Annotated in this window: 53 protein-coding genes (2 of these 53 only partly in view); 37 read left to right on the top strand and 16 right to left on the bottom strand. The window is 73.5% G+C overall.

The window, feature by feature from the left end; all coding sequences use genetic code 11:
• The 3 genes in view from Ae331Ps2_RS04550 to Ae331Ps2_RS04540 are tightly spaced (at most 55 nt apart) and all read right to left on the bottom strand, a layout consistent with a single transcriptional unit that may run on beyond the window.
• Positions 1 to 542, bottom strand: the 5' portion of a protein-coding gene (locus Ae331Ps2_RS04550) for a DUF305 domain-containing protein (RefSeq protein WP_075310489.1). Its footprint begins 124 nt before the window's first position; 542 of the gene's 666 nt are visible here — the first part of the coding sequence; its start codon is at positions 540 to 542; its stop codon lies beyond the left edge, outside the window.
• The gene (locus Ae331Ps2_RS04545) at positions 539 to 1,354 is read right to left on the bottom strand and encodes a DUF3105 domain-containing protein (protein WP_020626016.1); all 816 of its coding nucleotides are present in this window, start codon (positions 1,352 to 1,354) and stop codon (positions 539 to 541) included. Before Ae331Ps2_RS04545 ends, Ae331Ps2_RS04550 begins: the two co-directional genes overlap by 4 nt.
• 55 nt (positions 1,355 to 1,409) lie before the next feature.
• Positions 1,410 to 3,512 (bottom strand): hypothetical protein, encoded by a 2,103-nt coding sequence (locus Ae331Ps2_RS04540; RefSeq protein WP_075310491.1) that lies wholly within the window; start codon positions 3,510 to 3,512, stop codon positions 1,410 to 1,412.
• A 74-nt stretch (positions 3,513 to 3,586) separates the two neighbouring features.
• On the opposite strand from Ae331Ps2_RS04540, the gene argS reads away from it, so the two are divergent.
• From argS to Ae331Ps2_RS04430, 22 genes are all read left to right on the top strand, one after another.
• Positions 3,587 to 5,236: an arginine--tRNA ligase gene (gene argS / locus Ae331Ps2_RS04535; protein ID WP_075310493.1), complete on the top strand. Its 1,650-nt coding sequence runs from the start codon at positions 3,587 to 3,589 to the stop codon at positions 5,234 to 5,236.
• 1 nt (position 5,237) lies between these two features.
• On the top strand, positions 5,238 to 6,686 hold the full coding sequence (gene lysA / locus Ae331Ps2_RS04530) for a diaminopimelate decarboxylase (RefSeq protein ID WP_075310495.1): 1,449 nt from the start codon (positions 5,238 to 5,240) through the stop codon (positions 6,684 to 6,686).
• Positions 6,687 to 6,785: 99 nt separating this feature from the next.
• Positions 6,786 to 8,165: a homoserine dehydrogenase gene (locus Ae331Ps2_RS04525; RefSeq protein WP_020626020.1), complete on the top strand. Its 1,380-nt coding sequence runs from the start codon at positions 6,786 to 6,788 to the stop codon at positions 8,163 to 8,165.
• A gap of 164 nt (positions 8,166 to 8,329) precedes the next feature.
• Positions 8,330 to 9,346 carry a threonine synthase gene (thrC, locus tag Ae331Ps2_RS04520; protein WP_233147795.1) on the top strand — a complete coding sequence of 339 codons (1,017 nt, stop codon included), beginning with the start codon at positions 8,330 to 8,332 and terminating at the stop codon, positions 9,344 to 9,346.
• Positions 9,346 to 10,248: a homoserine kinase gene (gene thrB / locus Ae331Ps2_RS04515; RefSeq protein ID WP_020626022.1), complete on the top strand. Its 903-nt coding sequence runs from the start codon at positions 9,346 to 9,348 to the stop codon at positions 10,246 to 10,248. The genes thrC and thrB overlap by 1 nt, the downstream gene beginning before the upstream one ends.
• A gap of 325 nt (positions 10,249 to 10,573) precedes the next feature.
• Positions 10,574 to 12,961: a transcription termination factor Rho gene (gene rho / locus Ae331Ps2_RS04510; protein ID WP_075310497.1), complete on the top strand. Its 2,388-nt coding sequence runs from the start codon at positions 10,574 to 10,576 to the stop codon at positions 12,959 to 12,961.
• 132 nt (positions 12,962 to 13,093) lie between these two features.
• Positions 13,094 to 13,315, top strand: coding sequence for a 50S ribosomal protein L31 (gene rpmE / locus Ae331Ps2_RS04505; RefSeq protein WP_020623493.1), 222 nt, complete (start codon positions 13,094 to 13,096; stop codon positions 13,313 to 13,315).
• An 88-nt stretch (positions 13,316 to 13,403) separates the two neighbouring features.
• On the top strand, positions 13,404 to 14,480 hold the full coding sequence (prfA, locus tag Ae331Ps2_RS04500; RefSeq protein WP_075310499.1) for a peptide chain release factor 1: 1,077 nt from the start codon (positions 13,404 to 13,406) through the stop codon (positions 14,478 to 14,480).
• 71 nt (positions 14,481 to 14,551) lie between these two features.
• Positions 14,552 to 15,451: a peptide chain release factor N(5)-glutamine methyltransferase gene (gene prmC / locus Ae331Ps2_RS04495; RefSeq protein WP_060713082.1), complete on the top strand. Its 900-nt coding sequence runs from the start codon at positions 14,552 to 14,554 to the stop codon at positions 15,449 to 15,451.
• Positions 15,452 to 15,510: 59 nt separating this feature from the next.
• Positions 15,511 to 16,173, top strand: a complete 663-nt coding sequence (locus Ae331Ps2_RS04490; protein WP_020622279.1) for an L-threonylcarbamoyladenylate synthase — start codon at positions 15,511 to 15,513, stop codon at positions 16,171 to 16,173.
• Positions 16,174 to 16,249: 76 nt separating this feature from the next.
• Complete coding sequence (glyA, locus tag Ae331Ps2_RS04485; protein WP_020622278.1) at positions 16,250 to 17,533, top strand: serine hydroxymethyltransferase; 1,284 nt, start codon at positions 16,250 to 16,252, stop codon at positions 17,531 to 17,533.
• Positions 17,534 to 17,571: 38 nt separating this feature from the next.
• Positions 17,572 to 19,494 carry a hypothetical protein gene (locus tag Ae331Ps2_RS34130; RefSeq protein ID WP_075310501.1) on the top strand — a complete coding sequence of 641 codons (1,923 nt, stop codon included), beginning with the start codon at positions 17,572 to 17,574 and terminating at the stop codon, positions 19,492 to 19,494.
• Between the two features lie 250 nt (positions 19,495 to 19,744).
• Positions 19,745 to 20,221, top strand: a complete 477-nt coding sequence (locus tag Ae331Ps2_RS04475) for a hypothetical protein (protein WP_139318942.1) — start codon at positions 19,745 to 19,747, stop codon at positions 20,219 to 20,221.
• A 360-nt stretch (positions 20,222 to 20,581) separates the two neighbouring features.
• Positions 20,582 to 21,355, top strand: coding sequence for a F0F1 ATP synthase subunit A (atpB, locus tag Ae331Ps2_RS04470; protein WP_020621510.1), 774 nt, complete (start codon positions 20,582 to 20,584; stop codon positions 21,353 to 21,355).
• A 124-nt stretch (positions 21,356 to 21,479) separates the two neighbouring features.
• On the top strand, positions 21,480 to 21,725 hold the full coding sequence (locus Ae331Ps2_RS04465) for a F0F1 ATP synthase subunit C (RefSeq protein WP_020621511.1): 246 nt from the start codon (positions 21,480 to 21,482) through the stop codon (positions 21,723 to 21,725).
• A gap of 63 nt (positions 21,726 to 21,788) precedes the next feature.
• Positions 21,789 to 22,337, top strand: coding sequence for a F0F1 ATP synthase subunit B (locus tag Ae331Ps2_RS04460; RefSeq protein ID WP_083695233.1), 549 nt, complete (start codon positions 21,789 to 21,791; stop codon positions 22,335 to 22,337).
• A complete protein-coding gene (locus Ae331Ps2_RS04455) occupies positions 22,337 to 23,167 on the top strand; it encodes a F0F1 ATP synthase subunit delta (RefSeq protein ID WP_075310505.1) in 831 nt (276 codons plus the stop codon). Before Ae331Ps2_RS04460 ends, Ae331Ps2_RS04455 begins: the two co-directional genes overlap by 1 nt.
• 76 nt (positions 23,168 to 23,243) lie before the next feature.
• Positions 23,244 to 24,881: a F0F1 ATP synthase subunit alpha gene (atpA, locus tag Ae331Ps2_RS04450; protein ID WP_075310507.1), complete on the top strand. Its 1,638-nt coding sequence runs from the start codon at positions 23,244 to 23,246 to the stop codon at positions 24,879 to 24,881.
• Between the two features lie 12 nt (positions 24,882 to 24,893).
• A complete protein-coding gene (locus Ae331Ps2_RS04445) occupies positions 24,894 to 25,892 on the top strand; it encodes a F0F1 ATP synthase subunit gamma (RefSeq protein ID WP_075310509.1) in 999 nt (332 codons plus the stop codon).
• Positions 25,892 to 27,325, top strand: coding sequence for a F0F1 ATP synthase subunit beta (gene atpD / locus Ae331Ps2_RS04440; protein WP_075310511.1), 1,434 nt, complete (start codon positions 25,892 to 25,894; stop codon positions 27,323 to 27,325). Before Ae331Ps2_RS04445 ends, atpD begins: the two co-directional genes overlap by 1 nt.
• An 18-nt stretch (positions 27,326 to 27,343) precedes the next feature.
• Positions 27,344 to 27,715, top strand: coding sequence for a F0F1 ATP synthase subunit epsilon (locus Ae331Ps2_RS04435; protein WP_020621465.1), 372 nt, complete (start codon positions 27,344 to 27,346; stop codon positions 27,713 to 27,715).
• A gap of 20 nt (positions 27,716 to 27,735) precedes the next feature.
• Complete coding sequence (locus Ae331Ps2_RS04430) at positions 27,736 to 28,185, top strand: DUF2550 domain-containing protein (protein WP_020621464.1); 450 nt, start codon at positions 27,736 to 27,738, stop codon at positions 28,183 to 28,185.
• 61 nt (positions 28,186 to 28,246) lie between these two features.
• On the opposite strand, the gene Ae331Ps2_RS04425 is transcribed toward Ae331Ps2_RS04430, so the two are convergent.
• Positions 28,247 to 28,840, bottom strand: coding sequence for a cob(I)yrinic acid a,c-diamide adenosyltransferase (locus tag Ae331Ps2_RS04425; RefSeq protein ID WP_020621463.1), 594 nt, complete (start codon positions 28,838 to 28,840; stop codon positions 28,247 to 28,249).
• Positions 28,841 to 28,964: 124 nt separating this feature from the next.
• On the opposite strand from Ae331Ps2_RS04425, the gene murA reads away from it, so the two are divergent.
• Complete coding sequence (gene murA / locus Ae331Ps2_RS04420) at positions 28,965 to 30,233, top strand: UDP-N-acetylglucosamine 1-carboxyvinyltransferase (RefSeq protein ID WP_020621462.1); 1,269 nt, start codon at positions 28,965 to 28,967, stop codon at positions 30,231 to 30,233.
• A 97-nt stretch (positions 30,234 to 30,330) separates the two neighbouring features.
• Positions 30,331 to 31,182 (top strand): DUF1206 domain-containing protein, encoded by an 852-nt coding sequence (locus tag Ae331Ps2_RS04415; protein WP_075310513.1) that lies wholly within the window; start codon positions 30,331 to 30,333, stop codon positions 31,180 to 31,182.
• A gap of 4 nt (positions 31,183 to 31,186) precedes the next feature.
• Here Ae331Ps2_RS04415 and Ae331Ps2_RS04410 read toward each other — a convergent pair whose 3' ends face one another.
• Positions 31,187 to 31,519 carry a hypothetical protein gene (locus Ae331Ps2_RS04410; protein WP_083695232.1) on the bottom strand — a complete coding sequence of 111 codons (333 nt, stop codon included), beginning with the start codon at positions 31,517 to 31,519 and terminating at the stop codon, positions 31,187 to 31,189.
• A gap of 218 nt (positions 31,520 to 31,737) precedes the next feature.
• Here Ae331Ps2_RS04410 and Ae331Ps2_RS04405 point away from each other — a divergent pair, with 218 nt between their 5' ends.
• The gene (locus Ae331Ps2_RS04405; RefSeq protein WP_075310515.1) at positions 31,738 to 33,756 is read left to right on the top strand and encodes a protein meaA; all 2,019 of its coding nucleotides are present in this window, start codon (positions 31,738 to 31,740) and stop codon (positions 33,754 to 33,756) included.
• 39 nt (positions 33,757 to 33,795) lie between these two features.
• On the opposite strand, the gene Ae331Ps2_RS30240 is transcribed toward Ae331Ps2_RS04405, so the two are convergent.
• The 3 genes from Ae331Ps2_RS30240 to Ae331Ps2_RS04390 are packed head-to-tail and all read right to left on the bottom strand — an operon-like array spanning position 33,796 to position 36,732.
• On the bottom strand, positions 33,796 to 34,992 hold the full coding sequence (locus Ae331Ps2_RS30240) for a methyl-accepting chemotaxis protein (RefSeq protein ID WP_083695230.1): 1,197 nt from the start codon (positions 34,990 to 34,992) through the stop codon (positions 33,796 to 33,798).
• Between the two features lie 37 nt (positions 34,993 to 35,029).
• A complete protein-coding gene (locus Ae331Ps2_RS04395) occupies positions 35,030 to 35,935 on the bottom strand; it encodes a transporter substrate-binding domain-containing protein (RefSeq protein ID WP_020621457.1) in 906 nt (301 codons plus the stop codon).
• Positions 35,936 to 35,958: 23 nt separating this feature from the next.
• On the bottom strand, positions 35,959 to 36,732 hold the full coding sequence (locus Ae331Ps2_RS04390) for an enoyl-CoA hydratase-related protein (protein WP_020621456.1): 774 nt from the start codon (positions 36,730 to 36,732) through the stop codon (positions 35,959 to 35,961).
• Positions 36,733 to 36,838: 106 nt separating this feature from the next.
• Here Ae331Ps2_RS04390 and Ae331Ps2_RS04385 point away from each other — a divergent pair, with 106 nt between their 5' ends.
• Positions 36,839 to 37,588: a TetR/AcrR family transcriptional regulator gene (locus Ae331Ps2_RS04385; protein ID WP_158071529.1), complete on the top strand. Its 750-nt coding sequence runs from the start codon at positions 36,839 to 36,841 to the stop codon at positions 37,586 to 37,588.
• Complete coding sequence (locus tag Ae331Ps2_RS04380) at positions 37,585 to 38,835, top strand: cytochrome P450 (protein ID WP_075310519.1); 1,251 nt, start codon at positions 37,585 to 37,587, stop codon at positions 38,833 to 38,835. The genes Ae331Ps2_RS04385 and Ae331Ps2_RS04380 overlap by 4 nt, the downstream gene beginning before the upstream one ends.
• Positions 38,836 to 38,944: 109 nt before the next feature.
• Here Ae331Ps2_RS04380 and Ae331Ps2_RS04375 read toward each other — a convergent pair whose 3' ends face one another.
• Positions 38,945 to 39,439, bottom strand: coding sequence for an NUDIX hydrolase (locus Ae331Ps2_RS04375; RefSeq protein WP_233147794.1), 495 nt, complete (start codon positions 39,437 to 39,439; stop codon positions 38,945 to 38,947).
• A gap of 87 nt (positions 39,440 to 39,526) precedes the next feature.
• Between Ae331Ps2_RS04375 and nucS the strand changes: the two genes are divergently transcribed.
• The 4 genes from nucS to Ae331Ps2_RS04355 all read left to right on the top strand — a co-directional run bounded on the left by nucS (position 39,527) and on the right by Ae331Ps2_RS04355 (position 44,080).
• Positions 39,527 to 40,186 carry an endonuclease NucS gene (gene nucS / locus Ae331Ps2_RS04370; RefSeq protein WP_075310523.1) on the top strand — a complete coding sequence of 220 codons (660 nt, stop codon included), beginning with the start codon at positions 39,527 to 39,529 and terminating at the stop codon, positions 40,184 to 40,186.
• 95 nt (positions 40,187 to 40,281) lie between these two features.
• A complete protein-coding gene (locus tag Ae331Ps2_RS04365; RefSeq protein WP_075310525.1) occupies positions 40,282 to 41,814 on the top strand; it encodes an aldehyde dehydrogenase family protein in 1,533 nt (510 codons plus the stop codon).
• Between the two features lie 144 nt (positions 41,815 to 41,958).
• Positions 41,959 to 43,743 (top strand): 3-hydroxyacyl-CoA dehydrogenase family protein, encoded by a 1,785-nt coding sequence (locus Ae331Ps2_RS04360; RefSeq protein WP_075310527.1) that lies wholly within the window; start codon positions 41,959 to 41,961, stop codon positions 43,741 to 43,743.
• Between the two features lie 100 nt (positions 43,744 to 43,843).
• Positions 43,844 to 44,080: a hypothetical protein gene (locus Ae331Ps2_RS04355; protein WP_020621449.1), complete on the top strand. Its 237-nt coding sequence runs from the start codon at positions 43,844 to 43,846 to the stop codon at positions 44,078 to 44,080.
• Positions 44,081 to 44,101: 21 nt separating this feature from the next.
• Here Ae331Ps2_RS04355 and Ae331Ps2_RS04350 read toward each other — a convergent pair whose 3' ends face one another.
• The 3 genes from Ae331Ps2_RS04350 to mce all read right to left on the bottom strand — a co-directional run bounded on the left by Ae331Ps2_RS04350 (position 44,102) and on the right by mce (position 47,563).
• On the bottom strand, positions 44,102 to 45,436 hold the full coding sequence (locus Ae331Ps2_RS04350) for a hypothetical protein (protein ID WP_075310529.1): 1,335 nt from the start codon (positions 45,434 to 45,436) through the stop codon (positions 44,102 to 44,104).
• A 136-nt stretch (positions 45,437 to 45,572) separates the two neighbouring features.
• Positions 45,573 to 46,904, bottom strand: a complete 1,332-nt coding sequence (ccrA, locus tag Ae331Ps2_RS04345; RefSeq protein ID WP_020623310.1) for a crotonyl-CoA carboxylase/reductase — start codon at positions 46,902 to 46,904, stop codon at positions 45,573 to 45,575.
• 200 nt (positions 46,905 to 47,104) lie between these two features.
• The gene (mce, locus tag Ae331Ps2_RS04340; protein ID WP_020623309.1) at positions 47,105 to 47,563 is read right to left on the bottom strand and encodes a methylmalonyl-CoA epimerase; all 459 of its coding nucleotides are present in this window, start codon (positions 47,561 to 47,563) and stop codon (positions 47,105 to 47,107) included.
• 138 nt (positions 47,564 to 47,701) lie between these two features.
• Between mce and Ae331Ps2_RS04335 the strand changes: the two genes are divergently transcribed.
• Both Ae331Ps2_RS04335 and meaB read left to right on the top strand, forming a co-directional pair.
• Entirely contained in the window at positions 47,702 to 48,889 is a 1,188-nt protein-coding gene (locus Ae331Ps2_RS04335; RefSeq protein ID WP_075312877.1) for an acetyl-CoA C-acetyltransferase, read from the top strand.
• Positions 48,890 to 48,996: 107 nt separating this feature from the next.
• Positions 48,997 to 49,989, top strand: coding sequence for a methylmalonyl Co-A mutase-associated GTPase MeaB (meaB, locus tag Ae331Ps2_RS04330; protein WP_083695227.1), 993 nt, complete (start codon positions 48,997 to 48,999; stop codon positions 49,987 to 49,989).
• 16 nt (positions 49,990 to 50,005) lie between these two features.
• Here the strand turns inward: meaB and Ae331Ps2_RS04325 are convergent, their stop codons facing one another.
• Both Ae331Ps2_RS04325 and Ae331Ps2_RS04320 read right to left on the bottom strand, forming a co-directional pair.
• On the bottom strand, positions 50,006 to 50,974 hold the full coding sequence (locus Ae331Ps2_RS04325) for a helix-turn-helix transcriptional regulator (protein ID WP_075310531.1): 969 nt from the start codon (positions 50,972 to 50,974) through the stop codon (positions 50,006 to 50,008).
• A gap of 289 nt (positions 50,975 to 51,263) precedes the next feature.
• Positions 51,264 to 51,767 (bottom strand): MarR family winged helix-turn-helix transcriptional regulator, encoded by a 504-nt coding sequence (locus tag Ae331Ps2_RS04320; protein ID WP_020623305.1) that lies wholly within the window; start codon positions 51,765 to 51,767, stop codon positions 51,264 to 51,266.
• 65 nt (positions 51,768 to 51,832) lie between these two features.
• On the opposite strand from Ae331Ps2_RS04320, the gene Ae331Ps2_RS04315 reads away from it, so the two are divergent.
• A complete protein-coding gene (locus Ae331Ps2_RS04315) occupies positions 51,833 to 52,147 on the top strand; it encodes a thiamine-binding protein (protein ID WP_020623304.1) in 315 nt (104 codons plus the stop codon).
• Positions 52,144 to 52,947, top strand: coding sequence for an alpha/beta fold hydrolase (locus tag Ae331Ps2_RS04310; RefSeq protein WP_075310533.1), 804 nt, complete (start codon positions 52,144 to 52,146; stop codon positions 52,945 to 52,947). The genes Ae331Ps2_RS04315 and Ae331Ps2_RS04310 overlap by 4 nt, the downstream gene beginning before the upstream one ends.
• Before the next feature lie 131 nt (positions 52,948 to 53,078).
• Here the strand turns inward: Ae331Ps2_RS04310 and Ae331Ps2_RS04305 are convergent, their stop codons facing one another.
• The gene (locus Ae331Ps2_RS04305; protein ID WP_020623302.1) at positions 53,079 to 53,324 is read right to left on the bottom strand and encodes a hypothetical protein; all 246 of its coding nucleotides are present in this window, start codon (positions 53,322 to 53,324) and stop codon (positions 53,079 to 53,081) included.
• A gap of 513 nt (positions 53,325 to 53,837) precedes the next feature.
• On the opposite strand from Ae331Ps2_RS04305, the gene Ae331Ps2_RS04300 reads away from it, so the two are divergent.
• Together Ae331Ps2_RS04300 and Ae331Ps2_RS04295 are read left to right on the top strand one after the other, a co-directional pair.
• A complete protein-coding gene (locus Ae331Ps2_RS04300) occupies positions 53,838 to 54,827 on the top strand; it encodes a tetratricopeptide repeat protein (RefSeq protein ID WP_249265635.1) in 990 nt (329 codons plus the stop codon).
• A 47-nt stretch (positions 54,828 to 54,874) separates the two neighbouring features.
• Positions 54,875 to 56,158 (top strand): glycosyltransferase family 87 protein, encoded by a 1,284-nt coding sequence (locus Ae331Ps2_RS04295; RefSeq protein ID WP_075310537.1) that lies wholly within the window; start codon positions 54,875 to 54,877, stop codon positions 56,156 to 56,158.
• A gap of 19 nt (positions 56,159 to 56,177) precedes the next feature.
• Here the strand turns inward: Ae331Ps2_RS04295 and glgB are convergent, their stop codons facing one another.
• Positions 56,178 to 56,922 carry the 3' end of a 1,4-alpha-glucan branching protein GlgB gene (gene glgB, locus Ae331Ps2_RS04290; RefSeq protein ID WP_337819579.1) on the bottom strand. It continues 1,757 nt past the right edge of the window, so 745 of the gene's 2,502 nt are visible here — the last part of the coding sequence; its start codon lies off the right edge, out of view — the gene reads right to left on this strand; its stop codon occupies positions 56,178 to 56,180.

The raw sequence follows: 56,922 nt of genomic DNA, 5'->3' as shown, positions 1-56,922 counted from the left end.
TCGCGGGCGTACTCCAGCATCGACACCCCGCCCTGGTGGTGGCGGAGCATGAGCTGGAGGAACTCGACGTCCAGCGCCGTGCCGGGCGGGGTGGCGCGCAGCCGCGCGAGGTCCGCGGTGCTCGCCATGCCCGGCATCGTCGCGGTGCCGCCGGACATGCCCGCCATCCCGGCGTGCGCGGAGGAGCCCATCCAGGCCATGTGGCCACCGCTGGGCAGGCTCGGGGCGTCCCACAGGCCGAGCCAGCCCTGCATCCGGCCGACCTGCTGGTTCTGGGTGGTCTCGATGTCGAACGCGAGCTGGCGCACCCGCGGGTCGGTCGCGCGGTCGCGTTCCCAGGAGGCCATCTCGACGGCCTGGCGGTGGTGCACGGTCATGTCCTGGGCAAACCCGACGTCGACCGAACCCGGCTCGGGCACGAACGGGCCGAACGCGCCGCGCACCGCGAACCCGGCGACGAGCACGGCCACGAGCGCGACCAGGCCGAACGCGATGGCCGGGGGGTTGTTCCAGGGGGAGCGCTCCTGCTGCGGGGCGCTCACTGCCCGGGAGCCGGCGCCGGCGCGGGGGCGGGCGCTCCGGGGACGGCCGGGTCGGGGGCGGGGGCACCGCCCGGGGTCGCACCCTGGTTCTCGGGCAGGACGGTCTGCCCGTCGACGGCGGACTGCGGCGGGATCGGCTGGAAGGCCGGCGGGTTGTCCTGGTCGAAGCCCTGCGCGCCGAGTGCGTCGCAGGAGGCGCCGACCTCGGGGTGGGTGAACCGGTTGAGCCGCAGCGCGCGGATGAACTGGTCGATGCGCTCGTCGTCGGCGTTCTGGACCTTCAGCTGGTTGCCCCAGGACTGCAGCGAGATCGGGGCGTCGAGGCCCGGGTAGGGCGACATGACCGTGTACGGCTGGCCCTCGACCCGCTGGGCGAGCGCGGCCTTCCCGGCCTCGTCGAGGGTGTCGGGGTTGTAGGCGACCCACACGGCGCCGTGCTCGAGGGAGTGCACGAGGTTCTCCGAGCGGACCGGGTTCGGGTAGACGACGCCGTTGCAGGCGGCCCAGAACCCGTCGTGCGCGCCGCCGAAGGGCGGGCTGTGGGTGTAGGCGACCCGCTGGAAGCCGAGCACGTGCTGCAGGCCCGGGTACTCCTGGCTGACGATGCCGGGGATCGCGAGCGCGGGGTTCCGATTGTCCTCCGAGGGCTCCCAGGCCCGGTTCTGGTTGCGCTGCACCAGCGGGTAGACGATGAACGCCCCCGCCAGCAGCACCAGCACGGTGATCGCCGCGACCATGCCCCAGGGGAACTGGCGCTGGCCGACCGCGCTGGGCATCGACGGTCGCTTCTTGCCGGACTTGCCGCTGGCCATGGGGAGTCCTGTTCGTGGTCGGCGGGCGGTTTCGCCCGAGTCTAGGAAGGCGCCGTCACCGGCTCGCCCACCACCCGTAGGAGCGGTAGTCGGGGTAGGGCGCGAGCAGCGGGGCGACCGGGCGGGTGGTCACCGTGACGCGGTCACCGGTCACGAGCTCGCCGGGCACGGTGAACGACGCCTGCGCCCACGGCTGCGCGTCCGGCAGCGTCCACTCCCCGGCAGGGCGACCGTCCACGTCGACGGCGACCACCCGGGTCCGCTCGCCCGGCAGCGCGGGCCCGGCGCCGATCCGCCCGGTCAGGGTGACCGGCCGGCCGGGGACGGTCCCGCCGAGGGTGAAGGTCTCCCCACCGACGACGTGCCGGCCGCTGTCGGCGACGAGCCGTCCGGGTGCGACGACGGCGCGGTCCAGCACCGAGTCCGGCTGCACGCCGAGCACCGGCGGGTCGGTCGTCCAGCCGTGCGCGGCCTCGTCGGCCATGTCCCCGATGTTCAGGTGGTCGACGATCCGGCCGGGCACCGGCAGGTCCGGTGCCTGCGCGGAGTCCGCGGCGGACCAGTCCGCCCGCCAGATGCTGACCCGGTCGCAGCTGCGGTCGAGCTGGCAGGTCTGCGGCGCGGACGCCGAGATCGGCCGGGCCGGCCCGGCGAGCGCGAAGGTGATGACCGGCTCGGCGCCGAGCAGCCCGGCGCGGCCGAGGTCGGCGACCGGGACCCCGCCCCACCGGTCGAACACCGCGAACCACTGCGGCCGCTCGGGCCCGGGCAGTGCCCGCAGGGCCTCGTAGAGCGTCCCCGGCCCGTTCAGCGACGGTGCGGCCATCCCGTTCGTGGTCAGCCCGACCAGGTCGACGGTGCGGCGCCCGCCGAACCAGGCCGCGGCGCCGACGTCGTTGACGGCGTCGGCGTCGCCCGGCGGCACGTTGCCGGCGATCCACTGCGCGACGCTCACCGGGCCCTCCCGCATGGCCGACGCCTGCTGGCCCAGCCGCAGCGCCCAGGCCGGCGTCGCGGCGAGGGTGAACAGCAGCACCACCGCGAGCAGCCCGGTGCGCGCCGCCCGGTTCCCGACGAGCCCGGCACCGAGCACCACGAGCAGGAGCAGCAGCGGCAGGAACGGCTGCAGGTAGCGCAGGTCCTGCCACATCGCCGTGGTCAGGGTGGCGACGGCGAGCACCACCGACGCCAGCCCGCCGCCGAGCACCACCGCGAGGACGCGCTCCCGGCGCGCGGCCAGCACGGCGACCCCGAGTACGGCGAGCACCAGCGCGAGCGGCGCCAGCACGTCCTGCCCGGACAGCCCGGACAGCGACGCGAGGATCGCGGCGACGTTGCGCTGCACGTGGTCGGCGATCTCCAGCGGCTGGCGCAGGAAGCCGGTGTGCAGCCACGACTTGGCGAGCACGCCGTTGGCCTGCGACGTCCCGGTGAGTACCCGGTACAGCAGCAGCTGCCCGGCGAACACCACCACCGGCACGGCTACGAGCGCGAGCCGTCCCCACGGACGCCCCGCCCGCGCGGCCGGGCCCGGGGCCGGGCGCAGCAGCGTCCACGCCATCGCGGCGGTGAACGCGGCGGCGAGCAGGAAGCCCTCGGGCCGGGTGAGGGCCAGCAGCGCCGCGACCACCGGCGTCGCGCGGAACCGGGGACGTTCGCGCAGGTAGGACAGCAGCGTCCCGGTGGCCAGCGCCGCGAGCAGCCCCACCTCCATGCCGCTGGCCCCGCCCCACAGCAGCGGCCCGCACAGCGCGGTGAGCAGCCCCGCCCACCACCCGGCCGCGCGCCCGCCGAGCCGGGTCGCGGCGGCCGAGGTGAACCCCGCCGCACAGGCGACCCCGACGACCCCGCCCACCACCGCGACGGCGAGCAGCCACCGGCCGTCGAACCCGACCGCGTGCGCGGCGCCGAGCAGCACCATCCAGAGCAGGCTCGACGCGCCCGTCGTGATCTCGGCGCCGGGCTGGTAGCGCAACGGCTCGCCGTCGCCGAACTGCCGGGCGTACTGCAGGTGGATGTAGACGTCGTCGAGCGGCGGCACGAGGCTGCCCCGGTTGTAGCCGACCGACACCGCGACGAGGACCGCCCCGAGCAGCAGGGCGAGCGCCCCGGAGACGACGGGGGCGCGGGTACTCCGGTCGGTGGAAGGGGACGTCACGCCCCGCATCGTCGCCGGTCGGGGTGCGGATACCTGCATGAGGGTGTCGGGGGTCCCTCCGTAGAATCCCGCTGGTGAATCCCGACGTGCTCGCCGACCTGGTCCGTGACGTCGCGCGGGACGTGCTGCTCCGACGCGACCTGGACGTCTCCGCGCTGCCGGCCGATGCCGGTGTCGAGCGTCCCCGCAACCCCGACCACGGCGACTACGCCACCAACATCGCGCTGCGCACCGCCAAGAAGGCGGGTGTCAACCCGCGCGAGCTCGCGACCTGGCTGGCCGAGGAGCTGGCCACCCGCGACGGCGTCGCGAGCGCCGAGATCGCCGGGCCCGGGTTCATCAACCTGCGCCTGGCCGCCGACGCGCAGGGCGCGATCGTCGGGGAGGTCCTCGCCGCGGGCGCGGGCTACGGCACCGGCGACGAGCTGGCCGGGCGCAACGTGAACCTGGAGTTCGTCTCCGCCAACCCGACCGGACCGCTGCACCTGGGCGGGACCCGGTGGGCCGCGGTCGGCGACGCGCTGGGCCGGGTCCTGACCGCGCGCGGCGCGAAGGTCACCCGCGAGTACTACTTCAACGACGCCGGCGCCCAGATCGACCGGTTCGTCGCCTCCCTGGTCGCGGCCGCGAAGGGCGAGCCCGCCCCGGAGAACGGCTACGGCGGGGCCTACATCGCCGAGATCGCCCAGCGGGTCGTCGCGGCCGAGCCCGGCGCGCTGGAGCTGCCCGACACCGAGCGGGACGAGGTGTTCCGCCGGGTTGGCGTCGGCTTCATGTTCACCGAGATCAAGCAGAAGCTGGGGGAGTTCCGCGTCGAGTTCGACGTGTGGTTCCACGAGCAGTCGCTGCACGACTCGGGCGCGGTGGAGACCGCCGTCGCCGCGCTGAAGGAGAAGGGCTCGCTCTACGAGTCCGACGGCGCCTGGTGGCTGCGCTCGACCGACCACGGCGACGACAAGGACCGCGTCGTCATCAAGTCCGACGGCCGGCCCGCCTACATCGCCGGCGACATCGCCTACCTGCGCGACAAGCGGGCCCGCGGGTTCGACCTGTGCATCTACATGCTCGGCGCGGACCACCACGGCTACGTCGCCCGGCTCAAGGCCGCCGCGGCCGCGTTCGGGGACGACCCGGCCGTCGTCGAGGTCCTGATCGGACAGCTGGTCAACCTGGTCAAGGACGGCGTCCCGGTCCGGATGAGCAAGCGTGCCGGCACCGTCGTGACGATGGACGACCTGGTGGAGGCCGTCGGCGTCGACGCCGCGCGGTACTCGCTGGTGCGCTCGTCGGTGGACTCGGGCCTGGACATCGACCTGGACCTGCTGGCCAGTCGGACCAGCGAGAACCCGGTGTTCTACGTCCAGTACGCGCACGCCCGGCTGTCCTCGCTGGCCCGCAACGCCGCCGACCTCGGCATCACCCCCGGCGAGGACTACGGCCTGCTGTCCCACGCCCGCGAGGGCGACCTGATCCGCACCCTGGGCGAGTTCGGCGACGTCGTGCGGACCGCCGCCGAGCTGCGCGAGCCGCACCGGGTCGCCCGCTACCTGGAGTCGCTCGCCGGCGCCTACCACAAGTTCTACGACTCCTGCCGCGTCCTGCCCCAGGGCGACGAGGAGGTCTCCGACCTGCACCGGGCCCGGCTCGCGCTCTGCGTCGCGGCCCGCACGGTGCTCGCCAACGGCCTCGCGCTGCTCGGCGTCGACGCCCCGGAACGGATGTGACATGAGGGCACACCCCGCAGGCCCGATGCACGCGGGCCTCACCCCCGCGCCCGAGTCGGCCGGCCCCCGCCCGGAGAGCGCCGCGGCGCTCGACGAGCTGGCCCCGGCGGTCTGGCCGCGGCACGCCGCCCGCGGCGAGGACGGCGCGTTGCGCCTGGCCGGGGTCGACGTGCGCGATCTCGCCGCGACCCACGGCACCCCGCTGTTCGTGCTCGACGAGGACGACTTCCGCGGCCGCTGCGCCGAGTTCGCCGCCGCGTTCGGGGCGCACGCCGTGCACTACGCGGCGAAGGCGTTCCTGTGCACCGAGATCGCCCGCTGGGTCGCGCAGGAGGGCCTGTCGCTGGACGTGTGCTCCGGTGGCGAGCTGGCCGTCGCGCTGCGCGCGGAGTTCCCGCCCGAGCGGATCGCGCTGCACGGCAACAACAAGTCCCTCGCCGAGCTCGACGCCGCGGTCGAGGCGGGGGTCGGCGGGATCGTCGTCGACTCCTTCGACGAGATCGCCCGGCTCGCCGACGTCGCCGCCGCGCGGGACACCGTCGCGCCGGTGCTGATCCGGCTCACCGTCGGCGTCGAGGCGCACACCCACGAGTACATCGCCACCGCGCACGAGGACCAGAAGTTCGGGTTCTCCATCGCGAGCCAGGACCAGAAGGACTCGCCCGCGCTGGAGGCCGCCCGCCGCGTCCTCGCCGCGAGCCACCTGAGCCTGGTCGGGCTGCACAGTCACATCGGCTCGCAGATCTTCGAGACCGAGGGCTTCGAGGCCGCCGCCCGCCGCGTGGTGAAGGTGCTCGCCGACCTGCACGCCGAGCACGGCGGCGAGAACCTGACCGCGCTGCGGACGCTGGACCTGGGCGGCGGCATCGGCATCGCCTACCGGCCGGGGGACACCCCGCTGTCGATGCCGGCGCTGGCCGAGGAGCTGCGCGCGATCGTCAAGCGCGAGTGCGCCGCCTCCGGGCTGGACGTGCCGGCGATCGCGGTCGAGCCGGGCCGGGCCATCGCCGGACCGGGCACCGTCACCGTCTACGAGGTCGGCACCGTCAAGGACGTCCCGCTCGGCGGGTACTCGCGGCGCTACGTCAGCGTCGACGGCGGGATGAGCGACAACATCCGCACCTCCCTCTACGACGCCGAGTACGACGTGCGGCTGGTGTCCCGCGCCAGCGGGCGCGACTCGGTGCCCGGTGGGGAGGCCCCCGTGCTGTCCCGGGTGGTCGGCAAGCACTGCGAGTCGGGTGACATCGTGGTGCGCGACTGCTGGCTGCCGGCCGACCTCGCGCCGGGCGACCTGCTGGCCGTCGCGGCGACGGGGGCCTACTGCTACGCGATGGCGTCGGGCTACAACCGGCTGCCGCGCCCCGCTGTCGTCGCGGTGCGTGACGGGGTCGACCGGACCCTGTTGCGACGCGAGACACTGGAGGACCAGTTCCGTTTCGAGGTGTGAGCGCAGCCGGGTGAGAACCACCACCCGGACCCGTCTGCACCCGTCCGACCAGGAATGATCGGCGCGCGCCCGAGGGGTGCGTGCACGCGAGGAGGACACGTGGCGAGCGAGACCGGCGCCGTCCGGGTGGCACTGCTGGGCTGCGGCACCGTCGGCACCGAGGTGGTCCGGCTCATCACCGAGCAGGCCGACGAGCTGGCCGCGCGGGTGGGGGCCCGCATCGAGCTGGCGGGGGTCGCCGTGCGGCGACCGCACCGGCACCCCTGGCTGACCGAGAACTTCCCGGACCTGGTGACCACCGACGCCGGCGAGCTCGTGACGCGCGACGACGTCGACGTCGTCGTCGAGGTCATCGGCGGGATCGAGCCGGTCCGCGGCTGGCTGCTGGAGGCGCTCAAGTCCGGTCGCTCGGTCGTGACGGCGAACAAGGCGCTGCTCGCCGAGGACGGCCCGACGCTGGCCGAGGCCGCCGACGCCTCCGGTGCCGACCTCTACTACGAGGCCGCGGTCGCCGGGGCGATCCCGCTGCTCCGCCCGCTGCGCGAGTCCCTCGCCGGGGACCGCATCACCCGGGTCGCCGGCATCGTCAACGGCACCTCGAACTTCATCCTCTCGGCGATGTCCGCGGGCGGCACCTCCTACGTCGACGCGCTGGAGGAGGCGACCCGGCTGGGCTACGCCGAGGCCGACCCCAGCGCCGACGTCGACGGCTACGACGCCGCCTCGAAGGCCGCGATCCTGGCGTCGCTGGCGTTCCACACCCGCATCACCGCCTCCGACGTGCACCGCGAGGGCATGCGCGAGGTGAGCGCGTCCGACGTCGCGGCCGCCCGCAGGCTCGGCTGCACGATCAAGCTGCTCGCCATCTGCGAGCGCGTCGTCGCGGCCGACGGGGCCGAGTCGGTCTCCGCCAGGGTCTACCCGGCGATGGTCCCCGACTCGCACCCGCTGGCAGGCGTCGACGGCGCCTTCAACGCGGTGTTCGTCGAGGCCGAGGCCGCCGGCCAGCTGATGTTCTACGGCCAGGGCGCCGGCGGCGCGCCGACCGCCTCCGCGGTGCTCGGCGACCTCGTGGCGGTGGCCCGCAACCGGGTCGGCGGCGGCCGCGGGCCGCGCGAGTCGGCCTACGCCAGCCTCCCGGTGCGCCCGATCGGCGAGGTGCCGACGCGCTACCACGTCGACCTCGAGGTGGCCGACCGCGAGGGCGTGCTCGCCGCGATCGCCGGTGAGTTCGCGCAGCAGGGCGTGTCGATCGCCGCGGTGCGTCAGACCGGCGGCGTGAACGGCTCGGTGGACCGGGCCGACGGCTCGGACCGCAGCCAGGCCCGGCTGACGGTCGTCACGCACTCGGCGCCGGAGGCCGCGCTGTCGGCGACGGTGTCGGCGCTGCTGGACCTCGACCACGTCCTCGGCGTCGCCGGGGTGCTGCGGGTCGAGGGCCTGGGCCGCGCGGTGAGCGCACTGGGTATGGGCGAATGACCACCGACGAGGGATCGGGGAGTGGACCGGTCGTGACGGGCAGCGTGCGAGGAGTCCGAGGGCCCGCTTCCGGCCCCTTCGGTCCGGTGACCCAGGTGACCGGTGCGGTCGCGCCGCCACCGCCCGGCCAGTGGCCGGGTGTCATCGAGGCCTACCGCGACCGGATGCCGGTGCAGCCGGACTGGACCGTGGTGACCCTGGGGGAGGGCGGTACGCCGCTGCTCCCTGCCCCGCGGCTGTCCGAGCGGACCGGCTGTCAGGTCTACCTCAAGGTCGACGGCGCCAACCCGACCGGCTCGTTCAAGGACCGCGGCATGACGATGGCGGTCACCGCCGCGCTCGCCGACGGCAAGTCCAGCGTGCTGTGCGCCTCCACCGGCAACACCTCCGCGTCGGCGGCCGCCTACGCGACCCGTGCCGGGATGACCTGCGCGGTGCTCGTGCCGACCGGGAAGATCGCGCTGGGCAAGCTCGCCCAGGCCGTCGCACACGGCGCCCGGATCCTGCAGATCGACGGCAACTTCGACGACTGCCTGGAGCTGGCCCGCAAGACCACCGCCGACTACCCGGCGATCGCGCTGGTCAACTCGGTGAACCCGACCCGGATCGCCGGGCAGGCCTCGGCCGCCTACGAGATCTGCGACCAGCTGGGCCGCGCCCCGGACGTGCACTGCCTGCCGGTCGGCAACGCCGGCAACATCACCGCCTACTGGCACGGCTACCGCGGCTACCACGCCGACGGCATCGTCGACACGCTGCCGCGGATGTTCGGGTTCCAGGCCGCCGGTGCCGCCCCGCTGGTGCACGGCGCCCCGGTGAGCGAGCCCGAGACGATCGCGACCGCCATCCGGATCGGCGCCCCCGCCTCGTGGAAGGGCGCGACCACCGCCCGCGACGAGTCGAACGGGCGCTTCGCCGCCGTCACCGACGACGAGATCCTCGCCGCCTATCGGATGCTGTCCGCGCAGGAGGGCGTGTTCGTCGAGCCGGCGTCGGCCTCCAGCGTCGCCGGGCTTCTGCAGAGCCGGGAGAACGGCACCCTTCCCGCGGACTCGCTGGTGGTGTGCACGGTGACCGGGCACGGCCTCAAGGACCCCGACACCGCGCTGCTCACCGCGCCGGACCCGGAGATCGTGCCGATCGACCCCGGCGCGGTCGCGGCGGCGCTCGAGCTGGCCTGATGGGCCGCCCGACGCGGGTACTGGTGCGGGTGCCGGGGTCGACGGCCAACCTGGGCCCCGGCTTCGACTCCCTCGGCATGGCCCTGGCGCTGTACGACGAGATCGAGGTCGAGACCTTCGAGACGCCGGGACTGTTCGTCGACGTCGCGGGGCAGGGCTGCCGGCACGTCCCCCGTGACGAGCGTCACCTGGTCCTGCGGGCGATGCGCCTGGCCTTCGAGACGTTCGGCGGGGCGCCCGCGGGGCTGCGGCTGCGCTGTCTCAACGCGGTGCCGCACTCGCGCGGTCTCGGCAGCTCCGCGGCGGCCGCCGTCGCCGGGGTGACGGCCGCGGCCGTCCTGGCCGGGCGGGACCCGGAGCTGGAGCGCGACGCGTTGCTGCAGCTCTCGGCCGGGATGGAGGGCCACGCCGACAACGCCGCGGCCAGCCTGCTCGGCGGGTTCGTGGTGGCCTGGGAGGCCGCGGGGTCGGCTCGGCGCTTCCACGCCGAGAAGCTGGAGGTGCACCCCGACGTGCACCCGGTCGCCTGCGTGCCCGACGTCGAGTCCTCGACCAAGACCACCCGCGGGCTGCTGCCCGAGCAGGTCCCGCTGGCCGACGCCGCGTTCACCGGCAGCCGCTGCGCGCTGGCGGTGCTGGCGATGACCCGGCGGCCCGACCTGCTCATGGCGGCCACCGAGGACCGGCTGCACCAGCCCTACCGGCGCCCGGCGTACCCGTCGTCGCTGCGGCTGGTCGAGGCGCTGCGCGAGCACGGCGTGCCGGCCGCGATCTCCGGCGCCGGGCCGACGGTGCTGGCCCTGACCGGCGACGGCGCGCTGCCCGACGGCGTCGACACCGACGGTTTCGCGGTGCAGCGGCTGCCGGTCGACACCACCGGTGTGCAGGTCGAGGTCCGCTGATCCCGGTTCCGTGCCGGGAACGTGAGGTACGCGACCCCGTGGGTCGGCGCGTCGTCCGAGGGGGGTTGTTGCCGCCCCGGGGTGTACGGACTAGTCTCGACAGCGCATGGCGATCCACGCGACATCGGCGTAGTCTTGCGGCCGGGCCCGCTCGCCCGATCTCCTTTCTGAATTGGACTCGGAATCCCGAACGGGCGGCCTGACTCCCGCGACGTCGTCGTGGGACTCCATCTGTGAATGCTGCCGATACGGGGTCTCCGTATCGGCCGAGCGTGTGACATCCCCTGACCTGGACAGGTAACCGGGTCGGTCAGGAAGGAACTCTGTGAGCGAGACCGATCTCGCCGGTACCGGGACCGCGTCTGCCGAGGCGGCGCCCCGCCGACGCGGCGGCCTGTCCGGCATGGTGCTGGCCGAGCTGCGCCAGCTGGCCACCGAGCTGAACGTCCCCGACATCTCCGGCATGCGCAAGGGCGACCTGATCGCGGCCATCAAGGAGCGTCAGGGCGGAGCGGCGGCGGCCCCCGCGAAGAAGCCGAAGGCGAAGGTGGAGCCCGCTGCCGCCACCGGCTCCGACGGCGCGGACGCGTCGCAGCTCGCCCTCGGCGACACCGCCGCGGCCCCCGCCGGCAACGGCGCCGCTGCGCCGGCCGCCCCCTCGGCACCCGCCGAGCAGGCCGGTGACCAGGGCGGACAGTCTGCGGAGAAGGCCGAGGCCCCCGCGCCGCGCACCCGTCGTCGCCGTGCGGCGACACGGCCGGCCGGCGCCCCTGACGCCACCGCGACCGACGCCGCCTCCGGCACGTCGTCCGGCAACGGCGCGGCCCCGGCCGTCGCCGAGAGCGCCCCGGCCGCCGCGCCCGAGCAGGCCGCTCCGGCCGCGAGTGCGCCGGCGCAGGCCGAGAGCACCCCGGCCCCGGCCGAGGAGCGTCGCGAGGACGCCGACGGCGCCGGCCGTCGTGGCCGGACCCGCCGCCGCGGCCAGGGCGACGACAACGGTCAGAAGGACGCCGGTCCCAAGGACGCGCCGAAGGACACCCCGAAGGACACCGCGTCCGACGCGGGTCAGCGGGACGCCGGCCAGCGCGACGCCCGTCGCGACGCCGACGGCGACGACACCGGCTCCGACGGCGACCGCCGTCGCGGCCGCGGTGCCGACCGCAACACCGAGCGCAACACCGACCGCAACGCCGAGCGTGGCGGCGACCGCAACGGCGACGCCCGTGAGGACAACGGCCGCGGCAACGGCGCGAACGGCGACAACGGCCGTGGCGGACGCAACCGCGACGGCGCCGACTCCGGGCGCGGCAACCGCGGGAACCGCAACAACGACCGGACCGGCGACCGCGGCGACAACCGTGGCGACCGGAACGGCGACCGGAACAACGACCGCAACGGCGACCGCGTCAACGACCGGGGTGCCGACCGGAACGACTTCCGCGACGACGACGGCGACGACGGTGACGGCCGCGGCCGCCGCGGTCGCCGGTTCCGCGACCGCCGTCGCGGCCGGGACCGCGAGCGCACCGGTGGTGGCGCCGGCGGCGGCGTGGACACCGAGATCCGCGACGACGACGTCCTGCTGCCGGTCGCCGGCATCGTGGACATCCTCGACAACTACGCGTTCGTCCGGACCACCGGTTACCTCTCCGGCCCGACCGACGTCTACGTGTCGATGTCGATGGTCCGCAAGAACGGCCTGCGGCGTGGCGACGCCATCACCGGCGCCGTCCGCCAGCCCCGTGAGGGCGAGCAGCAGCGGCAGAAGTTCAACCCGCTGGTGCGCGTCGACTCGATCAACGGGCGGGACCCGGAGGCCGCGCGGAACCGGCCCGAGTTCACCAAGCTGACGCCGCTCTACCCCAACGAGCGGCTCCGCCTGGAGACCGACCCGTCGCAGCTGACCACCCGCGTGATCGACCTGATCATGCCGGTCGGCAAGGGGCAGCGTGCGCTGATCGTCTCTCCGCCCAAGGCGGGCAAGACGACGATCATGCAGAACATCGCGAACGCGATCACCACGAACAACCCCGAGTGCCACCTCATGGTCGTCCTCGTCGACGAGCGGCCCGAGGAGGTCACCGACATGCAGCGGTCGGTGAAGGGCGAGGTCATCGCCTCGACCTTCGACCGCCCGCCGGCAGACCACACCGCCGTCGCCGAGCTGTCCATCGAGCGGGCCAAGCGCCTGGTCGAGATGGGGCACGACGTCGTCGTCCTGCTGGACAACATCACCCGGCTCGGCCGCGCCTACAACCTGGCCGCGCCCGCCTCGGGCCGGATCCTGTCCGGCGGTGTCGACTCCACGGCGCTCTACCCGCCGAAGCGCTTCCTCGGCGCTGCGCGCAACATCGAGGACGGTGGCTCGCTCACCATCTTCGCGACCGCGCTGGTCGAGACCGGGTCCACGATGGACACGGTGATCTTCGAGGAGTTCAAGGGCACCGGCAACGCCGAGCTCAAGCTGGACCGGAAGATCGCCGACAAGCGGATCTTCCCGGCCATCGACGTCGGCGACTCGAGCACCCGCAAGGAGGAGCTCCTGATGTCGCCCGACGAGCACGCGGTGATGGTGAAGCTCCGCCGTGTCCTCGCCGCGCTCGACGACCAGCAGGCGCTCGACCTGGTGCTCAGCCGGCTCAAGAAGACCAAGACCAACATCGAGTTCCTGATGCAGGTCGCCAAGAACACCCCCGGCAAGGACGAGGACTAGTCCGAGCGGCGCCGTCCGGGCCCCGGTGGGAATTCCACCGGGGCCCGGATGGTTGAATGGACCGTCAGCTTCCCGGCACCGGTTCACCCTGGTCCTACCAGGGACCCGGCGGCCAACGATGAGGAGAGAGCCATGCGCGAGGGAATCCACCCTCAGTACGTCGACACCCAGGTCACCTGCGGTTGCGGCAACCAGTTCACCACCCGCAGCACCAAGAACAACGGCGCCATCAGCGTCGAGGTCTGCTCCGCCTGCCACCCGTTCTACACCGGCAAGCAGAAGATCCTGGACTCCGGTGGCCGCGTGGCCCGCTTCGAGGCCCGCTACGGGAAGCGCGAGCGCGCCGCCAAGTAGCTCCCGACACGGCGCCCGTCGCCTCGCCGCGTGCGAGGAGGCGGGCGCCGTTTCGCGTTCCCGTCCCAGCGCCTCGAAGGAGCCACCGATGAGCACGCAGTCGGTCGACGCCCTGCTCGACGAGCACGCCGAGCTGGAGCAGCGCCTCGCCGACGCGAGCGTCCTCTCCGACCAGGCGCAGGCCCGCAAGCTGGGCCGTCGCTACGCCGAGCTCGGGCCGGTCGTGCGCTGTGCCCGCGAGCTCGCCCAGGTCCGTGAGGACCGCGACGCCGCCCGCGAGCTGGCCGCCGAGGACCGCACCTTCGCCGCCGAGGCCGACGCCCTGGACACCCGTATCGTCGAGCTCGAGACCGAGCTGACCGAGCTGCTGCGCCCGCGCGACCCGCACGACGGCGACGACGTCGTGATGGAGGTCAAGTCCGGCGAGGGCGGCGAGGAGTCCGCGTTGTTCGCCGGTGACCTCGTGCGGATGTACACCCGCTACGCCGAGAGCCGTGGCTGGAAGGTCGAGGTGCTCGGTGCCACCCCGTCCGACCTGGGTGGGTACAAGGACATCACGCTGTCGCTGCGCAGCAAGGACCCGGTCGACGGGGTGTGGGCCGCGCTGAAGTTCGAGGGCGGCGTGCACCGCGTGCAGCGTGTCCCGGTGACCGAGTCGCAGGGCCGCATCCACACCTCGGCGGCGGGCGTCCTGGTCTTCCCCGACGCCGACGACACTCCCGACGTCGAGATCAACGACGCGGACATCCGGGTCGACGTCTACCGGGCGTCGGGCCACGGCGGGCAGAGCGTCAACACCACCGACTCCGCGGTGCGGATCACGCACCTGCCGACAGGCATCGTCGTGACCTGCCAGAACGAGCGCTCCCAGCTGCAGAACAAGGCCCGTGCGATGGACGTGCTGCGGGTCCGGCTGCAGGCGAAGGCCGAGGCCGAGGCGGCCGAGGCGGCCTCGGAGCAGCGCCGTTCGCAGGTCCGCACGGTGGACCGCTCCGAGCGGATCCGCACCTACAACTACCCGGAGAACCGGATCTCCGACCACCGGGTCGGGTTCAAGGCCTACAACCTGTCCGCGGTCCTCGACGGCCACCTGGCCGACGTCCTCGCCGCGCTGACCGCGGCCGAGCGTGCCGAGGCCATGGCGGGGGAGCAGGAGCAGGAGTGATGATCCCCCGCTCAGGTGATGCACCGGTCACCTGCGGTGTCCCCGCGCCCCGCAGCCGCGACACTGGACGCGTGACCGAGACGACGAGCCCGGCGGCCGGCAGCCGGCTGCCGCTCCGGGTGGCGATCGCGGAGGCCGAGCGCACCCTGGCGGCCGCCGGAGTCGCGTCCCCGCGCGTCGACGCGGAGCTGCTCGCCGCGCACGTGCTCGGCTCGTCACGGTCCACGCTGCTGATGACCCCGCTGGTGGACCCGCCGGTCGTCGAACGGCTGCAGGCCCTCGTCGCCCGCCGCGCCACCCGCGAACCGTTGCAGCACATCCTCGGCACCGCGGTGCTCGGCCCGGTCGAGGTCGCCGTCGGACCGGGGGTGTTCACCCCGCGCCCGGAGACCGAGCTGCTGCTGGAGTGGGGCCTCGCCGCGATCCGCGACGTGCACCGCCCCCGGGTGCTCGACCTGTGCACCGGGTCCGGCGCGCTCGCGCTGGCCTTCGCGGTGTCGCGGCCCGACGCCGAGGTGCACGCCCTCGAGGCCGACCCGTCGGCGCTGTCGTGGACCCGGCGCAACCTCGACGCGCACGTCGCCGCGGGCGGGCGCCCGGTGACCCTGCACGTCGCCGACGTCCGGTGGACCGACCTGCTCATCGAGCTGGAGGGTGCGGTCGACCTGGTCGTCTGCAACCCGCCCTACGTCCCGGACGGGACGCCGGTGCCGCCCGAGGTGGAGCGCTGGGACCCGCCCGGCGCGGTGTTCGGCGGTCCCGACGGCACCGAGATCATCCAGGCCGTCGTCCGCGGCGCCAGCGGATGGCTGCGGCACGGCGGACACCTCGCGATCGAGCACGACGACACCCACGGCGAGACGGTCCCGGCGTTGCTGCGCCGCCGTCGCACGCTGGGGGAGGTCACCGAGCACGACGACCTCACCGGTCGCCCGCGCTTCGTCACCGCCCGCCGCGTCCCCTGTCCCTGACCCGCGCGGACGTGAGCCGCCCCGCGGCTGCCCGCGGCGCGGTCGTATCCTCGCGAACCGTGAGTGCACCGCAGACCCAGCCGCTGTTCGACTGCAGCGTCCCCGCCGAGCGCACGCGTGGTCTGACCGCCGCCGCGCGCGCCGTCCGGGCGGGTGAGCTGGTCGTCCTGCCCACCGACACCGTCTACGGCATCGGCTGTGACGCGTTCAACGGCACCGCCGTGCGCGCGCTGCTCGCCGCCAAGCGTCGCGGCCCGGACATGCCGGTCGGCGTGCTGGTCGGCTCCTGGACCACCATCGACGGTCTCGTGTCGACGGTCCCGCAGTCCGCGCGGGCCCTGATCGAGGCGTTCTGGCCGGGCGAGGTGTCGCTCGTCCTGGAACACGCGCCGTCGCTGGCCTGGGACCTGGGCAGCACCCGCGGCACGGTGATGCTGCGCATGCCGCTGCACCCGGTCGCGCTGGAGCTGCTGCGCGAGGTCGGGCCGATGGCGGTGTCGAGCGCGAACACCTCGGGCAACCCGCCGGCGTCCAACGTGACCGAGGCGATCACCCAGCTGGCCTCGACCGTGCAGGTCTACCTCGACGGCGGCCCGTCCGGCGACCCGGTCGCCTCGACGATCGTCGACCTCACCGGCGCCCGTCCGCGCCTGCTGCGGGAGGGCGGGGTGACCGCCGAGCAGGTCGAGGAGGTCGTCGGCCAGGAGATCGACCGGGTCTGATCCGGGTCGCACGCGGGTGTGATCACGCCTGCACGGCCGCAGCCTGCGGGGATGGCAGCGGGTAGCGTGTCCCGGCGTGAGCGAGCAGACCTTCTGGGGACCGGACTTCCACGCACTGCAGCAGCAGGACCCCGAGATCGCCGGCGTCGTGCTGGACGAGCTCGAGCGCCTGCGCGGCGGACTGCAGCTCATCGCGAGCGAGAACCTGACCAGCCCGGCGGTGCTGGCCGCGCTCGGGTCGACGCTGTCGAACAAGTACGCCGAGGGCTACCCCGGCCGCCGCTACTACGGCGGCTGCGGCGTCGTCGACGTCGCCGAGAACATCGGCAACGCCCGGACCAAGGAGCTCTTCGGCGCCGAGCACGCCAACCTCCAGCCGCACTCCGGCGCGAGCGCGAACCTCGCCGCCTACGCCGCGTTCGCCAAGCCCGGCGACACCGTGCTGGCCATGGACCTCAAGCAGGGCGGCCACCTCACGCACGGCAGCAAGGTCAACTTCTCCGGCCTGTGGTTCAACGCGGTGTCCTACACCGTCCGGGAGGACACCGAGGTCATCGACTACGACCAGGTCCGTGACCTGGCCAAGCAGCACCAGCCGAAGATCATCATCGCCGGGGCGACCGCGTACCCGCGCCTGATCGACTTCGCGGTGTTCCGCGAGATCGCCGACGAGGTCGGCGCCAAGCTCATGGTCGACGCCGCGCACTTCATCGGCCTGGTCGCAGGCAAGGCCATCCCGTCGCCGGTGCCCTACGCCGACGTCGTCACCGCCACCACGCACAAGGTCCTGCGCGGCCCGCGCGGCGGCATGGTGCTGTGCCGTGCGGAGCACGCGAAGGCCATCGACAAGGCCGTCTTCCCGTTCTCCCAGGGCGGCCCGCTGATGCACGCGGTCGCGGCGAAGGCCGTCGCGATGAAGGAGGCGGCGCAGCCGGAGTACCAGGCCTACACCCGCCAGGTCATCGCGAACGCCCGGGCCCTGACGAAGAGCCTGGAGTCCGAGGGGATGCGCGCCGTCTCCGGCGGCACCGACAACCATCTCGCCCTGCTGGACCTGCGGCCCATCGGCGTCACCGGCTCCGAGGCGGAGACCCGCTGCGACCGCGCCGGCATCACGCTGAACAAGAACGCGATCCCCTACGACCCGGCGCCGCCGATGAAGCCGTCCGGCATCCGGGTCGGCTCGCCGAGCGTCACCACGCAGGGGATGAACGAGGCCGACATGGCCGAGGTCGGCGCCCTGCTGGCCCGCGCGGTCAAGGCCGAGCACGACACCGCGGCCGGCGACGCCGAGCTCGCCGACGTCGCGAAGGCGGTCACCGCACTCGTCGCGAAGGCACCGGCCTACCCTCGGGGGTGACCTGAGACCCACGGCGGAGGCGGAGAGGCGCTCGCGACGTGCCGACTGACCAGTTCACGTACGGACTCCCCGTCCGGGAGCTCCTGCTCGTCGGGCTGGTCGCCGCCGGCGCCACGCTGCTGCTGACCGGGCCGGTCCGGATGCTGGCGCTGAAGGTCGGCGCGGTCGCCTGGCCGCGGGGACGGGACGTGCACGTCACCCCGACCCCGCGGTGGGGCGGCCTCGCGATGTTCGGCGGGGTGCTGGCCGGGCTGCTGCTGTCGTTGCAGCTCCCGGCCCTGCGGCTGGCCTACTTCGAGCAGAGCACCGAGGTGGTCGGGGTCGTCGTCGCGACCGCGCTGCTGGTCGGCGTCGGGATGCTCGACGACCGCTACGACCTCGACGCCCTCACCAAGTTCGCCGCCCAGGTCACCGCGGCCGGGCTGCTGGTGCTCTACGGCGTGCAGTGGGTGACCGTGTGGATCCCCATCGGCGGCGAGTCCTTCCTCAGTGGCTCGCTGTTGCTGCTGGGGCAGGGGCAGTCGGTGCTCATGACGGTGCTGGTCACCGTGGTGCTGGTCAACGCGATGAACTTCGTCGACGGACTCGACGGGCTCGCCGCCGGCATCGGGCTGATCACCACGCTGGCGACCGCGGTCTTCTGCGTCGGCCTCATCAGCAAGAACGGCAACGACCCGGCCGCGTTCGTGCCCTCGCTGATCGCGGTGGTTCTCGCCGGGTCCTGCCTGGGGTTCCTGCCGCACAACTTCCACCCGGCCCGGATCTTCATGGGCGACACCGGGTCGATGATGGTCGGGGTCATGCTCTCCGCGGCGATCACGACCGCCTCGGGCCGGATCCCGCCCGACGACACGGCGGCCGGGAACATCCTGGCCCTGGTCTCCCCGGTCATCGTGCTGGTCGGGATCGTCTTCATCCCGTCGCTAGACCTGCTCATGGCGGTCGTACGCCGCACCCGGGCCGGGACCAGCCCGTTCAGCCCGGACAAGATGCACCTGCACCACCGGCTGCTGCAGGTCGGGCACAGCCACCGGCGCGCGGTGCTGCTGGTCTACCTGTGGGTCGCGGTGATCGCCTTCGGTGCGGTCGCGCTCGCCCTGGTCCCGCGCACCGGGCTGGTGCTCGCCGCGACCGGGATCGCGCTGGCGGTGGCGTTCGTGGCCTCGGCCGTGCCGCACCGGTCGCGGATGCGCAGCGCCTCCGCGGCGGCGTCCCCCGCCGGGGAGACGGCGATCGCCTCGACCGACGACCTGCCCACCCCGGACGTCGACGACCACCGGTCCAGCGGGAGCCCGACCACGGACGGTCCCCGCTCCGGCGGGAGCCCGGCCGCGACGGGCGCCACCGGCCATCGGACCGGCGCGAACGCAACCACGGACGGGCCCGCCGACCGTCGTTCGGCCGGGAGTCCGGCGGCGAACGGGGCCGGCGATCGTCGTTCCGCCGGGAACCCTGCCACGAACGGAGCCGCCGACCGTCGCCCGGGCGCGACCACGGCGGCGGACGCTGCCGACCGCACCGGGTCGCGGGGGCGTACCGCGCGGCCCGCGCCCGGACGGGTCGTGCCGGGTGGGAACCCCGCCGCCGGGCCCGAGCCGTGGCCCCGTGGCGTGCACCGTCCCGCGGGCGCCCGTGGTGCGGCCCGGGTCGGACCCGGCACACGGGCCCCCGCGACGCCCGTCGCGCCGGCGCCGCACGCCGCCGGCCCGCCCACCCCACCGCCCCCGTCGCGGCCGGTCCCGGTCCGTCCGACGATGCCGCGCACACCCGGCGGCCCGCCCGCACCGGACCCCGGGGCCCCCGGAGCTGCGGGCCCGCGGCCTGACGGCGCCCGCGGTCCGCAGCGCCCTCCGGGCGACGGGAACTCCGACGGCCATCGCGCCCGCCCCGTCGCGGCACCGGGGGAGCAGCCGACCGTCCCCACCCCGGCGCACCATCCCGGTCACGACGGCGACTCCTGACCGCCCGTCCCCGTCCGCCCTGGCCAGGGGCTCAGGTGTCCTCGGTCACGAACGCTGTCCGTCCCGCGGCGGTCCGGCCGCCGGACGGACGGCCGCGACCGCAACGGTGTCGGCTGCGACCGGTGCCGGTGGGGACCGCGACGGTGCCGACCGCGACGGCGCCGGTCGAGGTGTCGGACCCGCCGGTTACCGTGTGCGCGGAGCCGTACCCGCTGGTGGGGCGGCCGGTGAGCCGGGAGGCGGACGCACCGTGTGGCGATGGGACCGCTGGGGAACCGTGGAGTACGACGGTCCCGCGCTCGGCCAGGCGCAGGTCGTACGGCGGCTGTCGGGGTCGATGGCCCGCGGTGCCGCCCTGGTCGGCGTGGCCACCACGGTGCTCTGCGCCGTCGGCGGGGCCATCGCGGCCGGGGTCCCCGGCCTGTCCGCGGCGGCGCTCGGCGGCCTGCTGGCCACCGGCTCGGCCCTGCTGACGCCGATGCTGATGCTGCGGACGACCCATCTCGAGCCCGGCGCTGTGATGCTGGCCGCATTCGGCGGCCTCGCGTTGAAGGCCATCATCCTCCTGCTCGCCCTGTTCACCCTCGGGGGTGGGCCAGGACTGCACCGCATGTCACTGGCCGTCACGATGCTCGTCGTCTTCATCACGACCACGGCGGCGGAGGCCTGGGCGGGGCAGAAGCTCCAGATCCTGATCGGCACCGATCCGGGGTCCACAGATGCCTGACCTGGGGTTCGACGACCGATTCGTCCGTTCCTGCGGTGCCAACGGAGGCGTCCACGGGGTCGGGCGGGAGCGTCCGGCGGATGACCGGGCGGCGACCCGCGGGCGTGTTAACGGTGAATCACCGGAGGCGGCCCGCCGGGCCCGATCAAGATCGTTTCGTCGGGCGAACGCGCTGGTGAGGTGGGTACGAGCCCCCGACGTCGTGTAGAAGTACGGCTGATAGCATCCGCCACGTAGGCGATGTGGGTGACTTCCGGTGTTTCGACCCGGTCGCCCGGAAACACATCGCATCACGAGGCACCTTGCAGGCGATCCCCCGTTCCGCGTGGATGCGGAGCGGGAGCACCGGAAGGACCCCCATTGGGCACGTTGGTACTGGCGGCCGAGGAGTTCACTCCGCCCGGCGCAGGTCTGTTCGAGTACCCGCCGATCTTCGGCGCCGTCACCAAGCCGATGGTGCTGGCGGTCCTGTCGCTGATCATCGTCGCGGCCGTCTTCACGCTGGGCACGCGCAAGCTGTCCATCGTGCCGAGCCGATTCCAGTTCGGGCTGGAGTCCTTCTACAACATCCCGCGCAACACCATGGCGCGTGACCAGATCGGCTCCGAGGAGTTCAAGCGGTACATCCCGCTGATCCTCGGCCTGTTCAGCTTCATCCTGGTCAACAACATCTTCGCGATCGTCCCGTTCATCCAGTTCCCGACGCTGTCGCGGATCGGGTTCCCCATCGCGCTGGCGTTGTTCGTCTACGTCTTCTACCACTACGCCGGGTTCAAGAAGCACGGGTTCTTCGGCTACATCAAGCACGCCGCGCTCCCGCCGGGCGTCCCGGTCTTCATCGCGCCGCTGATCATCGTGATCGAGCTGCTGCAGAAGTTCCTGGTGCAGCCGCTCTCGCTGGCACTGCGTGTGTTCGCCGCGATGTTCGCCGGCCACCTCATCCTCGCCCTGACCGCCGTGGGTGCGGCGTTCCTGTTGTCGGCGGGCTCCGCGCTCGTCATCGCGTCGCCGGTGGTGTTCGCCGCCGGGATCGCGTTCACGTTCCTGGAGGCGCTGGTCCAGGTCATCCAGGCCTACGTCTTCGCCCTGCTCGCCGCCGTCTTCATCGGCGCGGCGATCTCCGAGGACCACTGACTGCACCACCGAGACCCCGGTGCCGCCGGCACCGCGCTCGCACCACCTGCTTCATCCGCCGGCCCGCCCGGGCCGATACACCGAACGACCCGCATTCCGCGGACCCGACGGAAGGAAACCCGAAGTGAACGTCACCCAGGTTCTGGCCCAGGAAGCCGCCAACATCAACCCGGGCCTCGCGGCCATCGGGTTCGGCGCCTCGGCCATCGGCGCCGGTATCGGCGTCGGCCTGATCTGGTCGGCCGTCATCAGCGGCACCGCCCGCCAGCCGGAGGCCCGCGGCCAGCTGATGGGCATCGGCTGGACCACCTTCGTTCTCGCCGAGCTGGTCATGCTGATCGGCCTGGTGCTCTTCTTCATCGCGCAGTAAGAGCCGGCAGATCACTCTCATGCCGGTCCCGGTACCGGCGGCCATGTCAGGGAAGGACACACGGTGGAACTGATTCTCGCCGCCGAACAGCCGCTTCCGATTCTCCCGCACCTCGATGAGCTCGTGCTCGGCCTGGTCGCGTTCGCGATCCTGCTGTTCCTGCTCTGGAAGTTCGCGGTCCCGCGCTTCGAGGCGCTCTACGAAGAGCGGACCGACGCGATCGAGGGCGGCCTCAAGCGTGCTCAGGAGACCCAGGAGCAGGCGGACCGGCTGAAGAGGGAGTACGAGGAGCAGCTCGCCGGCCTCCGGGCCGAGGCGGCGCGCATCCGCGACGACGCCCGGGCCGAGGGCCAGCAGATCAAGGCCGAGCTCCGCGAGGAGGCCGAGGCCGAGGCCGCACGCATCAAGGCCCGTGGCGAGGAGCAGGTGGCCGCGGCGCGCGACGCCGCCCAGCGTGCTCTGCGCAACGAGGTCGGGGGCCTGTCGGTCCAGCTGGCCGAGCGCCTGCTGCGCGAGCAGCTGGCCGACGACTCGCGTCGCTCCGCGACGATCGACTCGTTCCTCGGTGAGCTCGACCAGCAGGGCGTGGCCCAGCGGAGCGGGGCGAACTGATGGCGGCTGTCCTGCAGCCCGCCAGCCGTGAGTCCCTCGCGGCGCTGACCGAGCGGCTGGACTCCTGGACCGACTCCGCGTCGGCCCGGGACCTGACCACGACCGCGGACGAGCTGTTCGCGGTGGCCCGGTTCCTGGACTCCGAGCGGTCCGTCCGGCGCCTGTTGGCCGACGCGTCGTCTCCCGAGGACGCCCGTGTGGACCTGGTCCGCCGGCTGTTCGGGTCCCAGCTCTCGCAGCCGACCGTGGACCTGGTCTCCGAGCTGGTGCGCAAGCGCTGGTCGACCGCCCGCGACATCGTCACCGGTGCGGAGGGCCTCGCCCGCCGCGCGGCCATCGCGATCGCGGACCGCAACGGCTCCCTCGACGAGGTCGAGGACCAGCTGTTCCGGTTCGGCCGCATCGTGGCCCGCGAGCCGCAGCTGGCGAGCCTGCTCGGCGACACCGCCCGGCCCGTCGAGGGTCGTGTCCAGCTCCTGGACTCGGTGCTCGGCGACAAGGTCTACCCGGTGACGGCGACGCTGCTCCGTGAAGCGGTCCGGCTGCCCCGCAGCCGGCACCTCGACGTCGTCGCCGAGGAGCTCGCCGAGCTCGCGGCGGCCCGCCGGGACCGCTCGGTGGCCAAGGTGCGCACACCCGTCGAGCTCTCCTCCGAGCAGGAGACGAAGCTCGCCGAGACCCTGGGTCGTATGTACGGCCGCACGATCTCCCTGCAGGTCGAGCTCGACCGGAGCCTCCTCGGAGGCCTGGTCGTGCAGGTCGGCGGCGAGGTCATCGACGGCAGTGTGGCGGGTCGACTCGCCGCAGCTCGCCGATCCCTGCCCAGCTGACCTGCTTCGGACGCGATCGCCGGAGCCCCGGCGGAACGACCCGAAGACCCCGTTCGAGAGAAGGAACGACGCAGCCATGACAGAGCTGACGATCTCCTCCGAGGAGATCCGGAGTGCGATCTCCAGCTACGTCTCGTCGCTGGAGAGCGGCACGTCCCGCCGTGAGGTCGGGATCGTCGCCGACACCGGTGACGGCATCGCCCACGTCGAGGGACTGCCCTCGGCCATGACCAACGAGCTGCTCGAGTTCGAGGGCGGCGTCCGCGGCGTCGCGCTGAACCTCGAGCAGAACGAGATCGGCGCGGTCGTCCTGGGCGACTACACCGGCCTCGAGGAGGGCCAGCAGGTCACCCGCACCGGCGAGGTCCTGTCCGTGCCGGTCGGCGAGGGCTACCTGGGCCGGGTCGTCGACCCGCTGGGCAACCCGATCGACGGCCTCGGCGACGTCGAGAGCGACGCCCGCCGCGTGCTCGAGCTCCAGGCGGCCGGCGTGATGGACCGCCAGTCCGTCGGCGAGCCGCTGCAGACCGGGATCAAGGCCATCGACGCCATGACCCCGATCGGCCGCGGCCAGCGCCAGCTGGTGATCGGCGACCGCAAGACCGGCAAGACCGCGGTCTGCGTCGACACGATCATCAACCAGAAGGAGAACTGGGAGTCGGGCGACCCGACGAAGCAGGTCCGCTGCATCTACGTCGCCATCGGCCAGAAGGGCTCCACGATCGCCGGTGTCCGGCAGTCCCTGGAGGACGCCGGAGCGCTGGAGTACACGACGATCGTCGCCGCCCCTGCGTCCGACCCGGCCGGCTTCAAGTGGCTCGCCCCCTACACCGGCTCGGCCATCGGCCAGCACTGGATGTACCAGGGCAAGCACGTCCTGATCGTGTTCGACGACCTGTCGAAGCAGGCCGAGGCCTACCGTGCGATCTCGCTGCTGCTGCGCCGCCCGCCGGGCCGTGAGGCCTACCCGGGCGACGTCTTCTACCTGCACTCGCGTCTGCTGGAGCGCTGCGCGAAGCTCTCCGACGCCCTCGGCGCGGGGTCGATGACCGGTCTGCCGATCATCGAGACCAAGGCGAACGACGTGTCGGCCTACATCCCGACCAACGTCATCTCGATCACCGACGGCCAGGTCTTCCTCGAGTCCGACCTGTTCAACCAGGGCGTCCGGCCGGCGATCAACGTCGGCATCTCGGTCTCCCGGGTCGGTGGCTCGGCGCAGATCAAGGCCATGAAGACGGTCTCGGGCTCGCTGCGTCTGGACCTGTCGCAGTACCGCGAGCTGGAGGCGTTCGCCGCCTTCGGTTCCGACCTCGACGCCGCCTCGGCCGCCGCTCTGGGCCGTGGCGAGCGCCTGGTCGAGCTGCTCAAGCAGGCGCAGTACGCGCCGGTCTCGGTGCAGGACCAGGTCGTCTCGATCTGGCTGGGCACCTCCGGCAAGCTCGACTCGGTGCCCGTCGCCGACGTGCAGCGCTTCGAGGCGGAGTTCCGCGAGTACTCGCGGCGCCACGCCTCCGGTGCCCTGAACGAGATGACCGACACCGGGAAGCTCTCCGACGACGCCGTCGAGACGCTGACCAAGGCGGTCGACGAGTTCAAGCGCAACGAGTTCACCGCGTCCGACGGTTCCTCGGTCGTCCCCAAGGAGAAGGCCGAGAAGGCTCTCGACGAGGACGATATCGAGCAGGAGACCGTCACGGTCAAGAAGAACTGAGGCTGATACCCGATGGCGGCACAGATCAGGGTGCTGCGCCGGCGTATCCGGTCGACGCAGTCCATCAAGAAGATCACCCGTTCCCAGGAGCTGATCGCGACCTCACGGATCGCGAAGGCCCGGGCACGGGTGGACGAGGCGCGTCCGTACGCCGAGCTGATGACGAGCACCCTCTCGGAGCTCGCGTCGAACTCGGCGCTGGACCACCCGCTGCTCGTCGAGCGGGAGCAGCCGAAGCGCGCCGCGGTCCTGGTCGTCACCAGTGACCGCGGTCAGTGCGGCGGCTACAACGCCAACGTCCTCAAGGAGGCCGAGCAGCTCCAGGCCCTGCTCCGCGAGCAGGGCAAGGAGCCGGTCCTCTACGTGATCGGCCGCAAGGGCGTCTCGTACTACCGGTTCCGCAACCGGGAGATCGAGCAGTCCTGGACCGGCTTCTCCGAGCAGCCGGGCTACGAGCACGCGGCCGAGGCGGCGAAGACGCTGGTCGACGCGTTCATGGCCGGCGAGGACGACCACGACGGGAATGCCGACGGCACCCACGGCGTGGACGAGCTGCACCTCGTGTACACCAGCTTCAAGAACATGATCACCCAGGTGCCGCAGGCCCGGCGGATGGCTCCGCTCGAGGTCGAGTACGCGGCCGACAGTGCCTCGGCGAAGCCGGTCGACGAGATCGACAGCGACGCCGACACGGCCGAGAGCCAGCGGGACCACCCGGAGACCAAGGGCCTCCAGCCGCTCTACGAGTTCGAGCCGGACCCGGACACGCTCTTCGACGCGCTGCTGCCGAAGTACATCGGGGCCCGCCTCTACGCGGCCCTGCTGGAGTCGGCGGCGTCGGAGTCGGCGAACCGGCAGCGGGCCATGAAGGCCGCGACGGACAACGCCAACGAACTGATCCGTAGCCTGACCCTGGAGGCCAACCAGGCTCGCCAGGCACAGATCACCCAGGAGATCAGCGAGATCGTCGGTGGGGTCGACGCTCTCGCCAGCGCAGGAAGTGAGAGCTGATGACCACGACCGCCGAAACTTCGGCTGGCCCGATCACCGGGCGCGTCGTCCAGGTGACCGGCCCGGTCGTCGACGTCGAGTTCCCGCGTGACCAGGTCCCGCACCTGCTCAACGCGCTCACGCTGGAGGTGGACCTCTCCGGCGACAAGCGCAAGCTGACCCTGGAGATCGCCACGCACCTGGGCGACAACCTGGTGCGGGCCATCTCCATGCAGCCCACCGACGGTGTCGTGCGCGGCCAGGAGGTCACCGACCTCGGCCGCCCGATCTCCGTCCCGGTCGGCGACCAGGTCAAGGGGCACGTGTTCAACGCCCTCGGCGACTGCCTGGACGACCCGTCCATCCAGTTCACCGGTGACCTCCGGTCGATCCACCAGAAGGCCCCGCGCTTCGACGAGCTCGAGGGCAAGACCGAGATGCTGGAGACCGGCATCAAGGTGCTGGACCTGATGACGCCCTACGTCGTCGGCGGCAAGATCGGTCTGTTCGGTGGTGCCGGTGTCGGCAAGACCGTGCTGATCCAGGAGATGATCCAGCGTGTCGCGCTGAACTTCGGTGGCACCTCGGTGTTCGCCGGCGTCGGTGAGCGCACCCGTGAGGGCAACGACCTCATCACGGAGATGACCGAGTCGGGCGTCATGAAGAACACCGCCCTGGTGTTCGGTCAGATGGACGAGCCGCCGGGCACCCGTATGCGCGTCGCGCTCTCCGCGCTGACGATGGCGGAGTACTTCCGCGACGTGCAGGAGCAGGACGTCCTGCTGTTCATCGACAACATCTTCCGGTTCACCCAGGCCGGCCAGGAGGTCTCGACCCTCCTCGGCCGCATGCCGTCCGCGGTGGGCTACCAGCCCACCCTGGCCGACGAGATGGGCGAGCTGCAGGAGCGGATCACCTCGACCCGCGGTCGTTCGATCACCTCGATGCAGGCGATCTACGTCCCCGCGGACGACTACACCGACCCCGCTCCGGCGACGACGTTCGCGCACCTCGACGCCACCACCGAGCTCTCCCGGCCGATCTCCCAGAAGGGGATCTACCCGGCGGTGGACCCGCTGACCTCGACCTCGCGGATCCTGGACCCGCAGTACGTCGGTGACGAGCACTTCCGCGTCGCCAACGAGGTCAAGCGGATCCTGCAGAAGTACAACGACCTGCAGGACATCATCGCCATCCTCGGTATCGACGAGCTGTCCGAGGAGGACAAGCAGCTCGTCGGCCGGGCGCGTCGCATCGAGCGCTTCCTGTCGCAGAACCTCCTGGTCGCCGAGCAGTTCACCGGCCAGCCGGGCTCGACGGTCCCGCTCAAGGAGACCATCGAGGCGTTCGACAAGATCGCCAAGGGCGAGTTCGACGACGTCCCGGAGCAGGCGTTCTTCCTCTGCGGTGGTCTCGACGACCTGGAGAAGAACCGCAAGAAGCTGGAGAGCTGATCCTCCATGCCTGCTGAGATGACCGTGGAGCTGGTCTCGGTCGAGCGTCGGCTGTGGTCGGGTGACGCACGCTTCGTGCTCGCCCGGACCACGGTCGGCGAGGTCGGCATCCTGCCCGGCCACCAGCCGATGCTGGCCCAGCTGGAGGAGGCCGGGGTCGTCCGCATCGACTCCACCGACGGCTCGAAGCGCACCATCGCGGTGCACGGCGGGTTCCTGTCGGTGTCGGCGGAGCGGGTGTCCATCCTCGCCGAGTTCGCCGAGCAGGCGGACGAGATCGACGTCGAGCGGGCCCGGCGGGCTCGCGACGGTGCCGACTCGTCCACCGACGAGGGGAAATCGGCGATCGCCCGGGCCGAGGCCCGCCTTCGGGCGGCCGAGGCGAACTAGTACGGGGACCGGACACGGCAGTGGAGCTCATCGCGGCGATCGTCGGAGTTCTGCTGCTGTGTCTGGTGATTCCCCTGGTCTGGCTCGCCGTACGGCGGGTACGACTCATGCGAGGCGGCGGTGTGGACCTGTGTCTGCGCCGCCGTTTCGCTGTCACGGACTGGCACTTCGGCGTCGGGCGCTACGAGGGCGAGCGCTTCGCCTGGTACCGCCTGACCAGCTTCCGGATCGGGCCGACCGTCGTGATGGACCGGGCCGATCTGGAGATCGTCGACCGGCGGCCGCCGCACCGGTCGGAGGAGTTCGCGATCCCGATGGCGGTCGAGGTGCTGCGCTGCCGTGGCCGTGACGCCTCCGGGCGCGACGTCGACGTCGAGCTCGCGATGTCCGCGGGCGTCCGGACCGGCTTCATGGCCTGGCTGGAGTCCACGCCCCCGGGCCAGGGACACGGGTTCCGCGAGGCGTCCTGACCCCGCGGACCCCGTGGTGTTGCGGAGCCGACCGCTCGGGCGTTCCGTCCCGCGCGGTCGGTCAGGCGTCGGCGGTCGGGGCGCCGTGCGGGCCACCCGGCTGCCACAGGACGTCGCCGTCGGGGTTCGCGACCCGGCCGAGGATGAACAGCAGGTCCGAGAGCCGGTTGAGGTACTGCGCCGTCAGCGGGTTGGTCCGCTCCCGGTCGGCCTCCAGCAGGGCCCACACGGACCGCTCGGCACGGCGGGTGACGGTCCGCGCGACGTGCAGGTACGCGCCGCCGGGGGTGCCGCCGGGCAGGATGAACGACTTGAGCTTGGGCAGCTCGAGGTTGAACTCGTCGCACCAGCCCTCGAGCCGGGTGACGTAGCCCTCGGTGATCCGCAGCGGCGGGTACTCGGGATTCTCGACGATCGGCGCGCACAGGTCGGCCCCGACGTCGAACAGGTCGTTCTGGATCTGCCGCAGCGGGTCGGCGACCCGCTCGGCGAGCCCGCCGACCGTCACCGCCACGCCGATCGCGGCGTTCGCCTCGTCGGTGTCGGCGTAGGCCGCCAGCCGGGTGTCGGTCTTGCGGACCCGGCTGAAGTCGCCCAGGGCCGTCGTACCGTCGTCGCCGGTCTTCGTGTAGATCCGCGTCAGGTTCACCGCCACCCCGACAGGCTAGGCGCGCCGGTGCTCCGGCGACCAGACGCGGGGGTGCGCCGGACGGTCCGAAGGTGCAGGGCCGTCCGGGGCGGGCATCCGGCGCGGTGACGGTCCCGTTACCGTTCCGGGCGTGGTGGAGCATTTCGCGGTCAACGGCGGGGCCCGGCTGAGCGGGTCCGTCGACGTCGTCGGGGCGAAGAACAGCGTGCTCAAGCTCATGGCGGCGGCACTGCTGGCCGAGGGACGGACGACGCTCGAGAACTGCCCGGAGATCCTGGACGTGCCGCTGATGGCCGACGTCCTGCGGAGCCTGGGCTGCACGGTCGCGATCGAGGGATCGACCGTGCACATCGACGTGCCCGCCGATCCCGGCGCGGAGGCCGACTACCGGTCGGTGTCCAAGCTGCGTGCGTCGGTGTGCGTGCTCGGGCCCCTGGTGGCGCGGTGCCGGCGGGCGGTCGTCCCGCTCCCCGGCGGCGACGCGATCGGCTCGCGGCCGCTGGACATGCACCAGAACGGGCTGCGCAAGCTCGGCGCGACCACCGACATCGTGCACGGCAGCGTCACCGCGACGGCGGGAGACCTGCACGGCGCGCAGATCTGGCTGGACTTCCCGAGCGTCGGGGCGACCGAGAACATCCTGATGGCCGCGGTGCTCGCCGAGGGCACCACGGTCATCGACAACGCGGCCCGCGAGCCGGAGATCGTCGACCTCTGTGTGATGTTGCAGCAGATGGGCGCGAAGCTGGAGGGTGTCGGCAGCTCCACGCTGACCGTGCACGGCGTCGCCGGGCTGCAGCCCACCACGCACCGCGTCATCGGGGACCGGATCGTCGGTGCCACCTGGGCGTTCGCTGCCGCCATGACCCGTGGCGAGGTCACCGTGCGCGGCGTCGACCCGCACCACATCGACCTGGTCCTGGACAAGCTCCGCAGCGCGGGCGCCGAGATCACCACCGGCGAGCAGGAGTTCTCGGTCGCGATGTCCCGGCGCCCGGAGGCGGTCGACTTCGTGACGCTGCCCTACCCGGGCTTCGCCACCGACCTGCAGCCGATGGCGATCGCGCTCTCCGCCGTCGCCGAGGGCACCTCGATGATCACCGAGAACGTGTTCGAGGCGCGCTTCCGCTTCGTCGACGAGATGGTGCGTCTGGGTGCGGACGCCCGCACCGACGGCCACCACGCCGTCGTCCGCGGGCGGCCCGAGCTCTCCAGCGCGCCGGTGTGGGCCAGCGACATCCGGGCGGGCGCCGGGCTGGTGCTGGCCGGGCTGTGCGCGCGGGGCACCACCGAGGTCTGGGACGTCGCGCACATCGACCGCGGCTACCCGCGGTTCGTGGAGAACCTGTCCGCGCTGGGCGCCGACATCCGGCGCGTCGCGGGCGAGCCGGAGCGGTAGGGCGGGTCCGCCCGCTGCTGCTCCGAACGGCCCAGCAGCCCGGCGGGCCGGCCCGCGCCGTGTCACCCTTCGCGTCAACTCGACGAGGAGGCCCGTCATGGTGAGCACCCCCGACGCCGCCGACGTCTCGCAGGCCGGCCGCAAGGCGGGCCGCGGGGCGCGGGACGCCGCGCACTCGACACCGGTGCGCGTCGCCGCCCGGGCCGGCATCGCCGCGAACGGGGTGGTGCACCTGCTGATCGGCTGGCTCGCCGTCCGGATCGCGCTCGGCTCGGGCGGGCAGGCCGACCAGAACGGCGCCCTCGGGGCGATCGCCGCCGAGCCGGCGGGGCGGGTGTTCCTGTGGGCGTTGGTGGTCGGCTTCGCCGCGGTCGTCCTGTGGCGGACCGTCTCGGCGGTGTGGGGCTTCCACTACATCGGTGACGGCACCAAGCGCACGGTGAAGCGGGTCGTCGCCGGCGGGCAGGCCGTCGTCTACGCGGTGCTCGCCGTCACCGCGGCGACCACCGCGATCAGCGGACGCACGTCCGGTGGTGGCGGTGGTCGGGCGACCGCCGGACTGCTGGGCCTGCCGGGCGGGCAGGTCCTCACCGCGCTGCTGGGGCTGGGGGTGCTGATCGGCGGCGGGGTGATGGCCTGGAACGGCTACCGGACGACGTTCACCGAGGACCAGGACCTCGGTGGCGCCGACACCCGGCTGCGGCGGATCAACGCCCGCACCGGACAGGTCGGGTACATCGCCAAGGGGATCGCGATCGGCGTGCTGGGCGTCCTGCTGGGCGTCGCCGCACTGACCTTCGACCCGCAGCGCGCCAACGGGCTGGACTCCGCGCTCAAGGCGCTGCGCGAACAGCCCTACGGGGTGTTCCTGCTGGTCGCGGTCGGCGTGGGGATCGCCTGCTACGGCGTGTTCTGCTTCCTCGACGCCCGCTACCACCGGGTGGGCTGAGCGCTCAGTCCAGCGAGCGACGGCTGAGCACCACGCGGGCGTCCCCGACGTCCCGGGGGAAGACGAGCAGTGCCCAGCCGCCGTCGTCGGCGCGGGAGGTCGTCGCCCGGATGCCCTCGGACCGCAGCCGGTCGCGCAGCACCTGCGCCGCCTCCGGCCCGGGTACCCGGGAGACCTCGGTGAGCAGGCCGGTCGCGACCGGGTCGTCCGGGTCGTCGGTGGGCAGCGCGTGGTGCTTCTGGTGGCCGTAGGTCCAGCGCAGCAGCAGCGCGAGCACCGCCAGCACGATCGCGATGCCGATGACCGCGCCGAGCCGCGGGACCAGGTCCAGCTCCATCCGCCGATCGTCGCACCCGGACGGGCGACACGCCCTGTCCGAGGGGGCGGGTGGTGAACCGATCCAGCGCTCGGTTTCCCGTGCGGATCGCGTACTTTGCCGAACATGCCGACTGTGACGAGGGACGACTCCGTGCCCGCCGTCGGCTACTGACGAGTAGGATCTGTCCGCATCACAGGCAGTGCCGACTGTGCTCCCGCGACGACACGGAGGTCCCGGTGCCGTACCCCACCGATCGTGAGCGCGACCGTCCGTGGGTGATCCGCACCTACGCCGGTCACTCCTCGGCGGAGAAGTCCAACGAGCTGTACCGCCGCAACCTGGCCAAGGGCCAGACGGGGCTGTCGGTGGCCTTCGACCTCCCGACCCAGACCGGCTACGACCCCGACGACGAGCTCGCCAAGGGCGAGGTCGGCAAGGTCGGCGTGCCGGTCAGCCACATCGGGGACATGCGCACCCTGTTCGAGGGGATCCCGGTCGCCGAGGCCAACACCTCGATGACGATCAACGCCCCGGCGATGTGGCTGCTCGCGCTGTACGTGGCCGTCGCCGAGGAGCAGGCGGAGCAGTCCGGTCTGGACTACGCCGAGGTCCGCGCGAAGCTCGCCGGGACGACCCAGAACGACATCGTCAAGGAGTACCTGTCGCGGGGCACCTACGTGTTCCCGCCCGGGCCCAGCCTGCGGCTGATCACCGACATGGTGGCGTGGTCGGTCGGTGAGATCCCGAAGTGGAACCCGATCAACATCTGCAGCTACCACCTGCAGGAGGCCGGGGCGACGCCGACGCAGGAGCTGGCCTACGCGCTGTCGACCGCGATCGCCGTCCTGGACTCGGTGCGCGACTCCGGGCAGGTGCCGCCGGAGAAGTTCGGCGACGTCGTCGGACGCATCTCGTTCTTCGTCAACGCCGGCATCCGGTTCGTCGAGGAGATGTGCAAGCTCAGGGCGCTGGGCCGGCTCTGGGACGAGATCACCCTCGAGCGCTACGGCGTGCAGAACCCCAAGCAGCGACGCCTGCGCTACGGCGTGCAGGTCAACTCGCTCGGGCTGACCGAGGCGCAGCCGGAGAACAACGTCCAGCGCATCGTGCTGGAGATGCTCGCCGTCACCCTGTCCCGGGACGCGCGTGCCCGCGCCGTGCAGCTGCCGGCCTGGAACGAGGCGCTCGGCCTGCCGCGGCCGTGGGACCAGCAGTGGGCGCTGCGGATGCAGCAGGTGCTGGCCTACGAGACCGACCTGCTGGAGTACGAGGACATCTTCGACGGCTCCCGGGTCGTCGAGGCGAAGGTGTCCGAGCTCGTCGAGGGCGCCCGCGCCGAGATCGACCGGGTGCAGGAGATGGGCGGCGCGGTCGCGGCCGTCGAGTCCGGCTACATGAAGGGCGAGCTGGTCAACTCCCTCGCCGCCCGCCGTCGCCGGCTGGAGTCCGGTGAGGAGGTCGTGGTCGGGGTCAACAAGTTCGACACGACCGAGCCCAGCCCGCTGCAGGCCGAGGGCGCCGACGCGATCTTCACCGTCGACCCGGCCACCGAGCGGGCCGCGGTCGAGGCGATCCGCGAGTGGCGGGCCGCGCGGGACCAGGACGCCGTCGAGGAGGCGCTGCGGGCGCTGCGCGACGCGGCCAAGACCGAGCAGAACCTCATGCAGGTCTCGATCGACTGCGCCAAGGCGGGCGTGACCACCGGCGAGTGGGCCGGGGCGCTGCGCGAGGTGTTCGGGGAGTTCCGGGCCCCGACCGGAGTGGCGGGGGCGAGCATGTCCGGCGAGGGCGCCACCGAGATCTCCGAGGTCCGCGAGCGGGTCCGCGCCACCGGCGAGGAGCTGGGCCAGCGGCTGCGCATGCTGGTCGGCAAGCCCGGGCTCGACGGCCACTCCAACGGCGCCGAGCAGGTCGCCGTGCGCGCCCGCGACGTCGGGTTCGAGGTCGTCTACCAGGGGATCCGGCTGACGCCGTCGCAGATCGTGGCGGCCGCGGTGCAGGAGGGCGTGCACGCCGTCGGGCTCTCGGTGCTGTCCGGGTCGCACCTGGAGGTCGTGCCCGCGGTCGTGCAGGGGCTGTGTGACGCCGGGGCCGGGGAGGTGCCGGTCGTCGTCGGCGGGATCATCCCGCCCGAGGACGAGAAGCGGCTGCGTGAGGGCGGGGTAGCGGCGGTGTTCACGCCGAAGAACTTCCGCCTGACCGGGATGATGGACGAGATCGTCACCCTGATCCGGGAGTCGCAGGGTCTGGGCTGACCGCGCCGGCCGGGCGGTACGCGCCGCCCGGCCGGGAGCTCAGCCCTCCTCCTTCTCGCTCCCGCGGCGGCTGAGCAGCTTGAACCCGGGGATCCCGACGATCGCCTGCCGGACCTCCTTGAGCACGTCCAGGAGCTCGTGCACGTCCGGTCCGACACGGTCCAGCGTCGTGAGGATCGGCATGATGTCGTCCTCCATGTGCTCGGTGAACTTCGGGAGCTGGTCCACCAGCCGGATCGCGGCGCGCACCTCCTCCTCGGAGAGCTCGTCGACGAAGCGCTGGGCCAGCGGCGCCGCCCGGCGGGCCAGCGGGCCGTAGAGGTCCAGCAGTTCACCGGCCTGCTCGCTGGCGCCCGCGGCCTGCCCGACGACCTCTCCGGCGCGGTCGGACACCGCCTTCGCCGCGGTGACGACACCGGTCGCGTCGGTGGTGACGGTCTCGACCTGCCCGATGAGGCCGCCGGCGCGCTCGCTGATCTCGCCGACGGTGCGGATGAGCCCGCCCGCCTCGCCGGTGACGGTGTCGACCCGCGCGAGCAGCCCGCTCGCGTTCCCGGTGACCACCGAGACCTGCTCGACGATGCCCTCGGCGTTCTGCGAGACCGTGGTGACCCGGCGGACGAGGTCGCCCGCCTCCTCGGACACCGTGGTGACCCGCCGGACCAGCTCGCCGGCCTCGTCGGAGACGGTGGTGACCCGCCGGACCAGGCCGTCGGCCTGCTCGGACACGGTGGTGACCTTGCGGACCAGGGTGTCGGCCTCGTCGGCGACCCCGCCGACCCGCGCCACCAGCTCCTCGGCGTTCCCGGCGACGCCGGTGACCCGCCCGACGAGCTCCTCCGCGTTCCCGGCCACGCCGGTGACTCGTCCGACGAGCTCCTCGGCGTTCCCCGCGACGCCGGTGACCCGGGCGACGAGCGCCTCGGCCTGCTCGGCGACCGGGCGGATCCGGGACACGAGCCCGGTCGCCTCCTCGGCGACGGTGTCGACGGTCCCGATCAGCCCCTCGGCCCGGTCGACGACGCCGTCCACCCGGTCGAGCAGCTGCTCGGCGCGGGTCGCGATCGTGCCGATCCGGCCGACCAGCGCGCCGACCTCCTCCAGCAGCTCCCCGGCCCGCGCGGGCAGCCCGGCGACGGTCCCGGCGAGCTCGCCGGTCGCCTTGACCACCGACGCAGCGCCGGTGAGCAGGTCGGACGGGCCGGGAACGTGGATCCCCGCGATACGCAGTGCCATGACCGGGATCCTTGCACTCCCCGGCGGCGCGCGTCGGTCACGAGTCCGGGGTGCGGGCGCAGAGCTCGTCGACGGTGAGATCGCGCGGCGGCAGGTTCGCCGCGGTGAACCCGAACGGCGCGGCGAGCTCCAGCCAGCGCCCGGACTCCTGCAACGCGGTGAGCCCGCGGTCGAACTCCTCGCGGAAGGCACTGTCGGCGGGGCGGAAGGCGAACGCCCCGGCCCCGACGACCGGGCGTCCCGCGACCTCGGGGGCGAACGCGGCGGTCACCTCCAGCCCGATGCCCGCATTGCGGCGGACCTCGTCGAGCAGCGCGATGCGGGTGAGCGCGCCGACCTGCGCGCCGCCGTTCGCGACCTCGCGCACCAGCGCTCCCTGCGAGTCGACGGTGACGATGTGGTCGGCGTGGATGCCCGCGGCGAGTGCGTACTCCTGCTCGGCGCTTCCCTCGAGCACCGCCAGCGTCGCCCCGGAGCGGCGGACCCCGGCCAGCGTCGCGACCCCGAGGGGGTTGCCGACCGGGACCACCAGGCCGGTACCCGCCACGTAGTCGGGGCGGGAGAACGCGACCTGCTGGCAGCGCAGCGCGGTGATGGTCAGCCCGACCGCGATGACGTCGAAGCGGCCGTCGAGCAGACCGGGGATGAGCTGGTCGAACCTCGTCTGGACCGCGGCCAGGCCGCTGCCGCCGAGGTCGGTGACGACCGCGCGGGCCACCTCCGGGCTCTCCCCGGTGACCCGCCCGGAGCCGTCGGTGTAGCCGAACGGGCGCTCCCCGGACAGCCCGACGACGACGTCGCCGCCGGCGCGCAGCCGCGACAGCGGGTCCGACGGCCCGCCGCAGCCGCCCAGCAGCGGCCCGGCCAGCGCGGTCCCGCCGAGGGCGGCGGCCGCCCCCAGCAGACGGCGCCGGCTCAGCCGGGTGGTGGTGCGGATGTGCATGGTCCCGCGAGCCTAGGTGCCGATCAGTCGGTCCACTGCGGGGCCCGCTTCTCCAGGAACGACGCCATGCCCTCGCGGGCACCCCCGGACTGCGACATCGACGCCATCACCTCGGCCGCGACGGCGTAGGCGTCGGCCTCGGGACGGTCGAGCTGGGCGTAGAGGGTCTGCTTGCCGACGGCCTTGGACAGCCTGCTGCCCCGGGTCGCGCGGGCGAGCAACTCGTCCACGCGGGCGTCGAGGTCGTCGTCGGGGACGGCGTAGTTGACCAGACCCCAGTCGGCGGCGGTGGCCGCGTCGATCGGGTCCCCGGTCAGGGCCAGCTCCATCAGGCGTTTGCGGCCGATGTTCCGCGCGACCGGGACGGCCGGGGTGTGGCAGAACCAGCCGCCCTTGCCGCCGGGCAGCGCGAACGTCGCGGACTCCGCGGCGACGGCGAGGTCGCAGGACGCGACGAGCTGGCAGCCCGCCGCCCAGGCCGTCGCGTGCACCCGGGCGATCACGACCTGGGGCACCGACTGGACGGTGTGCATGACCGTGGTGCACAGGCGCAGCAGGGTGCGCACCCCGGCGAGGTCGCGCTCGGCGACGTCGCCGAAGTCGTGGCCGGAGGAGAACGCCTTGCCCTCCCCGGCCAGCACGATCCCGGTCGCGTCGCTGCGTCCCGCGCTCTCGAACGCGTCCAGCAGCTCCCGCAGGTGGCCCTCGGTGAGGGAGTTGCGTCGCTGTGGGCGGTTCATCGTGATCCGGACCGTGTCGCCGTCCTGCTTGACCAGCAGGTGCTCGTAGTCGGTCATGCGGGGAACGGTAGCCCGGAATCCGCTCGCCGCCGAGACCCCGGCGCGCTACCTTGACCCTGTGACCGGATTCGTCGATCCAGTCATGGAGCACGGAGGGGGAGCGGTGGCGGTATCGGACGGACCGGGTGCGGAGGACACCGCCCGGACGGAACGGGTGCTCGACGCGGCGGGCGAGCTGCTCGTGCGGCAGGGCTACCGGCGGGTGACCATCGAGGACGTCGCGCGCCGGGCCGGTATCGGCAAGGGCACCGTCTACCTGCACGTCCGCACCAAGGACGCGCTGTTCCTCACCGTGCTGCTGCGGGCGCAGCGGCGGCTGTTCGCCGACCTCGCCGACCGGATGCTCGTCGAACCGGTGGTCGCGCTGCCCTGGGGGATGTCGCGGATGTTCTATCTGCGGCTGGCGGAGGACGACGTCGCACGGGCCCTCTACCGGGGCGACGACGAGGTCCTCGGTCGGCTCGCGCACGAGGCCGCCGGGACGCTCGAGGGGCTCGGGCGCCACCACGACGGCGCCATCCGGGAGCACTTCCTGCTGCTGCGCGCCGCCGGTCTCGTCGACGACGACCTGCCCGTCGACGAGCAGATCCACGTGTGGGGCGCGGCGTCCCGGGGGTTCCTCCTCTCCGACGGCCCGGGTGGCACGTTCGCGCCATCCGGGCCCGAGCACACCGCCGCCCTGATCGAGCACGGCCTGTCCCGGCTGCTGGCCGGGCCCGCCCCCGCGGCCGGCGCCGCGGGCGTCGCGGCGGAGGTCGCCGCGCTGTACCGACCGCTCGTCGACCACATCGACGAGGAGTGGAGACGACGCGTCCGCCGACCCGAGCGCGCGAGAGAGGCAGTGGTGAGATGACTGCACCGAGCACTCCCGGTGGAGCCGTGGACCTGCTGGACCCGGCTGTGACGACCGACCCGTACGCGGCCTACGGGCGGCTGCGCGAACAGGCCCCGACCACGACCGTGACGATGATGGGCAGCCCGCCCGCCGTCCTGGTCACCCGCTACGACGACGTCCGCACCGTCCTGACCGATCCGCGTTTCGTGACCGACCCGGCGCTGGCTGGCGGGCCGGACAACCGCGAGATGATCATGAAGCAGATGGGGGTCCCCGACGACGTCGCCGACTACCTGCTGCGCACCATCCTCACCGTCGACGGCGCGGAGCACACCCGGCTGCGCAGGCTGGTGTCGCGGGCGTTCACCGTGCGGCGGGTCGCGGCGCTGCGCCCGCGGGTCGAGGAGATCACCACCGCACTGCTCGACCAGGTCGTGGCCGCCGGGGCCGGCGGGGCACCGGTCGACCTGGTGGAGGCGCTGGCCTACCCGCTGCCGATCACGGTGATCTGCGAGCTCGTCGGGGTGCCGGAGGCCGATCGCGCGCAGTGGCACGAGTGGGGCGAGATCCTCACGACGATGGACCGCGAGCGGACCGGCCCCGCGCTGCGGGCGGCGATCGCGCACGTGCACGCCCTCGTCGACGCCCGCCGGGCCGAGCCGGCCGACGACCTGATCAGCGCGCTCGTCGCCGCGCAGGAGGACGACGGCGATCGGCTCTCGGACCGCGAGATGGTCACGATGATCTTCGCGATCGTCATGGCCGGGCACGAGACGACCGCGCACCTGCTCAGCAACGGTGCGCTGGCGCTGCTCGGCGCCCCGGACCAGCTCGCCGCGCTGCGGGCCGACCCGGCCGGCTGGCCCGCGGCGGTGAACGAGCTGATGCGGGCCCGCGGCCCGGTGCAGTTCACCCAGCTCCGCTACCCGACCGTCGACGTCGAGCTGGGCGGCACCGCGATCCCGGCCGGGACCCCGGTGATCGCCGGGCTGCTCCCGGCCAACCACGACCCGCGGGCCTTCGACCGTCCCGACGAGCTGGACCTCGCCCGTCCGACCGGCCGTGGCGAGGGGCACGTCGGGTTCGGGCAGGGCGCGCACTACTGCCTGGGCGCTGCGCTGGCCCGCCAGGAGGGCGAGGTGGGGCTGCGGATGCTGTTCGAACGGTTCCCCGGCCTGCGCCTCGCCGTGCCCGCCGAGGAGGTCGTGTGGCTGCCCCGCCCCGGGTTCAGCCGGGTCGCGGCGCTGCCGGTGCGTGTCGGGTGATCGCCGGGTGATCGCCGGGAGTGGAGCCCAGGGCGCAGCCGACTGCACCCGGCGCTCCACTCCTGCCGATCATGGAGCGGCGATCACGAACGGCGGCCGTGGGCGCCGGTCAGGTGCCCGCGTCGTGCAGGGTGAGCAGGGTCCAGGCGGCGAGTGACTGGGCGTCGGTGAGCTCGCCGCGCCGGATCATCGCCGTCAGCTCGGCGGCGGTGAACCAGGCGGCGCGCATGTCCTGCTCGGAGTGCTCACGGCGCGGCGGCCCCGCGGTCAGCCCGGTCGCGAGGTAGACGTGTCCGCGCTGACTGGACATGCCCGGCGCGCAGTCGAGCGTGCCGAGCAGGGTCATGTGCTCCGCGGCCAGCCCGGTCTCCTCGACGAGCTCACGCACCGCCAGCTCGGCCGGGTCCTGGTCGGCCCGGTCGGGCGCGGTTCCCGCCGGGAACTCCCAGCGGCGGCCGCCCACCGGGTAGCGGTACTGCTCGACGAGGTGCAGGCGGCCGTCGTCGTCGCGGGGGATCACCAGGGCATAGGTGGGCTTGTCGACGACGCCGTAGAAACCCTCGGTGCCGTCCGGGAGCCGGATGCCGTCCTCGCGGACGGTCATCCAGTCGTTGGCGTACACCTGCCGGGTCGAGGTCTGCTCGATCACCCGCCCAGGGTGATCCATCCGCTCGGCCCTACAGTGAGGCGGGTGCGTCTCGTCATCGCCCGCTGCCAGGTGGACTACGTCGGACGGCTGACCGCCCACCTGCCCATGGCCCCCCGGTTGCTGCTGGTCAAACGGGACGGCTCGGTGAGCATCCACGCCGACGACCGTGCCTACAAGCCGCTCAACTGGATGTCCCCACCGTGCTGGCTCACCGAGGAGCCCGGTGTGTGGACGGTGCGCAACAAGGCCGCCGAGTCGCTGGTCATCACCATCGACGAGGTGCTGCACGACTCCAGCCACGAGCTGGGCGTCGACCCGGGCCTGGTCAAGGACGGCGTCGAGGCGCACCTGCAGGAGCTGCTCGCCGCGCACCCGGAGACCTTCGGGGAGGGCCACACGCTGGTCCGGCGCGAGTACATGACCGCGGTCGGCCCGGTCGACCTGCTGCTGCGCGACGGGAACGGCGCGCACGTCGCGGTCGAGGTGAAGCGCCGCGGCGAGATCGACGGCGTCGAGCAGCTCACCCGGTACCTGGAGCTGATGAACCGTGACCCGCTGCTCGCGCCGGTCGAGGGGGTGTTCGCGGCCCAGCAGATCAAGCCGCAGGCCCGCACGCTGGCCGTGGACCGCGGGATCCGCTGCGTGACCGTCGACTACGACGCGCTGCGGGGCATGGCGCGCGACGACCTGCTCCTGTTCTGAGGCGGCTGTTCCGAGGCGGCCTCACCGGGCCGGTGCGGCCCCGCCGGGCCAGCGCGGGCCCGGCCGGGCCTTGCCGCGGCGTCTAGCCTGGCGACGTGAGTGCCACCGCCGCTGACTCCACCCCTACGACGGCCGCAGTCCCCGGTTCCGGGGACTTCGCGTCGCTCTCGCCCCGGACCGGCGAGGAGCTGGCCCGCTACCTCGTGCACGACGGCGAGCACGTCCGTGCCCGGGTCCGGGACGCCGCCGAGGCCGCCGTCTGGTGGGACGGGCTCGGCTTCGACGAGCGCCGCCGCAGGCTCGCGGCGTGGAAGAAGGTGCTGGTCGCGCAGCTGGACCGGGTCGCGGGCGTCGTCGCCGCCGAGACCGGCAAGCCGCTCGACGACGCCCGGCTCGAGGTCGTGCTCGCCATCGACCACCTGGACTGGGCCTCGGCGAACGCGAAGAAGGTGCTCGGGCGGCGCTCGGTGTCCCCGGGCCTGCTGATGGCGAACCAGGCGGCGTCGGTGGCGTACCGGCCGCTGGGCGTCGTCGGCGTCATCGGGCCGTGGAACTACCCGATCTTCACGCCGATGGGCTCGATCGCCTACGCGCTGGCCGCCGGCAACACCGTGGTGTTCAAGCCCTCGGAGCTGACCCCGGGTGTCGGCCACGAGATCGCCCGCACGCTCGCCGAGGCGGTCCCCGAGGTGGGCCGGTACCCGCTGCTGACCGTCGTCACCGGGTTCGGGCCGACCGGCGCCGAGCTGTGCCGCGCCCCCGGCATCGGCAAGATCGCGTTCACCGGGTCCGCCGCGACCGGACGCCGGGTGATGGCCGCCTGCGCGGAGAACCTGGTGCCGGTGCTCATGGAGTGCGGCGGCAAGGACCCACTGATCGTCGACGCCGATGCCGACCTCGACGGCGCCGCGGACGCCGCCGTCTGGGGCGGGATGTCCAACGCGGGGCAGACCTGCGTCGGGGTGGAGCGGGTCTACGTCGTCGAGTCCGTCGCGGGCCGGTTCCTGGAGAAGGTGCGGGCCGCGGCGTCGGCGCTGCAGGTCGGCACCGCCACGAACGAGGGCGACCTCGGGCCGATGACGATGCCGTCGCAGACCGAGATCGTGCGCCGGCACGTCACCGACGCCCTGGAGCGCGGCGGCCGCGCGATCGTCGGTGGCGCCGACTCGGTGCCCGCCCAGGGCGGGTCGATCTCCCCGGTCGTCATCGCCGACGTGCCCGAGGACTCCGTCGCGGTCACCGAGGAGACCTTCGGCCCGCTCGTCGTGGTCAACCGGGTGCCCGACGTCGACGAGGCGGTCCGCCGCGCCAACGCCACCGGATACGGCCTCGGCGCGACGGTGTTCTCCGCGAAGCGCGGGGAGCAGATCGCGCAGCGGCTGCGCTGCGGCATGGTCTCGATCAACGGCGTGATCTCCTTCGCCGGGATCCCGTCGCTGCCCTTCGGCGGGGTGGGGGAGTCCGGCTTCGGCCGCATCCACGGCGCCGACGGGCTGCGCGAGTTCACCCGCGCCCAGTCGATCGCCCGGCAGCGGTTCGGGATGCCGATCGTGGTCACCAGCTTCAAGCGGACCGCGCGCACGATGCAGACGCTCGTCGGGATCGTGAAGGCCCGGCACGGGCGCTGAGGCGCCCTTCCTCCCCCGACGACCAGGGCCCTTCCCGCACGGCGGGGTGGTCCTGGCCGCATGTTACCCACTGGTAGCACCTCTGGATGACAGGATCGGCGCCGACGCGGAAGACAAGGTTGTCGAATCGGTGGAGGTTGCAGCGTGGCACGTGAGTTCCGGACCGTCGGAGTGGTCGGCCTCGGCACGATGGGGGCAGGCATCGTCGAGGTGTTCGCCCGCAACGGTCTCGACGTGATCGCCGTCGAGGTGGACGACGCCGCGGGGGAGCGCGGCAGGGCCCACCTCGCGGCCTCGACCGACCGCGCCATCGAGCGCGGCAAGCTCACCCGGGAGCAGGCCGACGAGCTCCTCGGTCGCATCACCGTGACCACCACCCTGGCCGACCTGGCACCGGCGCAGCTGGTCGTCGAGGCCATCCCGGAGAGCCTGGACGCCAAGACCGCGCTGCTGGCCGAGGTCGACAAGGTCGTCGCCGAGGACGCCATCCTCGCCTCGAACACCTCGTCGCTGTCGGTCACCGAGCTGGCCGTGCGCACCACGCGCCCGGGCAAGGTCGTCGGGATGCACTTCTTCAACCCGGCGCCGGTCCAGAAGCTGGTCGAGGTCGTGCGGACCGTCGTCACCGAGCCCGACGTCATCTCCGACGTCCAGGCGTTCGCCGACTCCCTCGGGAAGGTCCCGGTCGTCATCGGCGACCGCGCGGGTTTCATCGCCAACGCGCTGCTGTTCGGCTACCTCAACCACGCCGCGAAGATGTACGCCGAGCGCTACGCCAGCCGCGAGGACCTCGACGCCGGCATGCGCTACGGCTGCGGCTACCCGATGGGCCCGCTGGCCCTGCTCGACCTCATCGGCCTGGACACCGCCTACGAGATCCTCGAGACGATGTACGGCGAGTCGCGCAACCTGATGCACGCGCCGAACCCGGTGTTCAAGCAGATGATCACCGCGGGCCTGCTCGGCCGGAAGACCGGGCGCGGCTTCTACACCTACTCCGCACCGCACAGCTCCACCGTCGTCCCCGACGGGGAGACCCCGGCCTCCACCGTTCCCGAGGACGTGACCCTGCGCGACGTGGCGCGGGTCGGCGTGATCGGCACCGGCACGATGGCCTCGGGCATCGTCGAGGTGTTCGCCAAGGCCGGCTACGACGTCGTCGTCCGCGGCCGCAGCGACTCCAAGGTCGAGGGCTCGGTCGCGCTGGTCCGCAAGTCCCTGGACAAGGCGGTCGCCCGCGGGAAGCTGGACGAGGCCGGCCGCGACGCCGTCCTCGCCCGGATCAGCGGCACCACCGCGCTGGAGGACATGGCCGACGTCGACCTGGTCGTCGAGGCCGTCGCCGAGGAGCTCGACGTCAAGCGGGCGATGTTCGGCGCGCTCGACGAGATCTGCAAGCCCGGCGCGATCCTGGCGACGACGACCTCCTCGTTGCCCGTCGTCGAGTGTGCCGCGGTCACCCAGCGCCCGGGCGACGTGATCGGCATGCACTTCTTCAACCCGGCGCCGGTGATGAAGCTGGTCGAGGTCGTGTCCACGATCGGCACCTCGCGCGACGTGGCGGCCACGGTCCTCGACGTGTGCCAGAAGCTCAAGAAGGTGCCGGTGAGCTGCGGCGACCGGGCCGGGTTCATCGTCAACGCGCTGCTGTTCCCGTACCTGAACGACGCGGTGAAGATGCTGGAGGCGCACTACGCCACCGCCGACGACATCGACGCGGCCATGAAGACCGGTTGCGCGCTGCCGATGGGGCCGTTCGAGCTGCTCGACGTCGTCGGGCTCGACGTTTCGCTGGCGATCCAGAAGTCCCTGTACGCCGAGTTCCACCAGGCCGGGTTCGCCCCCGCGCCGCTGCTGGAGCACCTGGTCACGGCGGGTCGGCTCGGGCGTAAGACCGGTCACGGCTTCCGGGACTACACCAAGCGGTAGCGCTTGCGACACTGGTCGCATGGCTCGTGGACGCGGCAGACGGCCCCGCCCCTCGGAACGGGGGCGGGGCCGTCCCGTCGCGCCACCGCTGGGCAGCGGCATGACGACCGACCTGGAGAGCGGCCGCGACGGCGAGCACTACGTCCGCCGGGTGCCGGGCGGCACCACGGTGAAGCACTACCGGTGCCCCGGCTGCGACCAGCTGCTGCCCTCGGGGATGCCCCACGTGGTGACCTGGCCCGCCGACGACGGCCGCGGCGTCGAGGAGCGGCGGCACTGGCACCTGCCGTGCTGGAACGCGCGGGACCGTCGTCGCGCCGGGTTCCGGCGGCACTGAGCCGAGCGGGCCGACCCCGGGTCAGCGGGTGCGTGCGGCGCGCTTGCCGCCGCTGTAGCCGCTGCGGGCCCGCGGCGAGGGCCGGGGGCGGCCGGATCCGGACGACCCGCTGCCCGTCGACCCGGTCGGGGACCCCGACTCGTCCTCCGCGGTCGCGGCGGAGCGGCGCTCCCGCGCCGCGACGGCCTCCTCGACCGTGCGGGGTGCGCTCGCCGGGGTGTCGGCCGAACCCGACGCGGGAGCCCCGGCGGTGTCGGTCGCGGCCGCCCCGGACCCCGCAGGGGCCTGCTCGGCGGGCAGCCGGTCGACCGAGGAGCGCTCGGCGGGCGGCTGGTCGACGGGCAGGTCGGCCAGGTCCGGGCCGGCGTCGAGGTCGTCGACGCCGGACTCGATGAGCGCGCGGGCGGCGCGCAGCTGCTCGGTCAGCCGGGCGCGCAGCCCGGTGAGCTGCTCCACCCGGCGCCGGGCGGCGGCGGTGGTCTCCTCGGCGTCGCGGCGGGCGTCGGAGCGGATCTTCTCGCCGTCGGCGTGGGCCTGGTCGAGGTCGCGGCGGATGCGGTCGGCGGCCTCGCGCTCCCGGCGGGAGATGTCGGCCTCGAGGGCGTCGCGCTCGGCGAACAGCGAGGTCAGTGCCTCGGCGCGGCGCTGGTCCATCGCGATCCGGAAGTCGTGCTCGACCTGCTCGCGGTTCTCCCTGGCCTCGGCGTCGGCCGCGGTGATCCGCTCGGTGACGGTGCGCTCGGCCTCGGCGAGCTCGCGTTCGGTGGTGCTGCGCCGCTCGGCCAGCTCGCGCTCGGTCGTGGTCCGCAGCTCGGTCAGCTCGGTCTCGGTGCGCTCGCGCAGCTCGGCGAGCTCGCGCTCGACGCGGGCCTGCTTCTCGTCGAGGCCGCGGTCGCGCTCGGCGGAGCGGCGGGCGGCCTCGGCCGCGTGGGCCTCGGCGTCGGCGACGGTCTGCTCGGCCCGGGCCCTGGCGTCCTCGATCAGGGCGCGGGCCTGCTCCTCGGCGCGGCGGCGCTGGTCGGCGACCTCGCGGTCGGCCTTGGCGTGCATCTCGGAGACCTCGTCCTCGGCGAGGCGCAGCATGGAGCGCAGCCGCTCGCTCATGCCCTGCACGTTCTGCGGCGGGCCGGCGAGCCGGTTGACCTGCTGCTGCATGGCCTCGGCCCGGGTACGCGCGTCGTCGAGCTCACGACTCAGCCGGGTGTTCTGGGCGACCGCGGCGTCACGGTCGGCGGCCAGCATGCGCACCTGGGCGTCGAGCCGTCGCAGGTGGCTGTCGACCTGCGCCTGGTCGTAGCCGCGGCGCGCGATCGAGAAACCGGTCCGGGGTACGGGTACGTCGTGGTCGCCGGCCATGTCGTTCACCGTACCGTCGCGGGGGTTGCCGGACCGTAAGTTCACGGCCGGGGGTCACCGGGTTCACCCCGCTATGGACAAAGGGCCCGTCCGTGTGACACGGACGGGCCCTTCGCGGGGACGAACCCCGGCGGCGTCAGACGCCTCGGAAGCGGTTGATGCCGTCCAGGTGCTTCGCGCGCTTCTCCGGGTTGGTCACGCCGAGACCCTCCTCGGGGGCCAGCGCCAGCACGCCGACCTTGCCCTGGTGCAGGTTCTGCTTGACGTCGTTCGCGGCCTGGCCGGTCTCGGCCAGCGGGTACACCCGCGACAGGGTCGGGTGGATCATGCCCTTGGCGACGAGCCGGTTGGCCTCGTAGGCCTCGCGGTAGTTCGCGAAGTGCGAGCCGACGATCCGCTTGAGGTTCATCCACAGGTAGCGGTTGTCGAACTCGTGCATGTAGCCCGAGGTCGAGGCGCAGGTGACGATCTGACCGCCCTTGCGGGTGACGTAGACCGACGCACCGAAGGTCTCGCGGCCCGGGTGCTCGAAGACGATGTCGGGGTCCTCGCCGCCGGTCAGCTCGCGGATCTTCGCGCCGAGCCGCTTCCACTCCTTCGGGTCCTGGGTGGTCTCGTCCTTCCAGAACCGGTAGCCCTCGGCGTTGCGGTCGATGACCAGCTCCGCGCCCATGTCGCGGCAGATCTGGGCCTTCTCCTCCGAGGAGACGACGCAGATCGGGGTGGCGCCGCCGTTGAGGGCGAACTGGGTGGCGTAGGAGCCGAGGCCGCCGGAGGCGCCCCAGATCAGCACGACGTCGCCCTGCTTCATGTCGGCGCCGTTCTTGCTCACCAGCTGGCGGTACGCGGTGGAGTTGACCAGGCCCGGGGACGCGGCCTCCTCCCAGGTGAGGTGGTCCGGCTTCGGCATCAGCTGGTTGGACTTGACCAGGGCCAGCTCGGCGAGGCCGCCGAAGTTGGTCTCGAAGCCCCAGATGCGCTGCTCCGGGTCCATCATCGTGTCCGAGTGCCCGTCCGGGCTCTCCAGCTCGACCGAGAGGCAGTGCGCGACGACCTGGTCGCCGGGCTTCCAGGTGTTGACGCCGGGGCCGGTCCGCACGACGACGCCGGCGAGGTCGGAGCCGACCACGTGGTAGGGCAGGTCGTGCCGCTTGGCCAGCGGCGAGAGCTTGCCGTAGCGCTTGAGGAAGCTGAACGTCGAGACGGGCTCGAAGATCGAGGTCCAGACGGTGTTGTAGTTGATCGCGCTGGCCATCACGGCCACGAGCGCCTCACCGGGGCCGAGCTCGGGGACCGGGACGTCCTCGACGCGCAGGCTCTTGCGCGGGTCCTTCTCCTTGGTGGTCAGACCCTCGAACATGTCCACGTCCTCGGCGCGGACGGTGACGCCCCGATAGTGCTCGGGAACCTCCAGGCCTCCGACGTCGGTGAACTGCCCGGCGAGGATGGCGTCGCGGATGTCCTTCACTGCTGGCCTCCGATGGCGACGTTGTCAGGGGAGTCGGGTGGCTCACCCGATGGTGCTTGGGATACCGCAAGTTACTGCGTAGTATCTTAACCGTAGGTCGACGGTGAGGGTGATACCCGAAGCGCACTTCGTGATCCACCCCACCGGACGCCCGTACTGTCCTTCGGGACGGGGTCGTGCCCCGGCCGTCCCTCCGCCCGTCAGTGCGCGTCCGCGGCCGGCTCGACGAGCTCGACCAGCACTCCGCCGGCGTCCTTCGGGTGCACGAAGTTGACCTTCGAGTTCGACGTGCCACGGCGCGGGGCGTCGTAGAGCAGGCGCAGGCCCTTCGCCCGCAACGCGTCCGCCGCGGCGGCGACGTCGGTGACCCGGTAGGCGACCTGCTGCAGGCCCGGGCCGTTGCGCCCGATGAACTTCGCGATCGTCGAGTCCTCGTTCAGCGGGGCGAGCAGCTGCACCTTCGTGGCGCCGGCCGCCTCGCCCGGTGCTCCCAGCATGGCCTCGCGCACGCCCTGCTCGGTGTTGGTCTCGGTGTGCACCGCGACCAGGCCCAGGTTGTCCGCGTACCAGCGGATGGCCTCGTCCAGGTCGGGTACCGCGATGCCCACGTGGTCCACGGCCACGACCAGCGGCGACAGGGCGTCCTCGGTTGTCGTCATGGGGGCTGAAGCTACCGGTTCTACTCGCCGGTAGGAGTCTGTGCCGCTGGTCACCCCCACCGTTCGGTGCGTCCGGACGGGTCGTCGCCGTGGGTATGGTGGCGGCCCACCTGACAACGAAGCCTGATGGAGGACCCCGTGTCCGGAACCGTGATCGTCGCCGGCGCCCGCACGCCGATGGGCCGTCTGCTCGGCTCCCTGAAGGGCTTCTCCGGGGCCCAGCTGGGCGGTGTCGCCATCAAGGCCGCGCTCGAGCGGGCCGGTGTGGCTCCCGACCAGGTCCAGTACACGATCATGGGCCAGGTCCTCACCGCAGGCGCGGGACAGATCCCGGCGCGCCAGGCGGCGGTCGAGGCCGGCATCCCGATGGACGTCCCGGCGCTGACGATCAACAAGGTCTGCCTGTCCGGCGTCGACGCCATCGCGCTGGCCGACCAGCTCATCCGCGCCGGCGAGTTCGACATCGTCGTCGCCGGGGGCCAGGAGTCGATGACCCAGGCGCCGCACCTGCTCACCAAGTCCCGCGAGGGCACCAAGTTCGGCGACACCACCCTCACCGACCACATGGCCTACGACGGTCTGTTCTGCGCGTTCGCCCAGGTCGCGATGGGTGCCTCCACCGAGAAGTACAACGAGCGCTACGGCCTGACCCGCGAGGAGCAGGACGCCTTCTCCGCCCGCTCGCACCAGCGCGCCGCCCGCGCCGCCCAGGACGGCACCTTCGACCAGGAGATCGCCCCGGTCGAGATCCCGCAGCGCAAGGGCGACCCGATCGTCTTCTCCACCGACGAGGGCGTGCGCGGCGACACCACCACCGAGGGGCTCGGCAAGCTCCGCCCCGCCTTCGCCGCCGACGGCACCATCACCGCGGGATCGGCCTCGCAGATCTCCGACGGCGCGGCCGCGGTGGTCGTGATGAGCAAGGTCAAGGCCGAGGAGCTGGGCCTGGACTGGATCGCCGAGATCGGTGCGCACGGCGTCGTCGCCGGTCCGGACGCCTCGCTGCACGAGCAGCCCGCGAACGCGATCGCCAAGGCGTGCGAGAAGGAGGGCATCCAGCCCGCCGACCTCGACCTCGTCGAGATCAACGAGGCGTTCGCCGCGGTCGGCATCGTCTCGGCCCGCAAGCTCGGCATCGACGAGGAGAAGGTGAACGTCGACGGTGGCGCCATCGCCCTCGGTCACCCGATCGGCATGTCCGGTGCGCGGATCGCGCTGCACCTGGCGCTCGCGCTCAAGGCGCGCGGCGGCGGCGTCGGCGCGGCCGCGCTGTGCGGCGGCGGCGGCCAGGGCGACGCGCTGATCGTGCGCGTCCCCTCCGCCTGACCGTCCCGACCTCCGTGTGGTCCACGTCGGCCCCCGCCTCGGCGGGGGCCGACGTGCATCCACCCCGTCCGTCCCGACGCCCGTCCGTCCCGACAAGGAGCCCGACCGTGCCCGGACCGCCGGACCCCCGCGACCTGGTGGAGCGCGCCCGCCGCGGTGAGCAGCTCGCCGTCGCCCGGCTGATCTCGATGGTGGAGAACGCCGGTCCGCAGCTGCGCGAGGTGTCCGCGGCACTGTCCCCGCACACCGGACGGGCGCACGTCATCGGGCTGACCGGCTCGCCGGGGGTGGGCAAGTCGACGTCGACGTCGGCGCTGGTCACCGAGCTGCGGGCGCGCGGGCGCCGGGTCGGGGTGCTGGCGGTGGACCCGTCCTCGCCGTTCAGCGGCGGGGCGCTGCTGGGCGACCGGGTGCGGATGGGGGACCACGCCGACGACGACGGGGTCTTCATCCGGTCGATGGCCACGCGCGGGCACCTGGGCGGGCTGTCCTGGGCGACGCCGCAGGCCCTGCGGGTGCTCGACGCCGCGGGCTGCGACGTCGTGCTGATCGAGACCGTCGGCGTCGGGCAGTCCGAGGTGGAGATCGTCGGCCTCGCCGACACGACCGTCGTGCTGCTCGCGCCGGGGATGGGCGACGGCATCCAGGCGGCCAAGGCCGGGATCCTGGAGATCGGCGACGTCTTCGTGGTCAACAAGGCCGACCGTGAGGGGGCCCGCCGCACGGTGCGCGAGCTGCGGAACATGCTGCACCTGCGCCTCCCGGACGGCGGCGAGGGAGGCGCGGACGCACCCGGCCTCGGTACCGAGCCGTGGGAGCCCCCGGTGCTCTCGACGGTCGCGTCCCGCGCGGAGGGGATCGCGGCCGTCGCCGACGCCCTCGACGAGCACCACGCCTGGGCCGAGAAGTCCGGCGAGCGGGAACGACGGCGCCGTGAGCGGACGCGTCGCGAGATCGAGGGCATCGGGATGGAGCAGGTCCGGGCCCGGATGGAACGCGTGCGCGGCGGTGACGCGCTCGACGCCCTCACCGAGCGGGTGCTGGGCGGGGAGCTGGACCCGTGGGCCGCCGCCGACGAGTTGCTGGACCAGGCGGACTGAGCCGACCCGCCTCCGATCAGGGGAGCGTGGTCCCGGACAGCGCCGCGAGCCGGTCGAGGACGCGCTGCGACCCGGTTCGCAGGGCGAGTGCCCTGGCCCGGGCGTGGGCGGCCCGCGCGGCGGCGCCGTCGCCGGCACGCAGGGCGGCGAGCACCTCGCCCAGTGCGAGATCGGTGCGCTCGCGGACCGGGCGCTGCGGTGGGCCGTCCTCGACGGTGAGCCACGCGGGGGCGGTGTGGACGTCGATCGTCGGCAGCGCCGTCGTATCGGTCGGGCCGGCCTGTTCGGTGTCGGCGTCCGGTGCGGCGACGCCCGGCAGCTCGGCCGCCAGGCGTTCCCGCCGGTGCCGCGCCGTGTCCGCGGTGTCCGGGTCCCCGGCCCGCAGGGCCGCGGACTCCGCCTCGACGTAGGCCGCCCACGCCCGGTCCGGGGCGGCGCGGTCGCGTTCCTGGTCCCCGAGCCGCAGTGCGGCCGCGGCGAGCAGCCCGCCGAGCGCCCGCAGGAGGTGCGGGTCCCGCGCGTGCGCGGCCGGCTCGCGCAGCTGGGTGACCACGGCGGACACCGCGTCGTGGGCGGCGGCGGTGCCCAGCCGGTCGTCCAGTGCGCTGGTCGCGGCCCACTGGGCGCGCAGCAGGTCCAGCTCCTCCTCCCCGACGGCGGCGGTCCGCTCCAGCGCCGCGCGCAGCCGCGTGGCCCCGTCGACGGGATCCGGCCCGGGCTCGTCGGCGAGACCGAGACCGGCCGGGGTGGTCTCGTACAGCTCGGCGAGGAGCGAGCGGTGCGCGGCGTCCGGGACGGCGTGGCCGTTCTCCCAGCGCGACAGCTGGGTCTTCAGGCTCGCGGCCCGCGCGGTGCCGCCGCTCCCGGCGACGAGCGCGGCCAGCGCACGGGCCGCCTCGGACTGGGACCAGCCCCGCCGGTCGCGCGCGGCCCGCAGCGCCGGGCCGGCACCGGGCCGGTCGGACGGGAGCGGAGGAGCGTGCACGCGGCCGATTCTGTCGGTGCCCCGTCGTAGGGTCAACACCGTTGACGCAACCCGCGTCATCACCTGCCTCGACACCCCGGAGTGTGCCCCATGGACCTCATCGACTACCTGGCGTGCGTGGGCCTGTCCGGCCTCAGCGGCGCGTTGGCCGGGCGGGCCGCGGCGCGTCGGATGCTGTGGCCCCGGCCGCCCCGCGGCTCGGTGATGCGCAGCTGGCGTGGTCCGGGACACGGCGGCCCGCCATCGGGTAGGCCGCGCCGGCGGAGACGGCCGGGCTGAGGTGGGCGGGTCAGGCGAAGTCGCCGGCGGCGCGGCGCACCGAGCGCAGCAGCGCGGTCAGCTGCTCCTCCTCGGCCGGGTCCAGCCCGGTCAGGCCGAAGTCGATGCCGGTCACCGCGGCGGTGGCCTTCTCCAGCCGGGCACGCCCCTCGGGGGTCAGCTCGACCAGGGTGGCGCGGCGGTCGGTGGGGTGCGGCATCCGGCGGACGAGGTCGTCGCCCTGCAGCCGGTCCACGATGTTGGTCACGCTCGTCGGGTGCAGCTGCAGCCGCTCGCCCATCACCCGCATCGGGAGGCTGCCGCGGCGCGCGAAGTCCAGCAGCACCAGCGCCTCGTAGCGGGCGAACGTCAGCCCGTGCGGCCGCAGCGCCGTGTCGACGGCCGAGAGCAGGATCTGCTGCACGCGCATCACGCTGGTGACCGTCGCCATCGTGCGGGCGGGGCCGACCCGCTCCTCCCACAGTTCGGCCGCACGCTGGATCGGGTCGAAGGGGAGCGACCCGCGGGATGCCATGGTCCGACGCTAGCAAGTGCCGTGACCGGGTCCGTTCCGCATGCCGGGCGTGGCACGGTGTCGGCATGCTCTTCGCCTTCAGCATCGCCCCGTCCGGTTCGGACTCCGGCGACGGCAGCGTCGGTGCCGCCGTCGCCGAGGCCGTCCGGGTGGTCCGCGAGTCCGGCCTGCCGAACGAGACCACCTCGATGTTCACCACCATCGAGTCCGAGACCTGGGACGAGGGGATGGCGGTGGTCAAACGTGCCGTCGAGGCCGTCACCGCCGTGTCGCCCCGGGTGAGCCTGGTGCTCAAGGCCGACATCCGGCCCGGGTACCGGGGGCAGCTGCAGGCCAAGGTGGAGCGGGTCGAGGAGCACTTGCGCGGGGGCGGTGCGTGAGCGCCCCGGTCGCACCGGGAGCCGGGGAGCCCGGCCCGGCCCGGGTCGTGCTCGTCCACGGCGCCTGGCACCGCGGTGCGTCGTGGGCGCCGGTGGTCGAGGCCCTGGGGGCCCGGGGGGTGGAGGCGGTCGCGCCGGATCTCCCGTCCGACGTCGCGGGGGTCGGCCACACCGAGCTCGTCGACGCGGTCCTGGCCGTCGCCGGTGGCGGTCCGGACGGGTCGGTGCCCCGGGGCGAGGGTCCGCCCGTCGTGCTGGTCGGCCACTCGCTCGGCGGTCTCGTGGCCACCGCGGCCGCCGGCCGCATCGCCGACCGGGTGCGGGCACTGGTCCTCGTCGCGGCACTCGTCCCCGAGCCGGGCCGTCCCTACCGGGACCGGATGCGTGCCGAGCGCGACCTGATGGTCGCCGGTTACGACGCCGAGGTCCGTCGTGGTGAGGGGGTCAGCACGTACTGGCCGGACGCGCGGACGGTCGCCGACGGGCTCTACCGGGGCGTCGCGGACGAGCTCGACGCGGCGGGACGTGACGGGCGGGCCGCGGTCGCGGACGCGGCGGCGCAGCTGCGACCCCAGGACTGGTCGCTGCTCGTCGAGCCGTGCCCGGTGCCGTCGTGGCCCGCGGTGCCGACGGTGTCGGTGGTGTGCGTGGGGGACCGGGTCGTCAGTCCCGTCGCGGGGCGGCGGGAGGCGGAGCGGGTCGGGGCGCGGCTCGTCGAGTTCGCGGGCGGGCACTTCCCGATGCTCACCCGGCCGGAGGAGACGGCCGACCTGCTGGCCGGGCTCGCCGCGCCCGCCTGACGGGAGGTGCCACGGCCCGGGCGCCGGGACGACGACGGCCGGTGGCGGGAGGCCCGTCACCGGCCGTCGGGCGCCCGGACCGGGTCCGGAGGCCGTGTCGTCGTCGCGGCGTGCCGCGAGGAAGGACGTGCTCAGCCCGCCATGATGGTCGAGAAGTAGTACACGCCGGCGAGGATGCCGACGAAGCTGACGGTCATGCCGATCTGGGCGAGCTTGGTCATGCCCGGCTTGCGGTAGGCGAGGAAGCCGGTGACCAGGCCCGCGGCACCCAGGATCCAGGCGGCGATCGGCACGAGGAACGCGGCGATCGCGATGATGCCCAGCGCCACCGACGCGTAGGCCAGGGTCGGCTTGTCGGTCGTCTGCATGTTGCTCATCGGGGTGGAGCCCTCCGTTGTGCGCCGGGGAGCCGGCGGTCGTTCTGTCGGGGAAGGGAACCGCGGGGTGGGGCAACCGGGGGAACGCCCCGCCGCGATCACGCAGAGTCAGCATCGAGTCCCTGCAGGGTGTTCAACGAGTGGCGAGGCCCGGTGTTGCTCCGCCGGTCCGGTGATCGTGGGGGGCGACCCCGCCGGTTCCGCCGGGTTCCGGGGCTCCGTGCCGTCGTCGGCTCTGCGGGCACGGGTGGGTGTCGGTCGGTCACCGGGGACCTGTCCCGGTGCGAACTCGCTTACCGGGTAAGCGAGTTCACGCAGGTGGGTGCCGCCGGCTCTCTCCCGGGGCGTGGTGGTGCAGCTGCGGCATCGGCGGTGCCGTGCGGGCGTCGGACCCCGGCGGACATCCCGGGACGGCGGGGCGGGGCTAGGAGACGTGGGACGCGTCGCGCGGGGGTGCGTCCGACCGGGCGGGGCGGGTCACGCCGGACACACGGACGTGCCAGGATGGATGGCGTGTCTCGCCCAGATCCTCGTCAGGCGGCCCAGCGTGCGGCGATCTCCTCGGCCATGGCCGGGGCGGTCGACCTCTCCGGGCTGAAGGCCCGTGCCGATGCGGCGAACCGGCCCGCCCCGTCCGGCGGTGCCGGGGGCGGTCCGCCCGCGCCCGGCGGGGGCGGGAGTTCCTGGGTCGTCGACGCGACCGAGCAGGGCTTCCAGGCCGAGGTCCTCGAGCCGTCCCTGCAGGTGCCGGTCGTCGTCGAGCTGTGGGCCAGCCGCTACCCGCGCGAGGAGCAGCTGTCGGCCGTGCTGGAGCGCCTCGCCTCGACCGGTGGTGGTGCGTGGCGCCTGGCCCGGGTCGACATCGACACCCAGCCGCGGGTGGCCCAGGCCTTCGGCGTGCAGCAGGTGCCGATGCTGGTCGTGCTCGTCGGCGGTCAGCCCGTCGACGCGGTCAACGGCGCCATCCCCGAGGACCGCGCCGCCGAGTGGGTGAAGTCCCTGCTCGACGCGCTGCGTGACCGGATGCCCGCCATCGCCGAGGGCGAGCGCCGGGCGGCCGCGGCCGGTCCGGACGAGCCCGTCGAGGAGCCCGAGGACCCGCGCTTCACCGCCGCCGAGGACGCCCTGGAGCAGGGCGACTACGCGGCCGCCGAGGCCGCCTACACCGCGATCCTCGACAGCGAGCCCGCCAACGAGCAGGCGAAGGCGGCGCTGGCGCAGGTCCGCTTCCTCGCCCGGGCCGAGCAGGCCGACCCGTCGTCGATCGCGCGGGCCGACGCCGCACCCGACGACGTCGACGCCCAGCTCGCCGCGGCCGACGCCGAGCTGGCCGCCGACCGGGTCGAGGCCGCCTTCACCCGGCTGGTCGACACCGTCGCCCGGACCGCGGGCGAGGACCGTGACCGGGCCCGTGGGCACCTCGTCGGGCTCTTCGAGCTCTTCCCGGCCGACGACCCGCGGGTCGCCACGGCCCGGCGCGCGCTCGCCCGCGCCCTGTTCTGAGCCGGACCCGCCCCGATGGCCCACGGCCGCAGGCACCGGCGCCCGCGGTGACCGTCGCCGCTCCTGCCGGGACGCCGGCTCCGCGGTGGGCGTCCGCGGCGCGCGACCGCGTGCACCGTCTCGCGCGGCCGGTGGCGCCGGTCGTCGCCGTCGCCGCGCTGGTGACCGCGGCGCTGCTGTTCGTGCTGGGCGGCCCGCCGCTGCTGCGCTGGATCCCGGCGACCGACATCGCGCGGATGCACGTCGGCTTCGACACCTTCCGGGCCTCGGCGTACGCGCTGCTCCAGCACGGTCCGGGCAGCGCCGCGATCTACGACACCGGCGCCCGGCTGCACAACCTCAACCCGCCGCTGCTGTCGGTGCTGCTCGCGCCGCTGGCCCTGCTCGACCCGGTCACCGGCTACCGGCTGCTGACGGCGCTGTCGGTGCTGCTCGTCGTCGGGTCGGTGCTGCTGGTCTGCCGGGAGCTGCGGCTCGGCCGTCGGTGGACGACCGGTGCGCTCGTGGTGGTGCTGGCGTCGTCGCCGCTGCACGGCACGCTGCTGCTGGGCCAGATCTACCCGCTGCTGCTGGCCGGGCTGACCGCGGGCTGGGTCGCCGAACGGCGCGGGCATCCACTGCTGGCCGCCGTCTGCTACGGCGTGACGGTCGCCCTCAAGCCCTCGCTCGCGCCGGTGCTGCTGCTCCCCGCGGTGCAGGCCCGTCGGCGGCCGTTCCTGGCCGGGATCGCCGCCGCGGCGGTCGCGACGCTGGTCGGCGTCGCCGTCGCCGGGTGGCCGACGGCGTTCCAGTGGCTGACGATGGCGCTGGCCGAGCCGGTCGGCCCCACCCCGGACAACGCGTCCCTGCCGGGCCAGGCGCTCCGCTGGGGGGTCCCGACCGTCGTCGGCACCCTGGTGGGCGCGGCGATCGTGGTCGGCACGCTCGTCCACCTCGGGCGGCGCACCCGCCGGTACGGCCCCGACCCGGCCGCGGGCACCGACCCGGGTGGGACGGCGCTGTTCGCCGTGCTCGCCACCGGTCTGCTGGCGGCGCCGATCGCCTGGCACAACTACCTGCTGCTGCTCCTGCCGGGGCTGCTGGCGCTCGCCGCGTCCGGGCGGGCGGGGGACACGCGCCGCCGGGTCGTCGTCGCGATCGGGTGTGTCGCCGTCGTCCCGGTGAGCTGGTCCGACCTGTGGGCCGACGGCGGCTGGGCGACCCCGCTCGGACGGGCGCTCTACACGGCGGTGCTCCTGGCGACCTGGTGGTCCCTGCTGCGCCCGGCCGTCGGGCCGGTGCCCGGCGGTCCCGTCCGCACTGCGGACGAGCCGTCCCGCGCACCGGCCTGACGGTCCGGGCCCCACGGGATCAGTCGCCCGCGGTGGTCCCCGTGTCCGAGGCGCCCGTGCCGGAGCTCCCGTCGACGAACGAGCCGGTGCGCACCGCCCGGACACCGACGGTGCCGGGTGCGGGCGCGACCGAGGTGGAGACCGGACCGGGGTCCGGGGCGTCCTCGGCGTCGTCCGGCCCCGGGTCGACGAGGTCGGCGGGCGTGACGACGACCTGCAGGTCGTCGTCCGGGGTCGCCGGTGCCTCGACGTCGGTGTCCTCCGGCTCGTCGGGCAGCGCGGCGGCCGGCAGCGGCGGCGGGACCGTCGCGGCCGGGGCGGCCTCCTGTGCCGGGACGGACAGCACCGGGCCGCCGGTGTCCTCCGGCACCAGCCACAGCACCCCCGACGGCGGCAGCCGCAGCACCGCCGACGCGGGCTGGCCGTGCCACATGACCTGCTCGGCGCGCACCCGGCCCAGGTTGCCCACCCCGGACCCGCCGTAGGCCGACGCGTCGGTGTTGACGACCTCGGTCCAGTTCCCGGCGAACGGCAGCCCCACCCGGTAGTCCTCACGCGGGGCACCGGAGAAGTTCGCGACGCAGGCCAGCACGGTGGCACGGCCCTCGGCGTCGACGCCGTGGCGCAGGAACGAGAACACGTTGCCCTGCGCGTCGTTGGCGTCGATCCAGGCGAAACCGTCCGGGGTGGTGTCCCGCGACCACAGTGCGGACTGCGCGCGGTAGGTCCGGTTCAGGTCCGCGACGAGCGTGGTGATCCCGCCG

It is taken from the genome of Pseudonocardia sp. Ae331_Ps2 (genome assembly GCF_001932405.1).
Classification (GTDB): Bacteria; Actinomycetota; Actinomycetes; order Mycobacteriales; family Pseudonocardiaceae; genus Pseudonocardia.
The sequence above is the reverse complement of the archived record's forward strand: the minus strand, read 5'-3'. Positions and strand labels throughout refer to the sequence as shown.

Bases quoted from the DNA above. Each gene is read 5' to 3' on its own strand.
- Ae331Ps2_RS04545 (WP_020626016.1), bottom strand. From the start codon at position 1,354: ATGGCCAGCGGCAAGTCCGGCAAGAAGCGACCGTCGATGCCCAGCGCG.
- lysA (WP_075310495.1), top strand. From the start codon at position 5,238: ATGAGGGCACACCCCGCAGGCCCGATGCACGCGGGCCTCACCCCCGCG.
- thrC (WP_233147795.1), top strand. From the start codon at position 8,330: ATGCCGGTGCAGCCGGACTGGACCGTGGTGACCCTGGGGGAGGGCGGT.
- thrB (WP_020626022.1), top strand. From the start codon at position 9,346: ATGGGCCGCCCGACGCGGGTACTGGTGCGGGTGCCGGGGTCGACGGCC.
- rpmE (WP_020623493.1), top strand. From the start codon at position 13,094: ATGCGCGAGGGAATCCACCCTCAGTACGTCGACACCCAGGTCACCTGC.
- prfA (WP_075310499.1), top strand. From the start codon at position 13,404: ATGAGCACGCAGTCGGTCGACGCCCTGCTCGACGAGCACGCCGAGCTG.
- Ae331Ps2_RS04455 (WP_075310505.1), top strand. From the start codon at position 22,337: ATGGCGGCTGTCCTGCAGCCCGCCAGCCGTGAGTCCCTCGCGGCGCTG.
- atpA (WP_075310507.1), top strand. From the start codon at position 23,244: ATGACAGAGCTGACGATCTCCTCCGAGGAGATCCGGAGTGCGATCTCC.
- Ae331Ps2_RS04445 (WP_075310509.1), top strand. From the start codon at position 24,894: ATGGCGGCACAGATCAGGGTGCTGCGCCGGCGTATCCGGTCGACGCAG.
- atpD (WP_075310511.1), top strand. From the start codon at position 25,892: ATGACCACGACCGCCGAAACTTCGGCTGGCCCGATCACCGGGCGCGTC.
- Ae331Ps2_RS04435 (WP_020621465.1), top strand. From the start codon at position 27,344: ATGACCGTGGAGCTGGTCTCGGTCGAGCGTCGGCTGTGGTCGGGTGAC.
- Ae331Ps2_RS04415 (WP_075310513.1), top strand. From the start codon at position 30,331: ATGGTGAGCACCCCCGACGCCGCCGACGTCTCGCAGGCCGGCCGCAAG.
- Ae331Ps2_RS04410 (WP_083695232.1), bottom strand. From the start codon at position 31,519: ATGGAGCTGGACCTGGTCCCGCGGCTCGGCGCGGTCATCGGCATCGCG.
- Ae331Ps2_RS30240 (WP_083695230.1), bottom strand. From the start codon at position 34,992: ATGGCACTGCGTATCGCGGGGATCCACGTTCCCGGCCCGTCCGACCTG.
- Ae331Ps2_RS04395 (WP_020621457.1), bottom strand. From the start codon at position 35,935: ATGCACATCCGCACCACCACCCGGCTGAGCCGGCGCCGTCTGCTGGGG.
- Ae331Ps2_RS04390 (WP_020621456.1), bottom strand. From the start codon at position 36,732: ATGACCGACTACGAGCACCTGCTGGTCAAGCAGGACGGCGACACGGTC.
- Ae331Ps2_RS04380 (WP_075310519.1), top strand. From the start codon at position 37,585: ATGACTGCACCGAGCACTCCCGGTGGAGCCGTGGACCTGCTGGACCCG.
- Ae331Ps2_RS04375 (WP_233147794.1), bottom strand. From the start codon at position 39,439: ATGACCGTCCGCGAGGACGGCATCCGGCTCCCGGACGGCACCGAGGGT.
- Ae331Ps2_RS04355 (WP_020621449.1), top strand. From the start codon at position 43,844: ATGACGACCGACCTGGAGAGCGGCCGCGACGGCGAGCACTACGTCCGC.
- Ae331Ps2_RS04350 (WP_075310529.1), bottom strand. From the start codon at position 45,436: ATGGCCGGCGACCACGACGTACCCGTACCCCGGACCGGTTTCTCGATC.
- mce (WP_020623309.1), bottom strand. From the start codon at position 47,563: ATGACGACAACCGAGGACGCCCTGTCGCCGCTGGTCGTGGCCGTGGAC.
- Ae331Ps2_RS04320 (WP_020623305.1), bottom strand. From the start codon at position 51,767: ATGGCATCCCGCGGGTCGCTCCCCTTCGACCCGATCCAGCGTGCGGCC.
- Ae331Ps2_RS04315 (WP_020623304.1), top strand. From the start codon at position 51,833: ATGCTCTTCGCCTTCAGCATCGCCCCGTCCGGTTCGGACTCCGGCGAC.
- Ae331Ps2_RS04305 (WP_020623302.1), bottom strand. From the start codon at position 53,324: ATGAGCAACATGCAGACGACCGACAAGCCGACCCTGGCCTACGCGTCG.